Below are 55,419 nucleotides of genomic sequence, written 5' to 3'. Positions count from 1 at the left end.
GAGCGGCAGCGAGCTCTCCATGGTCGCGAAGGTCTCGGTGACCAGCGTGCGCAGCCGCTCGTGCGGGTCGTCGGAGGCCTGGGCGGCGAGTGCTGCGTCCACGTCGACGTTCAGCGTGCCGATGGTCGCGTCGAGCACGAGCTGGTCGAGGGTCGGGTAGTAGAGGTACACGGTGCGCCGCGACACGTCGGCCGCGGCCGCGATCTCGCTCACCGACGGTTCGGCACCGGTGCGGAGCAGCCCCGCGGTGGCGTCGAGGATCGCCCGCCTGGTACGCCGCCGCTGGGCGACCCGGCCGGTGGTGCGCTCCTGGGTCACGCGTTCGTCCTCTCCTCTTGACAGCCCGATCTGTAGGTCTCACTATACCGACGTGCATTCATTACACACAAGTGCAACAACGACACAGGATTGCAGGAACTGAGATGACCGACTGCGCACTCGCCGCACCCACCCGCCCCGGCAGGGGCGTTACGCGTGTCAACCGACTGCTACGCCGCCCGTCCGGGATCCCACGCTGGACCCGGCTGTTCGGTGTGGCCGTCGTGCCGCTCGAGCAGGAAGATCCCGATGCCCCACAGGCCTGGGTCGTCTGCGCGGGCGCGGGCACCGCGCACACCGCCGCCCTCTTCCACGAGGGCCCGTACGCCGGCCACCGACTCCACTGACCACGAGAGGATGCTGACCATGACCACCGTCATCACCGTGTACGACGTGCCCGACGGGGCACCGGCCCCGACCGCACTGGCCGAGGGGCACACGCTGCACCGCGCCGTCGGCATGCCCGCGGCGTACCCCTGGATCGACCTGGGCGAGGCTGCCACCGCGGAGGACGCGGCGCTCCTCGTCGCCTCCGCGGCCGGGCGGCCGGGGGCGCTCGCAGGCCGGTACGAGGCCTTCCACGTCAACGACCAGGCTGCTCCGGCGTACGACCCGGACCGGCACGACGAGAGCGTCATCTTCGTCAACTGCATGCGGTTCGCGCCGGAGCGGCACGACGCGGCGTTCGCGGCCTGGGAACGGGTCAACCACTACATGGTGCGCAAGCCCGGTTATCGCTGGCACCGGTTGCACCGACGCCTGGACGACGACGCGCCGTTCGGCCTGGTCAACGTCGTCGAGTGGGAGTCGCCGGACGCCTGGCGTGCCGCGCACGACGACGGCTTCCGCGCGCTGGCCGGCGGCGACCTGCCGTTCACGGCCCAGCCCACACTGTGCCGCGCCGTCTCCGCCGACGAGGGGGTGGCCCGATGATCGACGCCGACGCCCGCACCGCCGCCACCGGCTCGGCCACCACCGGACCGGTGACCCTGATCAACAGCTTCCGGGTGCCACCCGACCGGGACGAGGCCTTCCATGCGCTGTGGGAGCGGACCAGCCACTACTTCACCCGGCAGCCCGGCTTCCTGTCGCTGCGCCTGCACCGCGCGGTCAGCGACGACGCGGCGTACCGCTGGGTGAACGTGGCCCGCTGGGACAACGAGGCGTCCTTCCGTGCCGCCCATGCCACTACGGAGTTCCGCGACGTCGTGACCGCGCCAGGCTGGGAGGAGTTCCCGAGCACGCCGGTGCTCTTCGAGGCGGTCACGGAGGTCGGCTGACGGCGCCGGGGTGACCCGGGGCGTGCAAGGGTGGGGAGAGGCACGTCCGAGGAGGAGCGCATGGAGTACACCAGGCTGGGCGACAGCGGGCTCGAGGTCTCGCGGATCACCATCGGCTGCATGAGCTGGGGGAACGGCGGCCAGGACCGGCCGTGGATGAAGGACGAGGCGTTCGCCGAGCAGACCATCAAGGCCGCCCTCGACGCGGGGGTCAACTTCTTCGACACCGCCAACGTGTACGCCGCCGGCACCAGCGAGGAGTACACCGGTCGGTCGCTGTGGAAGCACGCCGACCGCGAGGACGTCGTCCTGGCCACCAAGGTGAACGGCCGGATGCGGCCCGGTCCCAACGGTGCGGGGCTGTCGCGCAAGGCGATCCTGCAGGAGATCGACGCCAGTCTCGGGCGGCTGGGCACCGACTACGTCGACCTCTACCAGATCCACCGCTTCGACCGCGCGGTCCCGGTCGAGGAGACGATGGAGGCCCTGCACGACGTGGTGAAGGCCGGCAAGGCCCGGTACATCGGAGCCTCGTCGATGTATGCCTGGCAGTTCGCGAAGATGCAGCACGCTGCCGAGCGTCACGGCTGGACGCGGTTCGTCTCCATGCAGAACCACTACAACCTGCTGTACCGCGAGGAGGAGCGGGAGATGCTGCCGCTCTGCGCCGACCAGGGCGTCGGTGTCGTCCCGTGGAGCCCGCTGGCGCGTGGACGGCTGACCCGGCCGTGGGACAGCCGCACTGCGCGGTCGGAGACCGATGAGTTCGGCCGCTCCTTGTACCGCGACGAGGACCAGGCGGTGGTCGAGAAGGTCCTGGCCGTCGCATCGAGACGTGAGGTCTCGCCGGCGCAGGTCGCCCTCGCCTGGCTGCTGGCGCAGCCCGCCGTCACCTCCCCGATCGTGGGGATCACCAGGCCCGAGCACCTCACCGACGCCCTCGCCGCGGTGGAGCTGGAGCTCACCGAGGACGAGGTCGCCGAGCTGGGCTCGGGCTACGTCCCCCACGCGATCGCCGGCCACCAGTAGGGGCCGTGCCGAATTCCCCGCTCAGGCGGGGAAGTCCGCACTGAGTGGGGGAAATCTGGGCCAACAAGTGTCGAACTCCCCGCTCAGGCGGGGAATTCGACAGGCCATCAGATCCAGCGGGAGAACCAGATCCGCTGGAGCCACTCGGAGTGGGTGAGCAGGGCGTCGGTGTAGATCGGCCAGAACCACGCGAAGTTGAGGATCACCAGCACGACGTACGACCCGGCGGCGACGACGCCGACGGTACGTCGTGGCGTGGGGTCTCGCGATGACCCGAGGAGCTTGCCTATCGTCAGCGCCAGGGCGAGCACCACGAAGGGCAGGGTCACGATCGCGTAGAAGCTGAAGATCGGCCGGCCGTCGTACTCGAACCAGGGCAGCCACGTGGAAGCCGTGCCGACCACGGCTATCCCGAACCGCCAGTCCCGGGCGCCCACCCACATGAACAGCGCGAAGATCAGCGCCAGGGCACCACCCCACCAGATCGCGGGTGTGCCGAGCATCAGCACCTGGCGCAGGCAGTCGCTGCCCTTCGGCGCGTCGCAGCCGTCGGTCCCCGGCTTGATGCCGGTCTGGGCGTCGACACCCACCGGACGGTTCAGCAGCAGCCACCCCCGCGGCTGCGACGCGTAGGTGTGGGTGCAGCCGGTCAGGAAGTGGGTGTGGAAGACGTAGACGTCGCGGTGGTAGTACCACAGCGACTCGAGGCCCTGGACCAGCCCGGGGATGCCGTGCCGCACGGGTTGATCCGCGGTCGGCCAGTGCAACGAGTCGTCGCTGACGATGTTCTTGCCGCAGTCCGAGCCCCCGGAGACGTAGTGGGTGTACTGCGTGTTGGACAGGTACTCGACGTACTGCGACGAGTGCATCAGCCACCCGGTCCAGGTCGCGATGTAGACCACCAGACCGACCAGCACGATGTGCGCGAACGCCGGGACGCCGTCGGCCAACAGCGACTTGAGGCCCGCGAAGCTGACGCCGAACGACCTCCGGGCACCGGCGCACCAGGCGACGACCAGGAGGCCGAACGCCGCCATCGGGTACACCGCCTCCCACTTGCTGCCGCAGGCCAGTCCCCAGCAGACGCCGGAGGCGAGCAGCCAGGGGCGGAACAGCAGAGCCCGGACCGGACCCCAGCCCTCGCCCTCGACCTGCCCGGGGACGAGGACGGCGAGTCTGGCGCGGTACCAGTCGCGGTCCACCACCAGGCAGTGCACGGCGCAGAGCGTGAAGAAGGCCACGAAGATGTCGAGCAGGGCGAGGCGCGAGAGCACGAACTCCAGCCCGTCGAAGCTCAGGATCAGCCCCGCGACGCAGCCGAGCAGCGTGGAGCCGGTGAGGCGGCGGACGAACCTGATCATCACCAGGATCAGCAGCGTGCCGACGATCGCCGGCACGACCCGCCAGCCGAGCGGGGTGAAGCCGAAGATCTTCTCGCCCACCCCGATCAGCCACTTGCCGACCTCGGGATGGACCACCATCGAGGCGTCCGGCTTCCAGAGACCGGTCGTCTGGCCGGCCAGGATGTGCTTGTTCGCCACACCGCCGTCGTTGGCGATGTAGTCACGCGCGTAGCCGAAGTGCCACAGCGACCAGGCGTCCTTGGCGTAGTAGGTCTCGTCGAACTCGAAGGCGTGCGGGGTCCCCAGCTTCCAGAGCCGGACGAACAGCGACAGCAGCGTGATCGACACCGTGGCGGTCCAGCCGACGAACGGGTCCTCGAACCGGCCGCGCAACCGCGCCCGCTGCTGGGCGAGCGGCACCGGGTTGCCCTCGGCGTCGTGCGACAGACCGGTCATCCGACGGCGCTCGGGGGGCGCGGCTGCTCCGGTCGTCACGTTCGGCAACTGTAGGGCCCTTCCGGTCGTCCGCCGGAGAGGAACCCCTGGGTGCCTGTGGGGCGGACGACCCGGAGGGCCTGGGATGATCGGACGGTGGCCGGGACATCCGATGAGGCGGGAGTGCTGGTGCTCGCGGCGACGCCGATCGGACAGGCGGCCGACGCCCCGCCGCGGCTGGCCGCGGAGCTGGCCGAGGCAGACCTGATCGCGGCCGAGGACACCCGTCGGTTGGCCCGGCTGGCCGGCGAGCTCGGCGTCGAGGTGAAGGGCCGGGTCACGTCGTACTTCGACGGCAACGAGGCGGCCCGTACGCCGGGTCTCGTCGAGCGGCTCGTGGCCGGTGACCGGGTCGTGCTGGTGACCGACGCCGGGATGCCGAGCGTCTCCGATCCCGGGTACCGGCTGGTCGCGGCCGCGGTCGAGGCGGGCATCCGGGTCACCGCGGTGCCGGGCCCGTCGGCGGTGCTCACGGCGCTCGCGCTGAGCGGGCTGCCGGTGGACCGGTTCTGCTTCGAGGGTTTTCTGCCGCGCAAGGCGGGCGAGCGCTCGCGCCGGCTCGCGGCGCTGGCCGGCGAGGAGCGGACGCTGGTGTTCTTCGAGGCCCCGCACCGCACGGCGGCCGCCGTATCGGCGATGGCGGACGCCTTCGGCGGCGACCGGCCGGCGGCCGTCTGCCGGGAGCTGACCAAGACCCACGAGGAGGTACGCCGTGGCGGGCTCGCCGAGCTGGCCGCCTGGGCCGAGGAGGGCGTGCGGGGCGAGGTGACGATCGTCGTGGCAGGCGCCGTCTTTTCCGCGTCGGTCACCACCGACCCGGACGCGCTGCGCGCCGCGGTCGAGGCCGAGGAGGCCGCCGGGACGAGTCGCAAGGGCGCGATCCGCGCCGTGGCCACCCGGGCCGGCGTACCGAAGCGGAGGGTGTACGACGCGGTGCACGGCGTGGGGCCCGATCTGCAGGAGGAGGTGTGAGCGGCCCGATGCGCAGCCGATCGGCGGACGACGAGCAGGGTCAGCGTCGCGACCGCGAACGGCCACCACCGCCCGAACCCCTGCCCCTCCCCGTCGTCGACAACCACTGCCACCTCGACATCTCCGACGGCGACTGGCTCGAGACCGGCCAGGCGATCGCCCGGGCGACCGAGGTCGGCGTACGCCGGATCGTGCAGATCGGCTGCGACCTGCCCGGGGCGGCGTGGGCTGTCGAAGCCGCCGAGGAGCACGACGCGCTGGTGGCGGGTGTCGCGCTGCATCCCAACGAGGCGCCTCGGCTCGCCGCGGAAGGACGGCTCGACGAGGCGCTCGCCGAGATCGAGCGCCTGGCGCAGTCGCACGCCGCCGTCCGAGCCGTCGGTGAGACCGGTCTGGACTTCTTCCGCACCGGCCCCGAAGGCCGCGACGTCCAGCGGGAGTCGTTCGTCCGTCACATCGACCTCGCCAAGCGACTCGGCAAGACCCTGGTGATCCACGACCGCGACGCCCACGACGCCGTGCTCGAGGTGATCGACGCCGAGGGCGCCCCCGAGCGCTGGGTGATGCACTGCTTCTCCGGCAACGTCCGCTTCGCCAAGGCCTGCCTCGACCGCGGCGCCCACCTCTCCTTCGCCGGGACCGTCACCTTCAAGAACGCACAGCCATTGCGCGACGCGCTCGCCGTCGTGCCGCTCGACCGGGTGCTGGTCGAGACCGACGCGCCGTTCCTGACGCCGACGCCCTACCGCGGCCGCCCGAACGCGTCGTACCTCGTGCCGATCACTGTGCGGGCGATGGCGGAGGTGCGCGGCGACGACCTCGAGACCCTGTGCGCGGCGATCGACTCGAACACGGAGGCGGCGTACGGCGCGTGGTGACGCCCGGATCCAGACAGTAATCGGCGGGTTTCGGACACGAGAGCCTCGTCACAAACGGCGTCAAGGAGTTGGGCCCGTGGCGGGGCCTACGTAGGGTCTTGTGGCTGTTGGCCGGGATCGGGTGCTGCATGCGAATCCGGCGTCGGGGCTGCGTACCTGCTGCGCAGCCTTTTCCATGCGGGCCCCGCATCGTGCATGACACCGTGCATGACGGAGCGGGGCCGGTGGCCCGACGTCGTCCGAGGCCCGGGGAGTACGACGTCTGGAGAGCTGTGCGCCAGAAGCTCGCACGAATCAGCAAGAGCAAGGCAGCGTTGGTCGCCACCGGGGCGGTCGCCCTCGCGGCGGTGGTCGGGACGACCGTCGGCTACGCGTCGATGGCGCATGGGTCCGACGTGACCCTCAACGTGGACGGCCACGTCGAGCACGTGACCGCCCAGGGCGACACCGTGGGACAGGTCCTGAAGGACCAGGGGATCGCCCTGCGCTCGCACGACGAGGTGGCCCCCGCCGTCGACCAACCGGTGCACGACGGCACGAGCATCGCGGTCCGCTACGGCAAACCGTTGAAGCTGGACGTCGACGGTGACACCACGACGTACTGGGTGACCGCGACGAACGTGCGCGGGGCACTCGACGAGATCAACCGCAGCTTCGACCGGGCCCACCTGTCGGTCAGCCGCGGCGCCGGCATCACCCGCGACGGACTGCGGATCTCGATCGCCACCGCCAAGCGGCTCACGTTCGTGATCGGCGGGAAGAAGCCGGTGCACGAGACCGTCCCGGCGTACACCGTCGCCCAGGCACTGAAGGCGATCGACGTCAAGCTGGGCAAGGACGACGTGGTCCACCCGGGCCTGCACCGCACCCTCACCGAGGGCGACAAGGTGGTGCTGGACCGGGTCCGGATCGTGCGCAAGCAGGTGAAGGGCGAGGCCATGCCCTTCGCGACCGTCACCCGTGACGACTCGTCGATGGCCCGCGGCTCGAGCACGGTGGTGCGCGACGGCCGTGAGGGGCTGCGCGACGTGACCTACCGGATCCTTTTCCGCAACGGCCGGCTCGTCGCGCGCACGGTGCTCTCGCAGGACGTGCTCAGTGACCCGGTGGCACAGATCGAGCGGGTCGGCACCAAGACGGTCGCGACCACGAACTTCGCGAGTGGCAACACCGTCTGGGACCGCCTCGCGCAGTGCGAGTCCGGGGGAAACTGGGCGACCAACACCGGCAACGGCTACTACGGCGGGCTGCAGTTCTCGCTCGGCACGTGGCAGGCGTACGGTGGAAGCGGACTTCCCAGCAACGCCTCGCGGCTGACGCAGATCGCGATCGCCACCAAGGTCCGTGACGCCAGCGGTGGGTACGGCGCATGGCCGGCCTGCGCGGCGTCCTTGGGACTGCCCCGCTGACGCCACCCGTCGACAGCGCGACAACGAAAGAGCCCGGTGACCGAGCGTCGGGCCCCGAACCCCCCTTCGGGTCCCAGTCGTGCGCTCCTGGTCATCGCCGGCCGGCCTGACACCCCCCATAGGCTGGCCAACATGACGTCCGCCGGCCCGAGTCTGCTCGGGCCGGCGGACGTTCGCGCGCTCGCCGCCCGTCACGGCGTACGCCCGACCAAGCAGCGCGGGCAGAACTTCGTGATCGACGCCAACACCGTGCGACGGATCGTGCGGGAGGCGGCGTTGCGGCCGGACGACGTCGTCGTCGAGGTCGGGCCGGGGCTGGGGTCGCTGACCCTGGCACTGCTCGGCGAGGTGCGACGGGTCGTGGCGATCGAGGTGGACCCGGTGCTGGCCGCCGCGCTGCCCGACACGTTGACGGCGTACGCACCCGACCTGGCGGCGCACTGCGAGGTGCTCGTCGCCGACGCGCTGCGGGTGACCGAGATCCCCGGCCCGGCGCCCACGGCTCTGGTGGCCAACCTGCCCTACAACGTCTCGGTGCCCGTGCTGCTCCACCTGCTCGCCCTGCTGCCGAGCCTCGAGCGGGGGCTGGTGATGGTGCAGTCCGAGGTCGCGGACAGACTCGCGGCCCGGCCCGGGTCCAAGGTGTACGGCGTGCCGAGCGTGAAGGCCGCGTGGTACGCCGACGTCCGCCGGGCCGGCGCGATCGGGCGCACCGTCTTCTGGCCGGCACCGAACGTCGACTCCGGCCTCGTCGCCTGGACCCGCCACGAGCCGCCGTCCACGTCGGCGACGCGCGAGCAGGTGTTCGCGGTCGTCGACGCGGCGTTCGCCCAGCGCCGCAAGGCTCTGCGCGGTGCCCTGCGGACCCTCGCCGGCTCGGGCGAGGCCGCCACGGCGGCGCTGACGGAGGCCGGGATCGACCCGCTGGCGCGCGGCGAGTCGCTGGGGATCGCGGACTTCGCGCGGATCGCGGAGGCACTGTGGTGAGCGGTTTGACCGTGCGCGCTGCGGCGAAGATCAACCTGCTGCTCGGCGTCGGTGCGCCGCGCGCGGACGGGTTCCACACGCTGGTCACGGTCTACCAGGCGGTCAGCCTGTACGACGACATCACCGTCGAGACGGCCGGCGACCTGACCGTGTCGACCGAGGTGGCGCCGTACATCGACGCGAGCCACCTGCCGCCGGCCGGCCACAACATCGTCGACCGGGCCGCGGCGGCGCTGGCGGCGCACCACGGCCGGCCGGTCACCGCCGACGTACACGTGGACAAGAGCATCCCGATCGCGGGCGGGCTGGCCGGCGGATCCGCCGACGGTGCGGCGGCGCTGCTCGCCCTGGACCGGCTGCACGACCTCGGCACCACCGACGACGACCTGCTGCTGCTCGCCGCGGGGCTCGGCAGCGACGTACCGTTCGCCCTCGTCGGCGGGTCGGCGCTCGGCGAGGGGCACGGCGAGGTCGTGACACGGGTCGACGACCGCGGCGCGTGGTGGTGGGTGGTCGTGCCGTCGGAGGAGGGGATGTCGACGCCGGCGGTCTATCGGCACCACGACGAGCTGCGGCCGGACGCGCCCGAGGTGCCCGGCGCTCCCGACGAGGTGATCGCGGCGCTGGCCGCGGGCGACGTACGCCGGCTCGCCGCCGCCCTGCACAACGACCTCGAGCAGGCCGCGTGCGACCTCCGGCCCGACCTGGCACAGCTGATCGTGGAAGGCGTCGACGCCGGAGCACTGCGCGGCCTGGTGTCCGGGTCGGGGCCGACCTGCGTGTTCCTGTGCGAGTCGGGCGACCACGCGCGAGTGGTCGCCGGCGCCCTGACCGCGGCGGACGAGCGCCGCGTCGTCCTGGTCGCGCACGGCCCGGTCGCCGGGGCGCACGTGGTCGAGGCATGAGCAACCTGGTCAACCTCGAGCGGGTGTCCAAGGCCTACGGCGTGCGCCCGCTCCTCACCGAGGTCTCGCTGGGCGTCGGCGCGGGTGAGCGGATCGGGATCGTCGGCCGCAACGGCGAGGGCAAGACGACGTTGCTCCAGGTGATGACCGGGCAGGAACCGCCGGACGACGGCCGCGTCTCGGCCGCGCGGGGGCTGCACGTCGGCTACCTCCACCAGGGCGACACCCTCGACGACACCCACTCCGTCCGCGACGCCGTCCTCGCCGGCCGGCCCGACCACGTGTGGGCCGCCGAGCCCCGCACGCGCGAGATCGTCACCGAGCTGCTGGCCGGCATCGAGCTCGACCGCGCCGTGGCCGGGCTGTCGGGCGGCGAGCGCCGGCGCTGCGCGCTGGCCGAGCTGCTCCTGCGTGAGCACGATCTCCTCGTCCTCGACGAGCCGACCAACCACCTCGACGTCGAGGCGGTCGCCTGGCTCGCCGCGCACCTCGCGGCGCTCCCGTCCGCACTCGTCGTGGTGACCCACGACCGGTGGTTCCTGGACGCGGTCTGCCAGCGCACGTGGGAGGTGCACGACGGCGCCGTCGACACCTACGACGGCGGCTACGCGGCGTACGTCCTGGCAAAGGCGGAGCGCGAACGACAGGCGGCCGCCACCGAGGTACGCCGGCGCAACCTGGCCCGCAAGGAGCTCGCCTGGCTGCGCCGCGGGGCGCCGGCCCGGACCGCGAAGCCGAAGTTCCGGATCGACGCGGCCGAGGCGCTGATCGCCGACGAACCACCACCGCGTGACCGGCTCGAGCTCCAGAGGTTCGCCACGCAGCGGCTCGGCAAGGACGTGGTCGACGTCGAGGACGCCGACCTGGTCCGCGGCGAGCGGGTGCTGCTGTCGCACGCGACCTGGCGGCTCGGGCCGGGCGACCGGGTCGGGGTCGTCGGGGTCAACGGCGCGGGGAAGTCCTCGGTGCTGGCGCTGCTTGACGGCACCCTGGCGCCGACGGCGGGCCGGGTGAAGCACGGCCGGACCGTCGCTCTGCAGCACCTCACCCAGGCCCTGGACACGCTCGACCCCGAGGGCCGGGTGCTGGCCACGATCGAGTCGATGCGCCGGGTCACCCGCACAGCGACAGGTGAGGTGACCGCGACCGCGATGCTCGAGCGCTTCGGCTTCACCGGCGACAAGCTCACCGCCCGCGTCGGCGACCTCTCCGGAGGCGAGCGGCGCCGCTTCCAGCTGCTGCGTCTGCTGCTCTCCGAGCCGAACGTGCTGCTCCTCGACGAGCCCACCAACGACCTCGACATCGAGACCCTGACCGTGCTCGAGGACTTCCTCGACGGCTGGCCGGGCACCCTGGTCGTGGTCTCCCACGACCGCTACTTCCTCGAGCGGGTCACCGACGTGATCTACGGCCTACTCGACGACGGCCGGATCTCCCTGCTCCCCGGCGGCGTCGATGAGTACCTGCAACGCCGAAGTGGGACTTCTCCACCACCGAGAGCTGAGCTCTCCGCCCCCGACGTCTCGTCAGAAGTCCCACCGCGAGGGCGGAGAACTCCCACGTCGGCCAAGGCGCGGGCGGGCAGCGCGGAGGAGCGGGAGGCGCGCAAGGCCCTGGCGCGGGTCGAGAAGCGACTGGAGCAGGTCGCCTCCCGGGAGGAGCAGCTGAACGCCGAGGTGCTCGCCCACGCCTCCGACCACCAGCGACTCACCGACCTCGGCGCCCAGCTCGCCGAGCTCGCCGCCGAACGCGACTCCCTCGAGTCCGAATGGCTCCAAGCCGCGGACCTGCTCGATTGAGTCTGCGGCAGACGATCTGCCGAGACGCGAGCGAAGCGAGCACGTCGGGTACGGCGGCATCTCCGCTGAGGCTCCCGCGCGCATCGGTGGCAACCACGCGCGCCCCGTAGGCGCGCGGGAGCCTCAGTGCCGCCGTACCCGACAAATGAACACCGTGATCGCGCGGAGAGACACCATCGGGCTAGACGATCGGGCGCGAACCGGCCGCAGATTCACCCACCACCGAACGGCGCCAGCAGCGTCCGCAACAGGCTCGCCAGCCGCGTCCGGTCGCGCTCGGGGAGATCCTCCAGAAGGGTGCGTTCGGCATCGAGGAGCGCGGTGAAGGCCGCGTCGACTGCGGACTTGCCGTCGGTGGTCAGCCGCACGATCACCCCGCGGCGGTCGTCGGGGTCCGGGTAGCGCTCGACGTACCCTCGCGCGCTGAGCCGGTCGATCCGGTTGGTCATCGTCCCGCTGGTCACCAGGGTCTCGCGGAGCAGGCGGCCGGGGGAGAGTTCGTACGGCGTGCCGGCGCGGCGCAGCGCGGCCAGCACGTCGAACTCCCACTGCTCGATGTCGTGCGCCGCGAACGCCTCGCGCCGGGCGAGCTCGAGCCGGCGGGCCAGTCGGCTGACCCGGCTGAACACCGCGACCGGCCCGAGGTCCAGGTCGCCGCGTTCGCGGCCCCACGCCTCCAGCAGCTCATCCACCTCGTCGCGCATGCTCACAGCCTAGGGCGCGATCGAGAATCTTGACATCAAGATGAATGACTCCGAGACTGGTAGTTGTCTTGACATCAAGAGATCACCGTCGGCGCTGGCGGACGGAGCCGACAACGGAGAAGGAGGCGCTGTGTCGCACACGTGGGACCCCGACCGCTACCTGACCTACGCCGACGAGCGGGGCAGACCCTTCGTCGAGCTGATCGCGCGGATCGCGGCCGCGGAGCCGAGCACGGTCGTCGACCTCGGCTGCGGTCCCGGCAACTTGACCACGCTGCTGCGCGAGCGCTGGCCCGGCGCCGACGTCCGCGGCGTCGACTCGAGCCCGGAGATGATCGCGAAGGCCGAGTCCGCCGATCCGAGCATCACCTTCGAGGTCGCCGACCTCCGTACCTGGGTGGCCGGCGCCGAGCCTGTCGACGTCCTCGTCTCCAACGCCACGTTGCAGTGGGTGCCCGGACACCTCGATCTGCTCCCCGACCTGGTGAGCCGCGTCCGCTCGGGAGGCTGGTTCGCCTTCCAGGTGCCGGGCAACTTCGACGAACCCAGCCACACCATCCGCCGCGACCTCGCCGCCGAGGAGCCCTACGCCGCGCACACGCAGGGCGTCGCCGTCCCGAGCAGCCACGACCCGGCCGTCTACCTCGAGGCGCTCGCCGAGCTCGGGTGCACGGTCGACGCCTGGGAGACGACGTACCTCCATGTGCTGACCGGCCCCGACCCCGTCTTCACCTGGGTGTCGGGCACCGGCGCCCGCCCGACGCTCCAGGCGCTGCCGGACGACCTCCGCCCGGCCTTCGAGGAGGAGTTCAAGCGGCGTCTCCGCGCGGCGTACCCGGAGCGGCACGGACGCGTCGTCCTTGCGTTCCGCCGGATCTTCGTGGTCGCGCGGGTCTCGACGAGCTCGACCACCGAGCGACCATGATCGCGCTTCACCACGTCCAGGTCGCCTGTCCGCCACATGGCGAGGACGGCGCGCGCCGCTTCTACCGGGACGGGATCGGGTTGACGGAGGTCGAGAAGCCGATGGCGCTGCGCGGCCGGGGCGGGGCATGGTTCCGTGCGTACGGCGCGCGGGGTGCGGTCGTCGCCGAGGTGCACGTCGGCGTCGAGGACCCCTTCGGCCCGGCTCGCAAGGCCCACCCCGCGTTCGTGGTGGACGACCTCGACGCCGTGGCTGCCTGCGTCCGGAGGGCCGGCTTCGAGGTCGACGACCGCGAGCGCGAGACCTTCGACGGGTACCTCCGCTTCCACACCCACGACGACGCCGGCAACCGGGTCGAGGTGCTCCAGCCCGCGGTCGGCGGCCACGGAATGCCTGGGCGGGCGCCGATGTTGGCCTGACAGATGATCGAGGCCGGTGCTCCGGCGGAAAGGTATCTGATGGCCACCCTCCCACTGACCGAGGAGTCGTTCGAGCAGACGGTGACCCAGGAGGGCGTCGTGCTGGTGGACTTCTGGGCGTCCTGGTGCGGCCCGTGCCGGATGTTCGCGCCCGTCTACGAGAAGGCGTCGGAGACGCACGACGACATCACCTTCGCCAGCATCGACACCGAGGCGGAGCAGATGTTGGCCGGCGGCCTCCAGATCAGCTCGATCCCGACCCTGATGGCGTTCCGCGACGGCATCCTGGTCTTCCGTCAGGCCGGCGCGTTGCCGGCCCCCGCGCTCGAGGAGCTGATCACCGCGGTCCGCGGCCTCGACATGGACGACGTACGTCGTCAGGTCGCCGAGCAGCAGGCACAGCAGGCGTAATCCGTTCGTCTCCCGGTGGACTGTCCGCCACCCTGGCTCCGTGACGCTGCTGTTCGTGTTCGGGCCGCCGGCGGTCGGCAAGATGACCGTCGGGCGTGCGATCGCGGACGCTGGCGACTTCCGGCTGTTCCACAACCACCACGTCCTCGAGCCCTTGCTCGACGTGTTCGACTACGGGACCCCGCCGTTCAACCGTCTCCTGGAGGGGCTCCGCCTCCGGGTGCTGGAGGAGGCGGCCGACGCCGGCATCGACCTGGTCTACACGCTCGTCTGGGGCCTGGACCTGCCCGAGGACGCCGCCTACGTGCGGCGGCACATCGGGCCGTTCGTGGAGCGCGGTCAGCGGGTGGCGTTCCTGGAGCTGTACGCCGACCTCGACACCCGCCTCGCGCGGAACCGCACGCCGTACCGCCTGGCCGAGAAGAAGTCGAAGCGCGACCTGGCCTGGTCCGACGAGAACGTGCGCGGCCTCGAGCGCGTCCAGATGAGCACCGGCGTCCCGTCCCCGGCCGACGAGGTCATCGCCGACTGCCCGCACCTGAGGATCGACAACACCGACCGGCCGCCGGAGGACGTGGCCGCCGAGGTCCTGACCTGGTTGGCGTCCCCTGCCGTTCTCGGGTCGTCCGCATGAGGGGAACCCCTGGGCGCTGCTGAGGCGGACGACCCAGCTAGCTGATCCAGTCGCCTCCGCGCATCACCCGCCGCACCCGCCAGTCGCGGTCGAGCACCACGAGGTCGGCGCGCAGACCGGTCGCCAGGCTGCCGCGGTCGTCCAGGCCGAGCAGATTGGCGGGGGTGGAGGTGGCCGCGGCCACGGCCGCGACGGGGTCGACGCCGGCCTGCACCACGCAGCGGCGTACCAGGTCGGCGGCGTGCGAGGTGCCGCCCGCGAGCGACGGCGGCTCGGTGCGCGTCCACGCCCGGCCGTCCTCGACCCGCACCCGCATCGACCCGAGCTCGTAGTCGCCGTCCGGCATGCCCGCAGCCACCATCGCATCGCTGACGAGTACGACGTGCCGGCCGGGGTCGACCGCGAACACCAGGTGCACCGTCTCGTCGGCGACGTGCACGCCGTCCGCGATGAGCTCCACGCGTGTCGCCCCGCGGGCCAGCGCATCCAGGGAGGCGGCGACCGGGCCTGGTCGACGGTGGTGCAAGGGCTCCATGCCGTTGAACAGATGGGTGACCAGCGGCCTTCGCAGTGAACCCAGCGCCTCACCGAAGCCCCGGGCGTCGGCGCCGGTGTGACCGAGGCCCACGACGACCCCGGAGCGCTCGAGCAGCTCGGCGGCCGCCGCGGCCCCGGGCAGCTCCGGGGCGAGTGTCACCATCCGGACCGTCTGGCGACCGGCATCGTCCGCGCCGGCCGCCAGCCAACGGGCGATCTCGTCGGACCCGGGGTTGCGCAGGTGCGCCGGGTCGTGCGCGCCCCGGTGCGCCGGATCCAGGAACGGCCCCTCGACGTGGCACCCGACGACCGATGACCCCGTCTCGGCGATGGAGGCGATCGCCTCGATCGCGGCGACGAGCTCGGGGGTCGGCGCGCTCACCAGGCTGGCCAGCATCGTGGTGGTGCCCTGAGACAGGTGATGCGCCGCGACCGCGGCGACCTCGGCCGGGTCACCGGAGGTGACGGTGTGGCCGCCACCGCCGTGACAGTGGATGTCGATGTACCCCGCCGCGAGCGTGTCGACCGGCTCAGGCGTTGGACCCGACCACCCGGACCCAGGGCCGACGTACCCGATCGTCCCGTCGGGGCGGACCTCGAGCACGCCGTCGTCCAGGACGCCGCCGGTCGTCACGAGGCGTCCGGCCAACGCCGACGCGGTCATGACTCGGCCGCCCATCCGTCGCGGGCCAGGAGCGCGGCGCCGACGACGCCACCCCGATCGCCGAGGGCCGACACGGCGACGTCGGGCGGATGCACGAGAGCGGCCCCTCGCCGGAGTGCGTCCCGCAGCGGGTGCAGCAACGCGTCGCCGGCCCGGCTGAGTCCACCGCCGATCACCACGAGGGCCGGGGCGACGACCAGCGAGACGATGCCGAGCCCGTCCGCGAGCCCGTCCACCGCGTCCTGCCAGACCTGTCGTGCGGCGGGATCCGTGCTCAGCCGGGCGGCCACGTCGGAGGCGCCGGTGACGTCGTGACCGCTCAGCTGCGCGTAGCGGCGGGCGATCGCCGACGCGGAGGCGACGGTCTCGAGGCAGCCGTCCTGGCCGCACGCGCACGGGATGCCCGTCCCGACGGCCAGATGTCCGATCTCCGCGGTCTCACCGCGATGCCCGGACACCAGCCGCCCCCCGGAGACGATCGAAGCGGCGATCCCGGTGCCGACGGGCACGAACACGAAGTCGTCCGTGCCGACACCCGCGCCCATCCGATGCTCCGCCACACCCCCGGAGGCGACGTCGTTGGCGATCCGGACCGGCAGCCCCCACTCGGCGCCGAGCGACCGCACCAGCTCGAGGTCGCGCCACCCGATGTTGGCGCTGTACGTCGCGACGCCCGCCCCGCGGTCGACCAGCCCCGGGACGACGACGCCGGCGCCGACCACCGTCGCGTGAGCGCACTGCGCGAGCAGGGAGCGTCCGACCTCGGCGATCGCGTCGCGTGCGCGGTCGCCCTGTGGTGTGGGCCGGTGCTCCGACGCCACCATCGACCCCGCGGGGTCGATGAGAGCGGCCTTGATGGTCGTGCCACCGACATCGACGGCGAGTGCGAGGTCGTCGTCGTCCACTGCGTAAGAATGTCATGTGGCGAGCACCTCGGCGGCGACGGTACGCCGCACCACCGTGACCGTGCGGGCGGCGAGCCTCGGCCCCGCGAGTCCGTTGCCCCGCTTCACGCGGCTGCGGCGGCTGCCGTACCCCGACCTCGACCCGGGTGCTCCGGCGGACATGCGCGAGCGGATCGCCTACGGAAGGCTGGAGAGCCCTCTGCCGTACCGCATCCAGGAGGACTACGACCGGTCGCTGCGCGAGGTCGAGCTGCCGGCGTGCGTGCTCGAGAACGGGCGGCTGCGCGCGACCGTGCTGCCGACGCTCGGCGGCCGGGTCTGGTCGTTGTACGACGTGGTCCGCGGGCGTGAGCTGTTGTTCCGCAACCCGGTGCTGCAGTTCGCCAACTTCGGGCTCACCAACGCCTGGTTCGCCGGAGGCATCGAGTGGAATCTCGGCTCGACCGGCCACACCACACTGTCGTGCCGGCCGATGCACGTCGCCGTGGTCGCCGGCCCGGACGGTGACCTGCTGCGGCTGTGGGAGTGGGAGCGGACCCGTGACCTGGTGCTGCAGGTCGACCTCTCCCTGCCCCCGGGGTCCGACCGGTTGTACGCCTCGACCCGGGTGGTCAACCCCGATCCCGAGGAGAAGCCCCTCTACTACTGGACCAACATCGCGGTGTCCGAGTCTCCGGGGACCCGCGTGCTGACCACTGCGGACGCCGCGTGGCGCACCGAGTACAACGGGGCCCTGCGCCGGGTGCCCGTCCCCCATCCGGATCACCCGGACGTCGACATCAGCTACCCGATGGCGTCCGGGTTCCCCGCCGACTACTTCTACGACCTGCAGGGACAGGGCGGTCTCCACATCGTGGCCGTGGAGCCCGACGGCAGCGGCTTCGCCCAGACCTCGACGCGCGGGCTGCGGGGTCGGAAGCTGTTCCTGTGGGGGAGCGGACCGGCCGGCTCCCGGTGGCAGGAGTGGCTCTGCGGTCCGGGAGCGAGGTACGCCGAGATCCAGGCCGGCTGGTGTCCCACCCAGCTCGAGCACGACCGGCTGGCCGGCGGCGCGCGCGTGTCGTGGACCGAGGCGTTCGGCGGCGTCGACCTGGACCCGGGCGCGGTGGCGGGCGGATACGACCACGCGTGCGCGGCGGCGCAGGCAGCCGTGACCGAGGTGACGGACCCCGACCACCTCGAGGCCGTCCACGAGCGCTGGCTCGGCGAGGTGGCCGACGCCGCGGTGGCCGAGCAGGTGAGCACGGGGTCCGGCTGGGGTCAGGTCGAGCTCAGGCTCCGAAACTTCCCGGACGCCGTGCCGACGCAGGCCCTGCCCTTCCCGCCGGTCGACGACGACAGCCTCCCGGCACGCCACCTGCTCGACGGCGACGCCCAGGGACTCGCAATCTCTGCCTCCCGGCTGCCGGTGCCGCCGGTCTCCGACCGCTGGCGCGCCGTCCTCGAGGAGGCTCCGGACTCCGCCTGGGTGCACCTGGCCCGCGCGGTGAACGCCCACGTGCGGGGTGAGCGAGCACGGGCGGCCGAGCAGTACGACGCGAGCCTGCGCGAGGACGAGAACCCGTGGGCGCTGCGAGGGCTGGCGCTGCTGGCCGACGACGATCGCGCGTGCGACCTCTACGCGCGGGCGCGGCAGCTCCGACAGGACTGTCGCGGCCTGGTGGTGGAGCACCTGGAGCGGTTGCTCGCCGCCGGCCGGCCTGGTGCCTGCGTGGACGTCATCGCGGCCCTGGACCCGGCGATGCGCGCACACGGCCGGACCCGGCTGCTCGAGGCCCGGGCACTGCTGGAAGAGGGCGACCGTGAGCATGCCGGCCGGATCCTCGACTCGCTGGTCGTCGAGGACCTCGCCGAGGGAGACACCGTCCTCGGCGAGGTCTGGGACGCACTGCATCCGGGCGAGCCACTTCCCGGGCACCTCGACTTCCGGATGTCCGACGCCGGGGAGCGGTGAGGCCGGATCGGTTCGGACAGGTCGCACCGGTCCTGGCTCACCGGCGTTTGTCGGCGTTCGGAGTCCCGGGCACGGGAGAGCGGTCAGCGGAACGTGCCCTGGGACACCGACCCCTCCAGCCGCCGTTGGAAGATCACGTACACGACCAGCACCGGCACGACCGTGATCACGACGGCGGCGAACAGCGCCCCGAAGTCGACCGCGTAGCCGGCCTGCGAGGCGAACTCCGCCATCCCCTGGGTCAGCACATATCGGTTCGGGTCGGTGTTCAGAGCCACCGGCAGCAGGAACTGGTTCCACAGTCCGAGGAAGTTGAAGATCGCGACGGCTGCGATGCCGGGCCGCGCCATCGGCAGCATGATCTGGAAGAAGATCCGCCAGTCGCCGGCGCCGTCGATCAGCGCCGCCTCGTAGACCTCGTGCGGCAAGGTCTTGAAGAACGCATAGAGGAAGAACACCGTGAACGGCAGGGCGAACGCGACGTACACCATGATCAGGCCGGGCAGGGTGTTGAGCAGCCCGCCGTTCTTGAGGATGAAGAACAGCGGCACGATGGCGAGGAAGATCGGGAACGTCAGCCCGGCGAGCATCGCGTAGTAGATGAACAGTGCGCCGCGGAACGCGAACCGCGCGAGCACGTAGGCGCACATCGCCCCCAGCAACATGACCAGCACGAGGGCGGCGCCCACCACGATGACCGTGTTCAGGAAGAAGTGGCGGATCCCGGCGTCGGTCCACGCATTGACGTAGTTGTCGAAGCTCCAGTGAGCTGGGAGTGAGAACGGCGAGGCCAGGATCTCCTTGGTCGTCTTGAAGGACGACAGGAGGACCCAGAGGAACGGGACGATGACGATGATCGACCAGATCGTCAGGAGCGCGTGCGAGGTGGCCTCGACGGCCCGGTCACCACCGGTCCACGGGCTCCGGCTCTCGGTGGCGACGCTCTCGTCGGTCGTGACGGCGGTCATCGTCGCAGCCTCCTCTCGCCGCCTCCGGTGAGGCGGTTGACCGTGAACACGATCGCGGCGAACAGCAGCGTCACGACCGCGAGCACGACACCCATGGCGGTGGCGTAGCCGAACTGGCCCTTCCGGAACGCCGTGTTGAAGAGGTCCTGGCTCATCGTCCGCGTGGTGTTGTTGGGGCCGCCGTTCGGGTTCAGGGCCTGCATGTAGACGAAGGCGTCGAGGACGGTGATCCCGAGATAGATGTACGCCGCCTGCACGGTGTCGCGGACCATCGGCAGCGTGATCGAGATAGCCGTGCGGAACCGGCCGGCGCCGTCCATGCGCGCCGCCTCGTAGATCTCCGCCGGGACACCCTTGATGGCAGCGACGAACAGCACGGTGTAGAAGCCGACGAAGCTCCAGATGATCACGAACATCGACGCCGGCATCGCCGTACGCGTGTCGCCGAGCCACGCGAAGTTCTCGAACCCGCTCAGGCCGACCTTGGTGAGGGAGGCGTTGAGGATGCCGGCCGAGGGGTCGTACACCTGCGCCCAGATGAGGCCGATCACGATGGCCGGGACGGCGTACGGGAAGAACGAGACGACCCGGTAGAACCCGGAGCCACGGATCCCACGGATCGTGCCGCGGCTGGGGCCACCCACGGTGACGACCGTCGCGATGGCGAGCGCCAGCACGATGGTCACGAACGGCACCACGATCGCCAGCTCGATGTTGTTGCGCAGCGCGCGCATGAAGGTGTCGTCCTGGAAGAGCTTGGTGTAGTTGTCCAGGCCGGTGAAGTTGTACGTCGGCGTGAAGCCGCTCCAGTCGGTCATCGAGTAGTACAGCGCCTGGCCGAACGGGTACACCACGAAGATGACGTAGATCGCCAGCGGCACCCCGAGGAAGACCGTCATGAAGCTCAGCCGGTCCAGGCTCGGCATCCGGCGACGCCGCCGGGCGGCCGGCCGAGGCCGGCCGCCGGTGGTCGTCACGTTCGTCGTGGTGGCGGTCACGTGATCTTGAGCTTCTTCACCGAGGAGTCGTTGGCGATCTTGTCGGTGATGCCCTGCAGGGCCTTGGTGAGCCCTGCCACGTCGAGCTGGCCGGAGAGGAACGAGTTCCAGGGCACCAGCTGGTCGGTGTTCATGCCGTAGTAGTCCACGAACTGATAGTTGAAGGTGTTGCTGCCCGCGGCGTCCAGCATCTTGGTCTGCGAGACCAGCGCCGTCGACCCGAAGCCGTTGGACGGCACCAGGCCCTTGACGATGGTCGGCGCGAGACGCGTCTTGGAGAAGTTGGTCGCGGCCGCCTTGGACAACATGGCGCGCAGGAGCTCCTTGCCACCGGCGACGTTCTTCCCCTGGGACGGCACGATGTACGGCTCGCCCGCAGCGGCGCGGAGCGACTCGTACGGCATCTTCGGGCTCGAGGAGACGGTCGGCTCGGGCGCGCCGGTCATCTGGAAGTCACTCTTCGTGGCCTTCTTCATCTCGTTCTCGATCCAGCCACCCGACGGGTAGAGGATCGCCTGCTCGTCGTTGCTCCACTTCGCCTGCGCGGCGGTGAACTGCGTGCCGGCGCCACCCGGGACGAAGTAGCCCTTCTGCACGCACTCGCCGAGGGCGTTGAAGACGTCCTGGATCTGCGGCTTCGACCAGCAGCCGGACTCGAGGTTCTCCAGCGCGAGCCGGACGTCGTCGCCGCCCTCCTTGATGGCCGAGTCGACGGCCATCGTCTGGTAGTACGTCGCCGCCTCCTTGCCCCACACCCAGAGGTACTTGCCCTTGGCCTTGGCCTTGGCACCCAGGGCGATCGCGTCGTCCCACGTCTTCGGCGGGGTCCAGCCGTTCTGCTGGAACAGGGTGGCGGAGTACCAGATGCCGTAGACCGTCATCACGTAGTTCATCGCGAGGAACTTGCCGTCGAAGGTGCCCGGGAGCTTGACGTTCGGGTACAGCGTGTCCGCGATCTTCGTGCCCTCGTAGTTGTCGGCCTCGAAGACGTCGTCGAGCGTCTCGAGCTGCTGCTCGATGGCGTTGAACCCGATGGCGTTCTCACCCGAGTTGTCGATCAGGTCCGGCGGGTTGCCGCCGACGAAGCGCGGCTGCAGCTGCTGGGCGATCTGCGTCGACGGCGACACCTTGATCGTGACGCCCGAGAAGCCCGACTGCTTCGGGACCTGGGCGGCGGCGAACTTCACGTAGTCGTAGCCGTAGCCGCCGTTGAAGATGACGGCCTCGACGCTCGAGTTGTCCGCCAGCCCGAACGGGTTGGTGGCCGACTTGGGGCCGGCCGAGGAGCCGCCACCACCTCCGCTGGGCGACGAACCACCACACGCGTCCAGCGCTCCGGCGAGCGGTGCGATCGCTGCCGTCGCAAGGGCGCCACGGAGCAGGGTTCGGCGGTCGAATTGTGCGGTTTCTCGGCTCATCGTGGGATTCCCTTTCGTGATGAACTCTTCTGCTGAGTGCTGGGTCGTGCTGGGTCGTGCTGCGTCGTGCGAGGTGGTGCGGGGTCGTGCGGGTGTCCGGGTGCGGCCTGCCGTCGTCGAGGTCAGGCCAGGCCGGCGATGCGATCGCCGTACCGCGCCTTGAGGGCGTCGTTGTGGGTGTCACCTCCTGGGATGTTCGCCGAGATGTAGAGCGGCGGGACCTCACCCGCGTCCCGGATTCGCTGGGCAGCGCCGAGGGTGAGGAGCTGGGCGATGTACGCGGCGGTGATCGAGGAGACCGCACCGGCGGACAGCCCTTCGCCGAGGCCGATCGTGGTGTCGCCGAACGGCGCCCGGTTGTCGATCACGATGTCGGCGATCTCCGAGAGCCGCTTGCCGCTGCTGTGCTTGGGGGTGACCGCGTTCGTGTGCTCCAGGCTGGTCACCGCGATCACGGGGTGGCCGTCGGCCTTGGCGCGCAGGGCGAGGCCGACGATGGATCCGTTGACGCCGGAGTTCGACGCGATCAGGAAGACGTCGGCCGGGTCGAAGGAGTACAGCCCGTAGAGCTCGTCGACGACCGACTCGTCGCGCTCGAGGGTGGCGCCGCGGAGCTCCGACACGTCCCGGTCGCCGCGCAGGACGACGTCGCGCAACGCGATGGCGTGCGTCGGGATCAGGCCGCCGGCGCGGCCCGCGACCTCCATGGCGAACGCCTGGGAGTGACCGGTGCCGAAGGCCTGGAGGACGCCCCCGTGCTGCAACGAGGACACGATCAGGTCGATGGCCGGGTCGAGGCCACCGGCACGGACCTCCTGGTCGAGGTCGTCGAGCCGACGGCGGACCTCGGTGGAGAAGTCGGCGAGAAGTGCGCTCATCGGGGTGGAAGTCATGCTGTGGCGGTTCCTTTCGACGAGGCGGCCGTCCGAGGCCGGGTCGCCGTGCGGAACGGACGGCGATGGGGTGCGACGGCCGCTGCGGAAGCCGCCAGCAGGCTCGTCGTACGTGAGAAGTCCCGTTGGGCCGCGAGGAGGTAGAGCAGGTCGATCACGAAGAGCTGGGCGTGCTTGGCCGACAGGTCGTCGGGCTGGAGGTACTCGCCCGGTGCGTGGCTGGTCAGGTGGGCGTCGGCGACCTGCGCCATCGGCGAGGCCGGGTCGCTGGTCACCGCCACCGCGAACGCACCCGACGATTTCGCCAGGGCCAGCATCTCGATGGTCTCCTCGGTGCGGCCGGTGTTGGAGAAGGCGATCGCGACGCTCGACTCTCCCAGGAGCGAGGCGCTGGTCAGGCCGACGTGCACCTCGCTCCACGCGTGGGCGTTGATCCCGATCCGGTACAGCCGGGCCTGCAGCTCGACCGCCATGCCGGCGCTGCCGCCGATGCCGTAGATGTCGACGTGCGTGCTCTGGGCGACGGCGTCGGCTACCCGGCCGACCAGCGCGGGGTCGAGACGCTCCGAGGTGGACGTGAGCGCCACGGTGTGGGCGTTGACCAGGGTGCGCATGACCTGGGTCGCGGTGTCGCCGGGGTGGAAGGCGCGCCCGATGTCGGAGTCCCACGTCTCGTGGGCGCTCGACCGGCCCTGCTCGGCGGCCGCGCCCACCCGCAGGGCCAGGTAGCCGGTGTAGCCGATCGCGCGGCAGAACCTGGTGACCGTCGCCGGCGAGGTGCCGGCGCGCTCGGCGAGCTCGGTGATCGACAGCCTCAGGGGGAGGGAGGGGTCCTCGAGCAGGAGGGTGCCGATCTTGGCCATGCCCTCGGGCATCTGGGGGAGGGCAGCACGGATCCTGCTGCTGGCGCCGTAGCCTTCCAGCGCACGGGCCGCGGGCCCTTCCGGAGCCGTCATTGAAAATCCTTCTCAGCGAAGCCGCTCGTAGAGAAAACTATTTACACGTTGTGGTCGCGGTCACAATCACCTGAATGTCACGAATAGGTAACGATGCCTGAGCAGCCCATCGCCGTGGTCGCCGTCGACGCGGGCGGCACCAGCACCCGCGCCGTGGTCGTCCGTCTTCCCGGCCAGTGCCTCGGCTACGCCGTCGCGGGCAGCGGCAACCCGATCGCCGTCGGGCCGCAGGCCGCCGCCGCGTCCGTCGCGGAGAGCGTCATCGGGGCGCTGAGCACGGCGGAGGTGCCGGGCACGCGGATCCGGATGGTCGTGCTCGCGATGGCGGGCGCGGGCAGCACCGATGTCGCACCCGAGATCAGCAGCCGGCTCGCGGGGATCGGGCTCGACGCGCCGCTCGTCTTCGAGTCCGACCTGCTGGCGACGTACTTCTCGGGCACCCATCGACCGGAGGGCTACGCCGTCATCGCGGGTACCGGAGCCGGCGCGATCCGCGTGGAGGACGGGCGTCAGGTCGCAGTCGCGGACGGGCTCGGCTGGCTGCTGGGTGACGAGGGTTCCGGCTTCTGGATCGGACGACGCGTCGTACGCGCGGCCCTGGCCGACCTCGACGGCCGTGGCCCGTCGACGGCGCTCACGCCGCTGATGCTCGACCGGCTCGGCGTGCCCGCGCCGTCGGAGCCCGGCGATCGGGAGCCGATCAGGGCGGCGGTTCGAGCCCTGTACGCCGGACCGCCGGTCCGGCTCGCCGACTACGCCGGGCTGGCGTTCGAGGCGGACGGGGACGGCGCCGCCGAGCTCATCCTCGACGACGCGGCCGCCGCGCTCGCGCGTTCCCTCGCCGCCGTCAGATCTCCCGGCGTCTCCGGTCCGGTCGTGCTCGGCGGCGGGATCCTGGGACGCAGCCCCCAGGTCGCCGACCGGCTCGCCGCAGCGTGTCGTGCGGAGGAGGTCCGTGCGGTGGCCGACGGCGCCGTCGGCGCCTGCGTCCTCGCTGTCCGCCACGCCGGCACGCTCGTCGACGCGGCCGTGTTCCAGCAGCTGACGGCCTCACTCACCGCGGTGCGCTGAGCCCGAGCTCAGCCCATCAGGTCGAGGAGGTGGAGAACGGCGTCGCGCATCGCGGTCCGGGCGGGTGCGAGATAGCGCCGCGGGTCGGTCACCGACGGGTCGGCCTCCAGCGTGGCCCGCAACGACGTCGTCAGCGCGACGTTCAGCGCGGTGCCGACGTTGACCTTCCGGACGCCGGCGGTCACGGCCCGGCGCAGGTCCTCGTCGGGGACCCCGGACGATCCGTGGAGCACCAGCGGGACAGGGACCCGGTCGGCGATCTGTGCGATCAGGTGGTGGTCGAGGCGCGCGGTCCGCTCGGTCATCGCGTGCGACGAGCCCACCGCGACGGCGAGTGCGTCGACCCCCGTGGCCGCCACGAACTTCTCGGCCTCCGCCGGATCGGTGCGTACGCCGTGCTCATGCGCGCTCCGCGGGGCATCCGCCTTGCCGCCGACGAAGCCGAGCTCCGCCTCGACCCACAGCCCCTGGGCGTGGGCCGCGGTCGCCACCTCGCGGGTCCGGGCGACGTTCTCGGCGTACGGGAGCGCACCCGCGTCGTACATCAGCGAACCCACCAGAGGCCGCAGTGGCCCGCTGACGGCTGCCGTCACCAGGTCGGGATCCATGAGGTGGTCCAGGTGGAGCGCGAGCGCCACCGGCGCGGCTTCGGCCAGCGCGTGCACGGCGCCGGTGATGGCGTGGGGACCGCCGTGGTAGGCGAGGGCGTTCTCGCTCAGCTGGAGCACCAGCGACCGGCCGCTCTCGACGGCGGCGGCCACGATCGCCTCGGCGTGCTCGAGCGTGATCACGTTCACGGCCGCGACAGCCGCGCCTCGGGCCGAGGCAGCAGCGACCAGGTCGCCGGTCGTCGTCAGGCTCATCCGACACCGTCCAGGGCTCTGATGCCGACCCGGGTGAGCTCGTCGGCGTAGTGAGCCGGATCGATGTCTCCGGCGGTGGGCGCCCGCACCGCCGCCGTCGCCAGCGCGACCGCGTCGCGCAGCAGCCGCTCGGGGTGCTCGAGGGCGGTGCGGTCGCGGGCGAGTCCCCGCGCGAGACCGGCCACGAGGGCGTCGCCGGCGCCGGTCGGGTTGCCGATCACCTCGGCTCCTGGGTACGCCGCCCAGGTGCCGTGCGGCAGTGCCGCCACGACGCCGGCGCTGCCCAGCGACGCGACGACCGCGGTGCCGTATCGGTCGGCCAGCCGGCGCGCGGCCGGGGTCGGGTCGGCGGTGCCGGTCACCTGCGCCAGCTCGTCGGCGTTCGGCTTCACCAGGTCACATCCGGCCTCCAGAGCCTCGAGCAGGGCGGGGCCGTGGGTGTCGACGATGATCGGCAGCTGCCGCTCCCTCACCCGCCGGACCAGCGTGGCCAGCCCCTCCCGAGGCACTCCTGTCGGGAGGCTGCCGCTGACGACCACGGCACGCGCGTCGCCCATGGAGACGGCGACGGCGTCCTGGAGCTCGGGCCAGCACTCGATGGTGGCGGGCTCGGTGAAGCAGGTCGCGGCGCCGTCGGCGTCGACGACGGTGAGGGTACGGCGGGTGGGCGCCCGGTCCGGCACCAGACGGGACGGCAGGTCCGACTCGGCCAGCGACTCGCGGAGCTGCTCACCCGTGGAACCGCCGGCCGGAGCGACCAGAAGGGCCTGCTCGCCGAGTCCGTGCAGCACCCGGGCGACGTTCACGGACTTGCCACCGGGGCGTTCCGCCACGGAGGCGACCCGAACCGTGGCGCCGGGCACCATCCGGTCGATGTGGTAGGTCACGTCGACCGCCGGACTCGGGCAGACGCAGACGATCACGGGTCGGTCAGCACCACCGAGCGGCTCAGGTGACGCGGATGGTCGGGGTCGAGGCCGACCATCTCGGCACGGTCCGCGGCGAGCAGCTGACCGCGCACCAGGTCGGCCAGCGGGTCGAGGTCGTCGTCGACCAGCGTGGCACCGGTGACGCCGATGTCCTCGAGGAGGCCTTCCACGGGCCTCCCGAAGACCCAGACCGTGCGACCCGGCTCGGCCACCGAGACGGGTCCGTGGCGGTACTCCATCTGGAGATAGGCCTCGGTCCAGAGCTGGGCGGCCTCCCGCAGCTTGAGCGCCGCCTCCTGCGCGAGGCCGTACGCCCAGCCGGAGCCGAGGAACGAGATCTGCCCGGTCTCGAGGAGCGCCGGGGCAAGGTGGTGGTCGCCCGCCAGCACCTCGCTGGCCTGGTCGATCGAGGGCGTCGGCGCGATCCCCAGCGAGGCCCGCAGCAGCGTCAGCGTCGTGGTGGCGTAGACGGTCTGCACCACGGATTCTTCGTCCGCGAAGTCGAGCACCAACGCGTCCGAGGCGACCTCACAGACGGGCGTTCCGGCGACGGCGGTGATGGCGAGGGTGGGCGCTCGGGTCGCCTCGATCGCCCGGGTCACCTCGGTGGTGGTGCCCGACCGGGAGATGGCGACGACCCGGTCGTAGTCGCGGTCGATCGGGAACGCGCTGGCCGCGAAGGCGTCGGTCCGTCCCTGGCCCGCCTGCTCGCGCGACGCGGCGTACGCGCCGGCCATGAACCACGAGGTGCCGCAGCCGAGGACCGCGACGGACTCTCCGGGCCTGGGAAGCAGTCCGGCCGCGTCGGCAGCCAGGTCGGCGGCGCGGGTCCACGCCTCGGGCTGCCGCGCGATCTCCGCACGCACGTGGGTGGTCTCGGACCCGGAGCCGCTGGTCACGGGCGTCCTCCTCGGGATTCGAACTGACGCGAACGAAACGTACCGGAGACGCTTGTCGGCGCGGGGCGCACCGTGTAGACCGAGTTCGGTTCTGTCTGGTCCTCTCCCTCCTCGCCACTGTCCTGGGGTACGTCGTGTCCTTGTCCTCGTCGCCGCCGGCCTCGGCGGCGACCCCCCTGGTGGTGCCGAGGCCGGTCTCGATGACCGTCGGCCCGGGCGGGTTCACCCTCACCGGGCAGACGCACATCGCTGCTGGGCCGCGATCACAGGCTGTGGCCGCCGCTCTGGCGGCGTACCTGCGCCCGGCGACCGGCTTTCCGCTGCCGGTGGTGTCGGGTCCCGGAGGTGGCGGTGACATCCGGCTCGAGCTGGGCGAGACCTCCGAGCTCACGCCGGGTCAGGCTGCCGAGGGGTACGTCCTCGACGCAGGCCCCGAGGGTCTGTCCGTCGCGGCCGAGACCGAGCATGGGCTGTTCAACGGCATCCAGACGATCCGGCAGCTGCTGCCCGCGTGGATCGAGAGCCGGACGACGGTCCGAGGTCCGTGGACGATCCCCTCGGTCCATGTCGTCGACCACCCGCGCTACGGCTATCGCGGTTTCATGCTCGACATCGCCCGTCACTTCCAGACTCCCGGGACGGTGATGCGGCTGATCGACGAGGTGTCGGCGTACAAGCTCAACACCCTGCACCTGCACGTCAGCGACGACCAGGGCTTCCGGATCGTCATCGACGGCTTCCCGAAGCTCACCGACATCGGGGGCCAGGGATCCGTCGGCACCGACGGCCGGACGATGGACCCGGGCGGGTTCTGGACCCAGCAGGACTACCGCGACGTCGTGGCGTACGCCGCCGCGCACTTCATGAGCGTGGTCCCCGAGGTCGACTCTCCCGGCCACAACAACGCGATCATCATGTCCGAGTACGACGACAGCGCGAACAAGCTGCTGGACGGGCACCCGCACGACATCAACTGCGGCGCCCACGACCCGCCGCAGTGGAACTTCACCGGCGACGTCGGGCACAGCGCGATGTGTCCCGAGAGCGAGAACACGTTCGCCATCTACGACGCGATCATCACCCAGCTCGCGGCGATGTCGTCCAGCCCCTACTTCCACGTCGGCGGCGACGAGGTGCCGTCGACGGTGCTGAGCCAGGACCGGTACGCCGCGTTCCTCAACGCCGAGATGCCGCTCGTCACCGCCCAGGGCAAGACCGTGATGGGGTGGGCCGAGCTCGCGGGGCCGGGCACGGAGCCGCCGGCCGGCTCGGTGGCGGAGTACTGGAACCCCGCGTCGGGCGACCATCCGGACACGGCGAGCGCGCGCGAGGCGGCCGCCAAGGGCATGAAGATCGTGATGGCGCCGGCCAACCACACCTATCTCGACCTGAAGTACGTCGCCGGCCCCGACGGCGACGTGCCCCCGGGCCTCGGGCTGAGCTGGGCGTGCGAACTCGGCTGTGACGTCGACGACTTCTACGACTGGGACCCCGGCGGCTACGTCACCGGCGTGACGGACCAGGACGTGATCGGTGTCGAGGGCGCGTTGTGGAGCGAGACCGTGCGGGATCTCAGCGAGATCCAGTACCTGGTCTTCCCGCGGCTGATCGCGCTGTCCGAGGTCGGCTGGACCCCCGAGTCGGCGCGGGACTACGCCGGCTTCCTGCCTCGGCTGGCCGCGCAGGGGACGCGGCTGACGCTGGCCGGGACCAACTTCCATCCCACTCCCCAGGTCCCCTGGCGGCTCGACCTGGCCGCGTCGCCCGACGTACGCGCTGTGCACGGAGAGGTCGACGGGACAGTGGCGTTCCTGTCGGCACCCGGAGTTCCGGTCGCCTCGATCACGGTCTCGATCGACTGGGGGGACGGGTCGACCAGCCCCGGGACGGTCGACGGGACCCCGGCCACGCCCACCAGCGTCAACAGCCCCTACACGATCTCGGGCAGCCGCCGGTACACGAGTCCCGGCGTCCTCGACGTGACCGTCACGGTGAGCGCACCGGGGCTGCCCGATGCCGTGGTCCGGATCCCTCCGACCGGATAGTCCCTGACGAAATGGTCGGGTTACTGACCGGTAACCCGACCAGAACGTCGGGGACTATCCGGTCAGGTGGGATCGGTGGTGGTCACCTTCGAGAGGCCGCGCGGGGAGTCGGGATCGAGACCCAGCCTGCGGGCCAGGGACTCGACGATCAGCTGAGCCGGCACGATCAGGCCGATCGGGGCGACGGGCTCGGGGAGGTCCGGGCCGCGCACGTGGTACGCCGACGCCGCCGCCAGGCTCTCGTCGCCGCCGATCGCGAGGACCTGGGCGCCTCGTCCGGCCAGATCCTGGGCCAGCTCGGCGATCGGGGTCACCAGCGGTCCGTCCTCGGCCGCCACCACCACAGCGGTCAGGCCGTGACCGACCACGGCGATCGGTCCGTGCCGCAGGTCGGCGTACGACAGGCCGCGCACCGGCCGCAGGCAGGTCTCCTCGAGCTTCAGGGCGAGCTCCAGCGCGGTCCCGAAGACCAGCCCGCGTCCGGTGACCAGCATCTCCTCCGAGCCGGCGAGCACGTCGACCGCGGCGGCGACACCGTCCTCGGCCTCCTCGAGCCGTGACACCTCCGCCGCCGCCCGGTCGAGCAGCGGCCACAGGCCCTCCGCGCCGTCGAGGCTCGCCGCCAGTCCCGCGAGGGCAGCGAGCTGGGACGTGTAGGACTTGGTCGCCGGCACGGCTCGTTCGGTGCCGGCCTGCGTGGTCAGGGGTACGTCGGCCTCGGTCGCCAGCGGGCTCTCCGCGTCGTTGCTGACGGCGACCGTGGCCGCGCCCAGCGAGGTGGCCCAGCGTTGGACCTCGACGATCTCCTCGGTGCGCCCGGACTGCGAGACGCTGACGACGAGGGTGTCGGACAGGTCGAGCCGTGCCCGGTAGTGCGTGGCGATGCTCGCGGCCGCCAGCGAGGTGGGCACACCCAGCTGGGTCTCGACCAGGTAGCGGCCGTAGATCGCGGCGTTGTCGGACGACCCGCGGGCCACGAACAGGATCCGCTTGCGTCCCGACATCGCCGCCCGCACCCGCTCGGCCTGACGGCGTACCTCCTCGAGCGTGGCCGCCACCGCCTCGCCCTGCTCGGCGATCTCGCGTCGCATCCAGGTGTCGGTCACGTGCGGACGATACCAATCCGGGGGCGGTCCGCTGCCCGGCGCGAGATCGCATATTACTCGCTGGTAATATGCGTCGATGACCGATGTCCTCAGCCTCTGGCACACGGTCCGGCGGCTCCCCGCCGGCGACCGCCTGTTCTCGCGGGCCTTCGCGTTCCGGGCGCCGTACTTCGGCTCCGTCCGGCCGCGATTCACCGTGATCGAGCCCCACCACACGGAGCTGGTGATCCGTGACCGCCGACGAGTGCGCAACCACCTCGGCACGGTGCACGCCATCGCGCTCTGCAACGGGCTCGAGGCGGCGATGGGCGCCCTGGCGGAGGCGAGCATTCCGAAGGGGCGGCGGTGGATCCCGCAGGGGATGGAGGTCTCTTACACCGCGAAGGCCGCCGGCGACGTCACCTGCATCGCCGAGACGTCTCCCGAGACCTGGACCGACGAGGATCCCGATGTCCCCGTGCGCGTGCGCGGCGAGCTGGCCGACGGGACTGTCGTGGTCGAGGGGGTGATCCTGCTGTGGGTGACGACCAAGAACTAACTGGCCTACAGACGACGCAGATCGGGTCCGTCCTGCGTCGTCTGTGGGCCAGTTGGTTCTGAAGCCCCCGCCGGGTCCCCCACTCAATTCCGGTGATCCTCCGCGAGGACCGTACGCTGGGCGACTGTCATGAGCGCGCGCACGTACGAGGTCCGCACCTACGGGTGCCAGATGAACGTGCACGACTCCGAGCGGCTCACCGGTCTACTGGAGGAGGCCGGATACATAGCCGCCTCCGACGGTGAGTCCGCCGATGTCGTCGTCTTCAACACCTGCGCCGTCCGGGAGAACGCCGACAACAAGCTGTACGGCAACCTCGGCCATCTCGCGCCGGTCAAGGCGAAGCGGCCCGGGATGCAGATCGCGGTCGGCGGATGCCTGGCCCAGAAGGACCGCGCCACGATCACGAAGAAGGCGCCGTGGGTCGACGTCGTCTTCGGCACCCACAACATCGGGTCGCTGCCTGTCCTGCTCGAGCGCGCCCGCGTGCAGCAGGAGGCGCAGGTCGAGATCCTCGAGTCGCTCGAGGTGTTCCCGTCCACCCTGCCGACCCGCCGCGAGTCGGCGTACGCCGCGTGGGTGAGCGTCAGCGTCGGGTGCAACAACACCTGCACGTTCTGCATCGTCCCGAGCCTGCGCGGCAAGGAGAAGGACCGCCGGCCCGGCGACATCCTGGCCGAGGTGCGTGCGCTGGTCGCCGAGGGCGTCAGCGAGGTCACGCTGCTGGGGCAGAACGTGAACGCGTACGGCGTGGAGTTCGGCGACCGGCAGGCGTTCTCCTCGCTGTTGCGTGCCTGCGGCGACGTCGACGGGCTGGAGCGGGTGCGGTTCACCAGCCCGCACCCGGCGGAGTTCCGAGACGACGTGATCGCGGCGATGGCCGAGACCCCGAACGTCATGCACCAGCTGCACATGCCGCTGCAGTCGGGGTCCGACCGGGTGCTCCGCGCGATGCGGCGTTCCTACCGTCGCGAGAAGTACCTCGGCATCATCGAGCGGGTCCGCGCCGCGATGCCCGACGCCGCGCTGTCGACCGACATCATCGTCGGCTTCCCCGGTGAGACCGAGGAGGACTTCGCGCAGACACTGGAGGTCGTGCGAGAGGCCCGATTCGCGGCGGCGTTCACCTTCCAGTACTCCATCCGCCCCGGCACGCCCGCCGCCACCATGCCCGACCAGGTGCCGCAGGAGGTCGTGCGGGAGCGGTACGGCCGGCTGGTCGAGCTGGTCGACGAGATCGCCTGGGCGGAGAACCGGAAGCTCGTCGGGCGGCGCGTCGAGCTGCTGGTCGCCGAGGGCGAGGGCCGCAAGGACGCCGCCACCCGGCGGATGACCGGCCGTGCCCGCGACAACCGCCTCGTCCACTTCGCCGCCGCCGGCGCGATCCGCCCGGGCGACCTGGTGGAGGTCGAGGTCACCTATGCGGCCCCTCACCACCTGGTCGCCGACGGACCGGTCCTGACCCACCGTCGTACCCGCTCCGGCGACGCCTGGGAGGCGCGGACCGCGGCGCCGAGCAGCGCCGTGGGCCTCGGGATGCCGACCGTCGGATCACCCGGCTAGCCGGGTAATCCGACACAGCCGCAACCCCGCCGGGTCACGCGTCCTTGTACGGAAGGTCTTTGCTGCGTGGATCGTGGGAGGGGTAGCCGGCCTTCGGGTCGATGCCCTCGGGGTTCTCCTCGGGCTCCTGGTCGAACTCGGCGTCCGCTCCGACCACGTCGCCGGACTGGTCGCGGTGGTCGGCGGCCGTGGTGTCCTTCTCGCCGTCGGTGCCTTCGCCGCCACCACCGGTCGGGCCGACCCGCTCGCTGCTCACACCCATCCCACCAGCCGCGCGGTCGGGTCCTGACGCGTTGGGGCTGGAGTCGCGGAGCTCGGTCGGCTGCTCGTTCCCGGTGCCCGGGGCAGGCTCGTCGCTCACGCCGGCTCCTCCTGCTCGTGATCGCCGTCGCCCTCACGCGTCGCGCGCGTGTCGGTATCGTTCGGTTCCGTCACGGCGTCCGGGATCGCTTCCTTCGACTGCTCGTTGCCGACCCGAGAGAGGTCCGGCACCAGCGGTTGTTCCTCGAACTCGCGCTCCTCGACCGCGTCCACCCCGCCGGGCGGTGGCTCGGCGGGTTCGATCTCCGGAGCGGGCTGCTCGCCCAAGTCGGTCACCATTCCCCATCTCTCCCTCACGTGCCTTCTGCGCGCTCTCCCGTCGCTGAGAGAGGCGCGTCCCTTCAGAAGCCGAACGTGGTGTAGCTCTCCACTCCCGTACCCAGCCGGTCGAGAACGAAGCGTTCGTGAGGGACCACCGGATCGGGCAGCCCGTCGAGCGGGAACCAGTCGAGCGCCGCGCACTTCGCCGGCTCCACGATGCGCGGGGCGCCGGTCCACGACCGGCAGCTGAAGAAGAAGTCGATGCGCTCGTCGATCGGCTCGGCGTGCTGGGTGCGCTGCATCGAGGTCACGAAGGTCAGGTCGCCGAGCTCGACGCCGATCTCCTCACGCGCCTCGCGCCGGGCGGCGTCGTACGCCGTCTCGCCGCGCTCCACGTGACCGGCCGCGGCGGCGGCCCAGTGGCCGTCCATGTAGCCGGTGTTCTGGCGCAGCTGCAGCAGCACCTCGTCGCTGCTCGCACCCGCGCGCAGAAGGAAGATGTACGCCGCGGGGACGACGCGGAAGCGGTCGCTCACTCAGCGAGCTCAGCGAGCGGTGTCGCCGTCGCCGGTCTTCTCCTCGGCGATGTCCTGCACCTTGTCGACCTTGTCGGCGTACTTGTCCCCGGTCTTCTCGTCGATCAGGTCTCCCGCCTTCTCGATGGCCTGGTCCACCCGGTCGTCGTGCTCGTCGAGGAACTTCTTGGCGTCGTCGAGGAAACCCATAGCCGGAGGTTAGCCGCTCTCAGTGCACCCGAAGGAGCTCCACCAGCCGCACGACGTAGGTCAGCACCGGGAAGCAGAAGACGACCAGCAGCACCCACGCGATGGCACGGTGGGACGGCCGGCTCGAGTCCAGCTTGGTGGCGAAGTCGAGCAGCGCGCCGTCCGGCACGTGGGGGGTGAGCCCGATCCGGCGGGCCTCGTCGGGCATCCGCGTGCCGGGGAACCAGTACGGCGGGGCCGGGTCATCGGGGGGATCGTCGGGACCGTGGTCCTCGTCGACATCGTGCTCGCGGAGCCCCGCCATGCCACCACAGTAGGCCCCCGGTCGTGACTGTCAGACTGACCCGCATGTCGAGCGAGGACCCGCGCCCGATCGTGGCGGTGGTCGGAGCGACCGCAGCGGGCAAGTCCGGGCTCTCCCTCGACCTCGCCGAACGGATCCACGGCGAGATCGTCAACACCGACGCGATGCAGGTCTACCGCGGCATGGACATCGGCACCGCGAAGCTTCCGGTGGCAGAGCGTCGCGGCGTGCCCCACCACCTGCTCGACCTGCTCGACGTCACCGAGCCGCTGACGGTCGCAGAGTTCCAGGGCTGGGCGCGCGCCGCGGTCGCCGAGATCCGCGGCCGGGGCCGGACGCCGGTCCTGGTGGGTGGCTCGGCCCTCTACACGCGGGCCGTGCTGGACCGCTTCGAGTTCCCGGGCACGGATGCAGGCGTACGCCGTGAGCTCGAGGCCGAGCTCGCCCGGGTCGGGGCGGCCGCCCTCCACCGGCGGCTGGCCGAGGCGGATCCCGACGCGGCCGCCCAGATCCTCCCGGACAACGGTCGCCGGATCGTCCGGGCGCTCGAGGTCGTCCGGATCACCGGCCGGCCCTTCAGCGCCACGCTGCCCGAGCACGAGTACGCCGACCCGCGCAGCATCCAGATCGGCGTCGACATCGACCGGCCCACCCTCGACCCGCGGATCGAGCAGCGGGTGCAGGAGATGTTCGACGCCGGCTTCGTCGACGAGGTACGACGCCTCCTCGACGCCGGGCTCGCGGACGGCCGCACCGCCCGCACCGCGATCGGCTACCGCGAGGTGACGGCGTACCTCTCCGGCGAGACGAGCCTCGAGCGGGCGGTCGAGGCCACGACGACCGCGACCCGACGCTTCTCGAGGCGGCAGGACAGCTGGTTCCGCAAGGACCCGCGCGTCGTCTGGATCCCGTGGGATGCTCCGGATCGCCTCGACCGGGCGGTCGCGGCGGTCGATACTGCTGCTCGATGAGGGGAGCCGCCATGGCCGACGAGGGGTTCGGGTCGAGTCTCTGGAAGAACGTCGAGGCGATCAAGCTCGGCCAGGACGGCGGGATCGAGGCGCCGGTGCGGGCCGACGACCGCGACGGGATCGTGGTCGGGCTGGGCCACCTCGCGGAGGCCGACGCTCGCAGGTCCACCGCTCCAACGCCGCCACCCAGGCGTCGCTGGTGGGTGCGGCTGCTCCGGCGTCGAGCCTGACGGGCTCAGGCGCTCGCGGCAGACGCCGGGCCGGCCCGGTCGAGGAGTCTCGGCATCAACGCGGCCGTGCGGTCGTCCGCCGGGGTGTAGACCATGGTCCAGCCGTCGCCCTCGGAGTGCAGCAGGCGCTGCGGCTGCACCCGGAGGCGGCCGATCGGGGTCGGGAAGACCTTGTATCCCGGGTCCTCGGGAGCCACGTCGTGCTGTGACCAGATCTCGGCGAAGAACGGCGAGGCGGACAGCAGCCGCCCCACGAGCTCCTGCCCCAGCGGGTCGCCGAGGTGGCTGGCCAGGTGGGTGCGGAACCTCGCGACCGCGTGCCGGGCGCCGTTGTCACGGTCCTCGACGAAGTCGCGGTACGCCGGGTGGGTGAAGAACAACCACAGGAAGTTCCGCTCCTCCGGGGCGATCTGCTCGAGGTCGCAGCGCAGGAACCGGTACGCCGCGTTGTAGGCGAGGATGTCGTAACGCCAGGACAGGGCCACGGCCGGATAGGGGTCGAGCTGGTCGAGGAACCGCTGGTAGCCGGGCGCCAGCGCGGCGCAACGCCGGGACTCCGCCTCCAGATCGACCGTCGCACTCAACGTGAACAGGTGCGCGCGCTCGCGCTGGTCGAGCCGCAGCGCCCGCGAGATGGCGTCGAGCACGGGTGCCGACACGTTGATGTCCCGAGCCTGCTCGAGCCAGGTGTACCAGGTGACCCCGACACCGGCGATCTGGGCGACCTCCTCGCGGCGCAGTCCCGGCGTACGACGCCGCCCCCCGCCGGGGAGCCCGACGGCCTCGGGGGAGATGCGCTCGCGCCGCGCCCGCAGGAACGACCCGAGCTCGGCCCGGCGTTCGTGGTCGGCATGGGTCACGACGTCCACGGTAGGACGACACGGACACCGTTAGCCAGGGTCGGCTGGTACCTGGATAACCGCACTCTGGATACCCCCCTCCGACAGCGCGACAGTCGAACCATGACTACTGCTCTGATCACCGGGACGAGCACGGGTCGCGGGCAGCGGAGCGACCCGGCGGCGGCGCCCGACCTCGGCGGGCTCGGCCTCGTCGCCGTCCTGATCTCCTACGCCCTCCAGGTGCTGAACTTCTTCGTCGTGACCGTCGCCCTCGGGTCGCTGGAGTCCGAGCTGCACGCGAGCCAGAGCGTGCTGGAGCTGGTCGTCGCCGGCTTCGGGGTCGCGTATGCGAGCAGCGTCGTGCTCGGTGGCCGTCTGGGCGACAACTTCGGTCGGCGTCGGGTGCTCCGGCTCGGTCTCGTGTGGTTCGGCGCGGCTTCCGTGTGGTGCGCGGTGGCCCCGTCCGCCGGGCTCCTGGTGGCCGGCCGGATCGCTCAGGGTCTGGGCGCCTCGCTCGTGGCCCCGCAGGTGCTCGCGACGATCCAGGCCCGGACCGAGGGTGCGAGCCGAGCCCGGGCCATGGCGTGGTTCGGCGCCATGGCGGGCCTCGCGACGTGCGTCGCCTTCATCGTGGGCGGCGCATTGGTGTCGGCCGACCCCGGCGGCCTGGGCTGGCGCGCGGCGTTCTGGCTCGACGTACCGCTCGTGCTGACCGCCCTGGTCGCCCAGCGGTGGGTGCCGGAGTCGCGCGCCGAGCGCCCCCAGCGGGTGGACGCCATCGGTACGGCGCTGCTCGCGGTCGCGGTCGTCCTCGTCATCCTCCCGCTCACCGAGGGACGCGCCGCCGGATGGCCTTGGTGGACCTGGCTGATGCTCGCCGCCTGCGTGCCGGTGCTGGGGGCCTTCGCGGCCTGGGAGTGGCGGATGGAGGGCCGCGGCCGTGACGCGCTCGTCCCGCCGAGCCTCGTCCGCACCCGGGCGATGGTCACCGGGCTCGCCGTGACCGCGATCTTCTTCACGGTCTTCGGCGGTTTCATGTTCGTCTTCGCGCTGGTCGCCGAGGTGGCCGCCGGCATGGATCCGCTCGGCATTGGCTGGACGCTGACGCCGTTCGCGGTCTCCTTCCTCGGGGCCTCGCTGCTGGGCAGCCGGGCGGCGCAGCGTGACCCGGTGCGGATGATGCAGCGTGGCGCGCTGATCGCTGCCGTCGCGCTTGCCGCCCTGGCGCTGGTGCTGCTGGTGACCTGGCCGGGCTTCTCCTCCTGGCAGCTGGCAGTGCCGATGCTGGTCCTCGGCGCCGGCCAGGGCATGCTCGTGGTGCCGCTGTTCGGCACGGTCCTCGGTGGCGTGCCTGCCCACCACGCCGGCATGGGTGGCGGCGTCCTGATCACCACCATGCAGATGGCGCTCGGCCTGGGCTCCGCCTTGGTCGGCACCGTGTTCCTCGAGCTGGGTGGAGCCACCGGGAGCGCCATGCCCGTCGAGGTCGTCCTGGCCGCGTCCGTCGTCCTGGTGCTGGTCACGGCACTGGTGGCGGGGCGGCTCCGGCCGCGCGCCGCAGAGCGCTCGGAGGAGGAGGCGGCTGCGACAATGGCCGCGTGAGCTACCCGTTCCTGAAGGGCCACGGCACCGAGAACGACTTCGTGCTGCTGCCCGACCGCGACGGATCGGTGCACGGCGAGCTGCCGGCCGATCGGGTCCGCGCCCTGTGCGACCGCCGTGCCGGCCTCGGCGCCGACGGCGTGCTCCGCGTCATCCGGACCGCGGTGGTTGAGGAGCGAGATGTGCGAGCGTCTCGAAACCACCGTGAGGACGAGGACCTCCCGGAGTGGTTCATGGACTACCGCAACGCCGACGGCGGGATCGCCGAGATGTGCGGCAACGGGATCCGGGTCTTCGCGCTGCACCTGTACGACGAGGGGCTGGTGCCCGCGGACGAGCCGGTGCGGATCGGGACCCGCTCCGGCGTCAAGACGGTGACCCGCGACGGCGAGCTCTTCAGCGCCGACCTGGGCGTCGCCACGATCCTCGGCGAGACGAAGGTGTCGGTGGGAGATCGCTCGTGGCCCGCCGTCCATGTCGACCTGGGCAACCCGCACGCGGTCGTGATGGTCGACGACCTGGCCGAGGCCGGCCCGCTGCTCGAGGAGCCGGCGTACGACGTGCGCGTGTATCCCGACGGCGTCAACGTGGAGTTCGTCGTACGCCGTGGGCCCGACCACGTGGCGATGCGCGTGCACGAGCGCGGCTCGGGCGAGACCCGGTCCTGCGGCACCGGCGCGTGCGCGGCAGCGGTCGCCACCGCGCCGCCGGGGCCCGGGCGCTGGCGCGTCGACGTACCCGGCGGGACCCTGCAGGTTTCCCGCGACGCCGCCGGCCACGTCTTCCTGACCGGGCCGGCCGTTCTCGTCGCCCGCGGGCAGACCGACCTGTGAGGTCGTGTGCTGAGCGAGGACTGCCGGACCGGCGGAAGCGGGGCCGGCAACCGCAGCGAACGCCGCAGCGGGCTTGCTCGCAAGGCTGACACTGGCCCTCGCTAGGGTCAGTCGCATGGAGATCCGAGGTTCCGCCATCGTCACCGGGGCCGCGTCGGGCATCGGGGCCGCCGTCGCCCGACAGCTGGCCGCGGCGGGCGCGACCGTGGTGGTCGCCGACGTCCAGGACGACAAGGGGAAGGCGCTCGCGGAGGAGATCGGCGGGGCGTTCGCGCACGTCGACGTCACGAGCACCGACGACATCGTGGCGGCCGTCGACCAGGCCTCCGAGCTCGGCGAGCTGCGGATCCTGGTGAACTCCGCTGGCATCGGTCCCGCCTCGCGCACCGTCGGCCGCGACGGCACCTACGACTCCGCGCACGACCTGGACGTGTACAAGAAGGTGATCGCGATCAACCTGATCGGCACCTTCGACATGACCCGGATCGCCGGCACGGCCATGTCGCGGCTCGACCCGCTGGAGTCCGGCGAGCGCGGCGCGATCGTCAACCTGGCGAGCGTCGCGGCGTTCGACGGCCAGATCGGGCAGGCGGCGTACTCCTCCTCCAAGGGCGGCATCGTCGGGATGACGCTGCCGGTCGCGCGAGACCTCTCGGCGATCGGGGTCCGCCTCAACACCGTCGCGCCCGGACTGATCGACACCCCGATCTACGGCGAGGGCGAGAAGGCCGAGGAGTTCAAGGCGCGGCTGGGGGAGTCGGTGCTGTTCCCGAAGCGGCTCGGTACGCCGGACGAGCTCGCGTCGATGGTGCTCGAGTGCCTGCGGAACTCCTACATGAACGGTGCCGTCGTGCGGGTCGACGGCGGCATCCGGATGCCTCCCAAGTGACTCGCCCGGAGATCGTGCTGTGAGGGGCGTCCTCGTCGAGCGCCCCGGCGGCCCCGAGGTGCTGACGCTCGCCGACCTCGCCGAACCCGTCCCCGGCCCGGACAGCGTGCTGGTGGAGGTCGAGGCGGTCGGGGTGAACCCGGTCGACATCGGCAACCGGACCGACCCGTCCTGGGCGGGCCTCGTTCCGCCGTACATCCTGGGCTACGAGTTCGCCGGCCGTGTCGTCGAGACAGGTGAGCCGATCTGGGGGCTGCTCCCGGTGCAGGGGGTGCAGTACGGCGCCCTCGTCGAGCGGATCGCCGTACCTCGGGAGTACCTCGCGCCGCGACCGCCCGAGCTGGACCCGATCGTCGCGGCGGCGCTGCCGATGGCCGGGTGTACGGCGCAGCAGGTGCTCCAGCGGATGCCGCTCGCGGCCGGGTCCTGGCTGCTGGTCCACGGGGCCGCGGGCGGGGTCGGGCACCTGCTCGTGCAGATGGCGCACCGCAGGGGCCTGCGGGTCGCGGCTGCCGCTCGTCATGACGACCGCCGTCGCCTCGAGGAGCTCGGGGTCGACCTCTGGCTCGACCGCTCCGAGCCGTCACCCGCCCAGGCCGCGGTCGACAAGCTCGGCAACGAGCTGGACGCCGTCGTCGACCTGGTCGGGGGCCAGCTCGAGCCGTCGCTGCCCTACGTCCGCGTCGGTGGCCACGCCGCCACCATCGTCGACCTCTCGGGCGACCTCGAGCTTGCGATCGACCGCAACATCGACCTGCACGGCGTCCTGATGCGTCCCGGCCGCGACCGGCTCTACCAGCTCGCCTCCGCGATCAGCGCCGGCGTACGCCCGCACGTCACCGACACCTACCCGCTCGAGCGCGTCGCCGACGCCCACCGCCGGCTCGAGGCCGGCCGCGTGGGCGGCAAGCTGGTCGTCACCCTCTGACCCTTCGTAACGTCATACGGACGAGCCAGTCCGTATGACGTCCCGCGGGTCAGATCCGGACGCGGGCGGACGTCGGGTCGTAGAGCGGGCGGAGCGAGACCTCCGCGGCGTACCGCTCACCGGCGATGTCGACCTCCCACCGGCCGGCGATGAGCCAGTCCTTGGTGACCTTCTCGTCGGCGTTCACGAAGGCGAGCCCGACGGAGGCGCCCAGGGTCCAGCCGTACGAAGCGGCGCGGACGTAGCCGACCACCTCGCCGTCGCGGAGCACCGGCTCGGCGTGGTACAGCAGCGGCTCCGGGTCGACCAGCTTGATCTGGACCAGGCGCTGGGTCGAGGGGAAGTCGGTGCGGCGCTTCTCCAGCATGGCCTTACCGCGGAAGTCGGTGTCCCACGCGACCGCGAAGCCGAGGCCCACGTCGAGCGGGCAGTCGGTGTTGTCGATGTCGTGGCCGTAGTCGCGGTAGGCCTTCTCCATCCGCAACGACGCCAGCGCCTTGAGCCCGACCGGCTGCACGCCCTCGCCGGCGGCCAGCGCGTCGTACAGGTCGAGCGCGCGGTCGGCCGCGACGTACAGCTCGTAGCCGAGCTCGCCGAGGTAGGTGATGCGGGCGCAGGTGACCGGGACGCCGGCGACGTCGACCTCGCGCACGCCGCGGAACGGCCAGGCGTCGCTGGTGAGGTCGGCGTCGGTCAGCTTCGCGAGGACGTCGCGGGAGAGCGGGCCCTGCAGGTTGAGCTGGGCGTAGGCCGTGGTGGCGTCCTCGACGCGTACGTCGCGACCTCGCGCCGCGCGGCCGAGCATCCCGGCGACGTGCCCGTGCGCCGTGTCGGAGGCGACGACCCAGAAACGGTCGTCGGCGAGCTTCGAGACGGTCAGGTCCGCCTCGATCCGACCGTCGTCGTTGAGCCACTGGGTGTAGGTGATCCAGCCGGGGTCGCCGTTCACGTGGCCGGCCGACAGGTGGTCGAGCATCGCGCCGGCCTCCGGGCCGGTGACGGAGAACTTCGCCATGAACGACATGTCCATCAGCCCGACGCCCTCGCGGACGGTACGGTGCTCGGCCTCCCACTGCTCGAACCACGGCGCCCGGCCCCAGGTCGCCTCGGCGCTCGGCGTCCGGCCCGGGCCGGCGAACCAGTCGGCGCCCTCCCAGCCGGAGACCTCGCGCAGGTAGCCGCCCTTGGCGACAAGCCGGTCGTGCACGGGGGAGAGGAGCCGGTCGCGCATGGTGCGCAGCTGCTTGCCCGGCGTGTGGGCGGCGTACACGGTGCCGAGGATCTCGGTGGTGCGCTCGCGCCGGTACGCCGGCTCGAGCTGGTCGGTGCGGAACCGCGCGACGTCCCAGGCGGTGACGTCGACGTCCGGCAGGCCGGCGATGATCCAGTGCGCCATGACCCGGCCGAGGCCGCCGGCGGAGAGCACGCCGACGGAGTTCATGCCGGCGGCCACGAAGTAGTTCTTGATGCCCGGCGCCTCACCGACTGCCGGCATCAGGTCGGGCGTGAACGACTCGGGGCCGCAGAAGAAGGTCCGCACCCCGACCTCGAGCGTGACCGGCACGCGCGCCATCGCCTTCTCGAGGAACGGGCCCATCCGGTCCCAGTCGGGCTTGAGCGTGGTGAAGCTCGCGCTGCGCGGGATGCCGTCGACCGACCAGGCCGCGGCGTGCGGCTCGAAGAGGCCGACCATCATCCCGCCGCCCTCTTCGCGGTAGTAGCCGTACGACGCGGGGTCCTCGAAGATCGGTGCGTCGGGGTCGATGCCGTCGATGGTGTCGGTGATCAGGTAGTAGTGCTCGGCCGCCTGGTTGGGGATCACCACGCCGCTCTTCTCCCCGAGCTCGCGGGCCCACATGCCGGTGCAGTTCACGACGTACTCGCACTCGATCGTCTGGCCGGCAGATCCGGTGGTTGAGGAAGGCGCCCCGGCGCCTGTTTCTAAACCACCGACCACGACTCCGCGCACCTCGCCGTGGTCGACGAGCACGTCCTCGACGCGGACGCCCTCGACGACCCGGACGCCGAGGTTCTTCGCGCCGCGGGCGAGCGCCTGGGTGAGGTCGACCGGGTTGACCCGTCCGTCGCCGGGGACGTGGAAGCCGGCGAGCAGGTCGTCGGTCTCGGCCCAGGGGAAGAGGTCCTTCATCTCCCGCGGCCCGATCTCCTCGACCTCGAGCCCGAGGTGGCGTTGGAAGGCCGCGACCCGGCGGTACTCGTGCAGCCGGTCGGCGTCCGCCGCCGCCTCGATCATCCCCACCGGCTTGAACCCGGTCGAGACCCCGGTCTCCGCCTCGAGTCGGGCGTACAGGTCGCGGGAGTAGAGCCGGATGCCGGTGCTGGTCTCGGACGTCGACCCGAAGCAGGTCATGAGCCCGGCGGCGTGCCACGTCGTACCACTCGTCAACCGGTCGCGTTCCAGCACGACGACGTCGGTCCAGCCCTCGTGGGCGAGGTGGTAGGCGACCGAGCACCCGATCACGCCGCCCCCGATGACGACGACCCGGGCCCGGTCGGGCACTGCAGATGACGCGGAAGTCTGGGTCACCGGCACAACCTACCGGGGTGCCTGTCCGGGCGCCGCCGTCGCTTGTAGCGCCCTGTTACCCCCACCCTGGGCGCCCGCAGGACGGCGCCCTCGCGCGTATAACAGGGCGTTACAAGCGGAAGCGTCCGGGCCGAGGAAGGGGGTACGCCGGGAGCAAACCGGTTCGCGCGGGGGAGCGGGCCGACCTACCCTTGACGCAGATGACGAACGCACGTGACTTCTCCCTCGACAGCGAGCTGGCCAACACGGCCGGTTGGGACCTCGACGACGGAGACGGGATCGAGAACCTCGACGACCCGGCCGACGACAGCGACGGCTGGGAGTCCGGGTACGCCGACGACGACCCCGAGCTCACCGGTGGCGAGCAGGACCTCGCCGAGCGGTACGCCCTCCGGCGGGTGGCGGGACTCAGCACCGAGCTCGAGGACATCACCGAGGTCGAGTACCGCCAGCTCCGGCTCGAGCGGGTCGTCCTGGTCGGCGTCTGGACCGACGGCAGCGTCGAGGACGCCGAGAACTCCATGGCCGAGCTCGCCGCTCTCGCCGAGACGGCAGGCTCGGAGGTGCTGGACGCGGTCTACCAGCGCCGCGACAAGCCCGACCCCGCGACGTACGTCGGCCGCGGCAAGGTCGAGGGGCTCGGCGAGATCGTCCGGGCCAGCGGCGCCGACACCGTGATCTGCGACGGCGAGCTGGCGCCGAGCCAGCTGCGCAACCTGGAGGACCGGCTCAAGGTCAAGGTCGTCGACCGCACCGCGCTGATCCTCGACATCTTCGCCCAGCACGCGAAGTCCAAAGAGGGCCAGGCGCAGGTCGAGCTCGCCCAGCTCAACTACATGAAGCAGCGCCTCCGCGGCTGGGGCGGCAACCTGTCCCGCCAGGTCGGCGGCCGGGCCGCGGGCGGCGTCGGCATCGGTGGTCGCGGTCCCGGCGAGACCAAGATCGAGACCGACCGCCGGCGCATCAACACCAAGATCGCCCGGCTACGTCGCGAGCTCGCGCACATGAAGGGCACCCGCGACACGAAGCGTCAGGAGCGCCGCCGCCGCCACATCCCGAGCGTCGCGATCGCGGGCTACACCAACGCCGGCAAGTCCAGCCTGCTCAACCGGCTGACCGGGGCCGGGGTGCTGGTCGAGGACGCGCTGTTCGCCACCCTCGACCCGACCACCCGGCGTACGACGACCGGCGACGGCCGCGTGTACACGATGTCCGACACCGTCGGCTTCGTCCGCCACCTGCCCCACCAGCTGGTCGAGGCGTTCCGCTCCACGTTGGAGGAGGTCGCCGACTCCGACCTGATCCTGCACGTCGTGGACGGATCCCATCCCGACCCCGAGGGCCAGATCGCGGCGGTGCGCGAGGTGTTCGCCGAGATCGGCGCCGACAAGGTGCCCGAGATCATCGTGATCAACAAGGCGGACGCCGCCGACCCGCTGGTGCTCGCCCGGGTCAGGCAGCGCGAGCCGCACGCCGTCGTCGTCAGCGCCAAGACCGGCGAGGGCATCGCCGAGGCGCTCGCCGTCGTCGAGGACGACCTTCCGCGGCCGGGCGTCGAGTTCGAGGCCCTCGTGCCCTACGCGCGCGGCGACCTGCTCGACCGGCTGCACCAGCACGGTGAGATCGAGTCGCTGGAGCACACCGGCGACGGCACCGTGGTCCGCGGCCGCGCGCACGCAGACCTCGCGGGCGAGCTGGCCGCGTACCCCGTCTGACCGTTCCCACCCATTCCCAGCGGGGCCGGCGCGGTCCTACGCTCGGACCGTGTTCAGCATGGTCACGCTGCACGACGGACGCACCCTGGAGTACGCCGATCTCGGCGACCCGGCGGGTCGGCCCGTCGTCTTCTTCCCCGGAACGCCCGCGACCGCTGCGCAGGGTGCCGTCGTCGCCGACGCCGCCCGCGTGAACGGCGTCCGGCTCGTCGCCGTCTCCCGGCCGGGCTACGGCGCATCCACGAACACCCCGCCCGGTCTGACCTCGGCCGCCGCCGATGCCGTGGAGCTGGCCGACCAGCTGGGCGTGGAGCGGTTCGTGGCGATGGGTGTGTCGGGCGGCGCGCCGTACGCCCTCGCCGCCGCGGCCCTCGCGCCCGACCGGGTGAGCTCGGTCGCCGTCCTCGGGGGTCCCGGGAGCCACGCCGAGGTGAACCCCGAGGACCTGGACGACGACGACCGCCGCGCGCTCGCGATGATCGCGGACGGGGACGTCGACGACGCGATCGCGCTCGAGACGGCAGCGGCGGACAACCAGCTCGCCGGCCTGAGAGGTCTGAGCACCGAGGAGTTCGCGGCGGCCTTCCGGCAGATGGCGCCGCCGGGGCCCAACTGGTTCGACGACCATCCGGACAGCCGCCCCGCCTTCAACGCCGACTTCCAGCGAGGCATCACGACCTCCGAGGGCTACGTCCGCGACAACGTCTCCTGGCTCGGGCCCTGGGACTTCGACCTCGCCGCGGTGACGGTCCCGGTCCGGCTCGTGTACGGCGAGAGCGACCGGATGGTCCCGTCGGAGCACGGCGAGTGGCTCCGCGAGCGGCTCGCCGACAGCGAGATGCACGTCGTACCCGGCGGGCACGGCCACGCCACCTTCGGCGCGGCCGAGGAGACGTTCGCGATCCTCGGGGCGGAGTGAGGGCGTGCCGGACGTCGACGTCGTCACGGGGACGGTGATCCGCCGCCCGGTCGCCGAGGTGTCGTCGTACGCCGCGGATCCGGCCCACGCGCCGGAGTGGTACGCCAACATCGAGTCGATCACCTGGCGCACCGACCCGCCCGTGGCGGTCGGGTCGCGGCTGGACTTCGTGGCCAGGTTCCTCGGGCGCACGCTCTCCTACACCTACGAGGTCGTCGACCTCGAGCCGGGCGAACGGCTGGTGATGCGCACCGCCGAGGGGCCGTTCCCGATGGAGACGACCTACACCTGGGAGCCCGCCGGGCCCGACTCCACCCGGATGACCCTGCGCAACCGCGGCACGCCGTCTGGCTTCGCCGCGGTCGGCGCCCCGGTGATGGCGGCCGCGATGCGGCGAGCGAACAAGAAGGACCTCTCCCGCCTCAAGGAGATCCTCGAGAGCTGAGGCCGACGCCGGCCCCGATCAGGAGGACTTGCGGTCCTGCTGGGCGGTCGGGTCGACCAGGCGTACGCCGACCCCGCGCACGCTCTGCAGGTAGCGCGGCTGGGCCGCGGTCTCGCCGAGCTTGCGGCGCAGCCAGGACAGGTGGACGTCGACGGTCCGGTCGGAGCCGTCGGCGTGCTGCCACACGTCGGCCAGCAGAGTGCGCTTGCTGACAACTTCGCCCGTGCGCGCCGCCAGCGCGAGGAGCAGGTCGAACTCCCGCCGCGTCAGCTCCAGCGGCCGGTCCGCGAGGGTGGCGGTGCGGGTGGGGGCGTGGATGGTCAGCTCGCCCACCCGGATCGGGTCCGACGACGCGTGCCGGTGGGTACGCCGCAGCACGGCCCGGACGCGGGCGGTGACCTGCTCGAAGCCGAACGGCTTCACGACGTAGTCGTCCGCCCCGGCGTCCAGCGCGGCGACCATCGTCGGGTCGTCGTCGACCGCGGTGAGCACGATGATCGGCACCGAGCCGGCCGCACGGATCATCCCGATCACGGTCAGCCCGTCGACGTCCGGCAGGCCGAGGTCGAGCAGGACGAGGTCGGGGTGGTCGCCGAGCACGGCTTCGAGACCGGCGATGCCGGTCGCCGCGGACTGGACGGAGTGGCCGCGCTCGACCAGCCCCTGTTCCAACGCGGCACGGATCGAGGGGTCGTCCTCGATCACGAGGATGGTGGTCATCGCGGGTCAACGTCTTTCGGTCAAGGGTCGGTCACCTCACGGGATACGTCGCCACCCACATGCCCGGGTGGGCTCTCCCCAGCGAGGTTCCGTGCGGAAACCCTTGTCCCCCGTCGCGGATAGGGTGCACCAGTGCCCGCCGTCCGTCTACCCACCACCGACGTGTTGGGGACGGCGGTGTCCGCGCTCGGAGGCGAGGAACGCCCCGGACAGGTCGCCATGGCGGAGGCCGTCACCGAGGCGCTGACCGAGCACCGACACCTCGTCGTGCAGGCCGGCACCGGCACCGGCAAGTCCCTGGCCTACCTCGTTCCGGCGCTGCTCCACGACAAGCGAGTCGTCGTCGCGACCGCGACACTGGCCCTCCAGCACCAGCTGGTCGAGCGCGACATCCCGCGACTGGTCGAGGCGGTCTCCGAGGTCCACCCCGAGGTCGACACGTCGTACGCCGTGCTCAAGGGTCGCTCCAACTACGCCTGCCTGCACCGGGTGCGTGAGGGTGCGCCCGACGACGACCAGGGCGCCTTGGTCGAGCTCCCCCAGAGCACGCTCGGGAAGAAGGTGCTCGAGCTGCGCGCCTGGGCCGAGGAGGAGGCCGAGCACGGCGGCAGCGGCGAGCGCGACCGCGCGCCCCGCCACACCGACCGCGAGTGGCGACAGGTCAGCGTCAGCCACCGCGACTGCCTCGGCGCGTCCCGGTGCCCGTTCGGCGAGGAGTGCTTCGTCGAGGTCGCCCGCGAGCAGGCCCACCGGTCCCACCTGATCGTCACCAACCACTCATTGCTCGCGATCGACGCGATCGAGGGCGTCCCGATGATCCCCGACTACGACGTGGTGGTCGTCGACGAGGCCCACGAGGTCGTCGCGCGGGTCACCCAGGCGGCCACCGACGAGCTGCTCGCCTCCGACGTCGACCGGGCGGCACGCCGTTCGCGTCGGTACGTCGAGTCCGACTCCGCCGACCTGTCCCCGGCCGACGACCTCGCCGACGCCGGCGACGCCCTGGGGGCGGCGATCGGGGAGTGTCGTCCCGGGCGGTTCGACGAGGTGCCCGAGATGCTGGCCGACGCGCTGGTCCTCGTGCGCGACGCCGCGCGGGCCTGCCTCTCGGCGTACCCCAAGGAGACCGACTCCGGTGAGCCGGACGCCGGCCGCACCCAGGCGCGCGGCTCGGTGCAGGAGGTGTTCGTCACCGCGGAGCGGATGGCCGTTCGATCGGAGTCCGACGTGCTCTGGCTGAGCGAGGGAGGCGATCGCATCCCGCCGCGCCTGTGCGTCGCGCCGCTCGAGGTCTGGGGCCCGATGCGCGACAAGCTGATGACCGACAAGACCGTGGTGATGACCTCGGCGACCCTGATGCTCGGCGGCGACTTCGACGCGATTGCCACCTCGGTCGGGCTGCGGCCCACCGAACGGGTCGACACCACCACCGGCGACCCCGCGGCACCCGGCGGCGACGAGCGCGACGCGCTGCCGTGGGCCGGGCTCGACGTGGGCTCGCCGTTCGACTACGGGCAGCAGGCGATCCTCTACGTCGCGCGGCACCTCCCGCCCCCGGGCCGCGACGGGCTGGGCGAGGCACAGCTCGCCGAGATCGCGTCGCTGGTCGACGCCGCCGACGGGCGGACGCTGGGGCTGTTCAGCTCACGCCGGGCCGCGGAGGCCGCCGCCGAGGCGATCCGCGAACGGCTGCCCCACCTGACCACCCTCGCTCAGGGCGAGGCGCAGCTGCCCGAGCTCGCCCGGCAGTTCGTCGGCGACCCGCACACGTGTCTCTTCGGCACGCTCAGCCTGTGGCAGGGCCTCGACGTGCCCGGCGACACCTGTCAACTGGTGCTCATCGACCGCATCCCGTTCCCGCGGCCCGACGACCCCTTGATGAGCGCCCGGCAGCGGGCCGCCGACCGCGAGGGCCGCAACGGCTTCATGCAGGTCGCCGCCACCCACGCCGCCCTGCTGCTCGCGCAGGGCACCGGCCGGCTGATCCGCACCACCACCGACCGCGGGGTCGTGGCGATCCTCGACCCCCGGCTGGCGACGGCGCGCTACGGCTCCTTCCTCAAGGCGAGCCTGCCGCCGATGTGGACGACGTACGACGGCGACCTGGTGCGCCAGGCGCTCAAGCGACTGGCCCACGCGGAGCAACACACCGCCTGACGCGCGGGCGTTCACCGTCCGCCGAGGACGCCCCGGCGCGCTAGCAGCTGTAACGGCGCTTCGGGGGCGGCTCGGCCGGGACGGTGTCGCCGACCTCCGGCGCCATCGAGGAGGGCGCGATCGGCTCGTGCGCGACCCGCTCGCCGAGGATCTGCTCGTGGGTGATCTGCCGGTGAGCAGGTGAGCCGGCGATCCGGCGCCGGAGCTCCAGGCTGCGGGCCTTCGCCTGGTGACGGCTGTCGGCGAACCACGGGTCGACCAGCCACATCGCCACGATCACCAGCGCCCAGCCGGCAGCGACGTCGAGGATCCAGTGGTTGCCGGTGCCGATCACCACGACGGCGGTGATCAAGGCGTGCACCCAGGCCAGACCGCGCGCCCAGTAGTTGCGGGTCGAGCGTCGGACCACCAGCGCGACCCACAGCGCCCAGCCGGCGTGCAGGCTCGGGAACGCGGCCAGCTCGTTGGTCAGCCCGCCCATCCCCTTCGGAGCGGAGGCGTCGGTGCTCCACCAGCCGTCGGCGGCGTGCAGGCTGAGCACGTCGACGTACCCGCCGGTCAGCCGCGGCGGTGCAGTCGGGAGCAGCAGGTAGCAGGCCAGGCCCAGCAGGCAGGACACGACCAGCGCCCAGCGGGCGGGGGAGTAGTGCTGAGCGCCCTTGCGGTAGAGCCAGACCAGCACCCACAGCGTGACGACGTAGTGGCAGGCGGCGTACCAGTAGTCGGCCGGGATCGCGGCCCAGTCGTGCGCCACGAACCAGTTGTTGATCGCGTGCTCCCAGTCGAGGTGGAGCACCCGCTCGAGCGAGAGCAGGTCGCCGGCCCGGTCCTGCGCGGGAGCGAGGTCACCGTCGGCGAAGGTGCGGGTGATGCAGTAGAAGACATAGAGGATGCCGATGAACAGGATCTCGCGCACACCACGACGCCCGAGGAAGTTCCCCCGGGCGATCGTCGTCTGCACGCTCGATCGAACGCTCACCGACCCATCCTCTCAGGAGATGCAAAGCATTTGCATCATCCCTATGACGTACAGAGCGGCGTCCCTGTGACGTACCCCGTATCTACAAGAGAGCACCGACAGTCGCCAGATACTTCCCGATGAGGGGTGTGAGTTTCGGCTCGATCGCGCGGCTCAGGCCTGGGTCAGACGCGGCGCAGGACCGCGGTCACCTTGCCGAGGATGGTGGCGTGGGTGCCGTCGATCGGGTCGTACGCCGTGTTGTGCGGCAGCAACCAGACCTTGCCGTCCTTGCGCTGCAACGTCTTCACGGTGGCCTCGCCCTCGATCAGCGCGGCCACGATCTCGCCGTTGTCGGCGGTCTGCTCCTGGCGCACCACGACGTAGTCGCCGTCGCAGATCGCGGCGTCGATCATCGAGTCGCCGCGCACCTCGAGCAGGAAGAGCGTGCCCTCGCCGACCAGCTGCCGCGGCAGCGGGAAGACGTCCTCCAGGGTCTCCTCGGCCAGGATCGGGCCGCCGGCCGCGATCCGGCCGACCATCGGGACGTACGCCGCCTGGGGGCGCGCGTCGCCGACCCCGGTCTCGTCGTACGACGACTCGGCGCTGTCGGCCCCACTGATCGACCGGCGCGCGGCCATCACTTCGGGCAGGAACACTTCGAGCGCGCGCGGCCGGTTGGGGTCGCGCTTGAGGAAGCCCTTCTCCTCCAGCACCCGGAGCTGGTGGGCGACGCTGGAGCTGCTGGTGAGCCCGACCGCCTGGCCGATCTCGCGCATGCTCGGCGGGTAGCCGCGCTTCTCGATCGCCTCCTTGATCGTGGCCAGGACCCGCTGCTGGCGCGGGGTGAGCCCGGTGGCGTCGGGCGGACCGTCCGGCAGCTCGCTGACGCGCCTGCCCGTGCTCTTCGTCATGGCGGACACCGTACGGCGGCGAGACGTCGTGATCAAACACCTGTTCGAATCGGGCGTGTCGGTGCCGGATCCGGCGACCCACCGGGTTCGTCGTACGACCCGGCTCAGCCGTGACCGAGGGCGCGGGCCAGCTCGTCGCGGCCCATCTTCGAGCGGCCCTGGATGTTGCGCCGCTTGGCCTCCTCGTAGAGCTCCTGCCGGGTCTTCGGGCTCGACGACCCGGTGCGCTTGCGCTGGGCCACCGCGGCGCCCTGCTTGCCGAGGGCGGTCCTGGTCGAGGCCGGCATGTTCGAGATCGACTTCTTCCGCCGGGCACCCTGCTGCGCCTTCTGCACGTTCTTCCGGGCGGCTTGCCTCTGCTTCGTCGTGGCCATGAGGTCACCTCCTGCGGATCGGTACCCGGCCACGTCTGGTTGACTCGCCGGGATGGACAGCTGTGTCATCACCGGCGGGGCGCGGGGGATCGGGCGCGGGATCGCCGAGCGCATGGTCGGGCGCGGGTACGCCGTCGTGGTCACCGACGTCGACGGCGAGGGCGCGCGTCGTACGGCCGAGGAGATCGGCGCCGCCGTCGGGCTCGAGCAGGACGTGCGTGACCCGGCCGGGCACCGGTTCGTCGCCACGACCGCGAGCGACCTGGGCCGGCTGACCGCGTGGTTCAACAACGCCGGCGTCGGCGACGACGGTCGGCTCGCCGATCTGAGCGACGAGCAGATACGCCGCCTGGTCGAGGTGAACCTGCTCGGTTGTCTGTGGGGGATGCGCGCCGCGCTGTCGACGTTCTCTGGCCGGGGCGACATCGTGAACATCGCCTCGCTGTCCGGGCTCGGCCCGGTGCCGGGCTACTCGGCGTACGCCGCCACCAAGGCCGCGATCGTCTCCGCCACGATGTCGGTCGCGGGCGAGGCGCCGCGCGGCGTGCGGGTGCACGCGCTGTGCCCCGACGGCGTCCAGACCGCCCTGCTCGAGGGACAGGACACGACGCGGCTCGGCGCGCAGCTGGTGCACTCGGGCGGCCGGATCCTGAGCGTCGACGAGACAGCCGCGGCGGCCGTCGCGCTGCTCGGCTCGCGGCGGATCGTCCGGACCGTGCCCGGCTGGCGCGGTGGACTGGTCCGGTCGACGACCCTCGCGCCGTCGGTCGCCCGGCACGGCACGCGGCTGTTCGCCGCCCTCGGCCGCCGAGCGATCCGGCGCCACGCCCAGGAGCGGTGACCTGGGACCGGTTTCCCGCAACCGGACGGGTCCTGTCTCACCGCCGTCGGCATGACGGAGTTTCGAACATTTGTTCGTGTCGCTGCTTGAAACCGCTCGAACACCTGCTCTAACGTCGTACACCTGTTCGATCGAACGTCTGATCGGACACCACCGGATGACCCAGCCAGCCGCTCTCGGGGGCGACTGTCGGTGGTGGCCACTAGACACAGATCAACACTTCCCCAGGAGGACCGATGAGCAGCACTCTGGCCACCAGTGCAGGCGCCGCCCGCACCCCGCGCCTGACCCCGCCGGCCGCGCCCACCCGCAAGGCGACGCCCCGGCGGCGCACGGTCGGGCAGGGTGCGTCGCTGGTCGGCCGCGCCGACCGGCCCGTGCTGCGCATCGTCGCCGACGACGAGCGCATGCCGGTCCTCACCCGGATCGCACCGACGGTCGAGCCCGCACTCCCTTCGGTGGTCGAGCCGGTGGGCGGTGTCGAGACCCACCGGCGCGTCGATCTCGCCGACTTCTTCGCGGCGGAGTACGACGGCGACGACGTCTCGGTCGCGATCGCCCGGCCCCGCCCGAGCTCGCTCCGGCTGACCCGCCGTGGCCGCCTCGTCGTCTTCGGCGCGGGCCTCGCCGCGATGCTCGGCCTCGGCTTCGTCGCCGCCACCGGTTCGCTGGCCGACGACCAGCCCGAGCCGACCCGGGTCGTCACGGTGCAGCCCGGCCAGACCCTGTGGGACATCGCCGCCCGCGGCTCCGACGGCGGCGACGTGCGAGCCACCGTCGCCCACCTCGAGGCGATCAACCATCTCGACTCACCGGCCCTCCAGGTCGGCCAGCACCTCCGCGTCCCGAAGTAGCAGCCACGAACTTCCGCCCCGGCCGACTCGACCCCGGCCGGTGCGGGGAGCCCTTCGAGACGCTCGCTGCGCGAGCTCCTCAGGGGCCACCGGGGAAGACGGAGGACGGCGTGCCCTACCCACGCCGTCCTCCGCGGTTTCCCGAGCACGGGGGCCGAGCCTGCGAGGCCACCGTGCGAGAGAAGCAAGGCTGACTGCCGTCCCCGGATGGTCGGGTTCTATCGATCGACCAGCCGCCGCACGAACTTCAGCCCCGACCACGTCTCGTCGATCGCGGCCACCTTCACGTCCACCCACCCGATCCCGAGCCCCAGCTCCCGGACGACGTTCTCGTTCAGGTCGGTGTCGATGCCGAGCCGCTTCACGGCGGCCTGCTTCGGCCACGCCACCCAGACCATCCCGTCGCTCACGGTGCGCTCGCACACGGCCGGCAGCCGCTCGGCCAGCGTCGCCAGCCGGGTGTGGAACGTGACCGTCACGTCCAGCCCGCCCCGCAGTCGGCGTACGAGGTGAGCGGACGGCGGCAGCCCGAGGTCCAGGCCGTGGGGCAGCCGGTCGAGCAGCACGACGTGACCAGGCTTCACGCCGAGCTTCGTGGCCAGCGGGGTGCCGGAGTAGCCGGCGGTCGCACCCGCCATCAGCGCGCCGCCCGGCGCCCACCCGGCGCCCGCGGGGGAGCAGCGGGCACGGCCGCGGCCCGGACCCGCGCCACGAACCGGGCGCCCAGCATCATCGCGAAGAACAGGCAGGCGATCGCGCCGACCGTGGCCATCGCCAGGAACCACCACGCGGTGCGATCGCCGTTACGGGCGCTGGTGCCGAAGTCGATGGCCAGGTAGACCAGGTAGCCCCACGCGACCACCGCGGCGGTGATCCCGAGCGCGATCAGCAGGAGCGGACCCCGCGACGAGGGGGCACGCGGCGTACCCCCTCCGGACTCCTCGAGACGCGCGGGCCCGGCGTGCCTCGGTGCGGCCCGCTTCCCCGTCGTCACCGGGCCATTGTGACCGATGCCCGGAGCACCCGACACGCCGATCCGCAGACCCGCGCGAAGCCGCTCCGGTGCCGCTGACCTGTGCATTTGCCGGTACGCCGGGTCCGCGGAGATTTGTTGTCCCGAACCGCTTGCCAAGCCCCGGCACCCGACGTACGGTTACCACTACATCTAGTAGTTACACGGTTGTGGTTCTCCACATGTAGTTCACATCTACAGGGTGCTGGACCCACAGAAATGAGCCGGTTCTCCACAGTCGAAGGGGTACCGGTCCACAGGAAGACACCCCCTCCACGGGGGACTTCGGCGCGCCCTCTGAGCGTTGTGTCAGAGGGCGTTCGAGAGCGGGAGAGGAGGACCGAGATGCACTGCCCGTACTGCCGGCACACCGACACCAAGGTCCTCGACTCGCGCGTCTCCGAGGACGGTACGGCGATCCGCCGCCGGCGCCGCTGCGAGAGCTGTGAGAAGCGGTTCACCACGATCGAGCTGATGCAGCTGACGGTGCTCAAGCGGTCGGGTGCGACCGAGCCGTTCAACCGCGAGAAGGCGATCACCGGCGTCCGGAAGGCCTGCAAGGGCCGCCCGGTCTCCGAGGACGACCTGGCCTGCCTGGGCCAGACCGTCGAGGACGCGCTGCGCATCGAGGGCGCCGCCGAGATCCCGGCCCACGAGGTGGGGATGGCGATCCTCGGGCCGCTGCGTGCGCTCGACCCGGTCGCCTACCTGCGGTTCGCCAGCGTCTACAAGGCGTTCAGTTCGCCCGACGACTTCGAGGACGAGATCGCCCTCCTCCGCATGGAGCAGGCCGCCGCGGCCGACCACGAGCCGCAACCAGACGCCGTACCCACTGGATGACCCACAGACCACCCGGCGCGTAGTGGGGAAGCTGCGCGCCGGGTGCACCACCTCAGCAAGACCCAGCACGACCCAGCCAAGGACATTCCACCCAGACGGGTGTCGGTGGTCGGAGAGACCATCGAAGAAGCAGGACACACGGGAGAACGAGGAGCGCAGATGACCGAGACGGTTAACCCGAAGGTCAAGGGGAAGCAGGCCGGCAAGGGCCTGACGATCGACCGTGTCTTCAGCACGGCCGGCACCCACCCCTACGACGAGGTCACCTGGGAGCGCCGCGACGTCGTCCAGCAGAACTGGAAGACCGGCGAGACCGTCTTCGAGCAGCGCGGCGTGGAGTTCCCCGACTTCTGGTCGGTCAACGCCAGCACGATCGTCACCACCAAGTACTTCCGCGGCGC

General features: G+C 71.7%; 60 protein-coding genes (1 of these 60 only partly in view). 33 read left to right on the top strand and 27 right to left on the bottom strand.

All coding sequences use genetic code 11. The features are described 5' to 3' along the window. Positions 1-318, bottom strand: partial view of a TetR/AcrR family transcriptional regulator gene (locus VGK78_RS03500; protein ID WP_331525955.1) — the 5' portion only. 282 nt of this gene lie to the left of the window's left edge; 318 of the gene's 600 nt are visible here — the first part of the coding sequence; its start codon is at positions 316-318; its stop codon lies off the left edge, out of view. Between the two features lie 104 nt (positions 319-422). On the opposite strand from VGK78_RS03500, the gene VGK78_RS03495 reads away from it, so the two are divergent. The 4 genes from VGK78_RS03495 to VGK78_RS03480 are packed head-to-tail and all read left to right on the top strand — an operon-like array spanning position 423 to position 2,627. Then, the gene (locus VGK78_RS03495) at positions 423-665 is read left to right on the top strand and encodes a hypothetical protein (protein WP_331525954.1); all 243 of its coding nucleotides are present in this window, start codon (positions 423-425) and stop codon (positions 663-665) included. 19 nt (positions 666-684) lie between these two features. Further along, positions 685-1,251: an antibiotic biosynthesis monooxygenase family protein gene (locus VGK78_RS03490; RefSeq protein WP_331525953.1), complete on the top strand. Its 567-nt coding sequence runs from the start codon at positions 685-687 to the stop codon at positions 1,249-1,251. Further along, positions 1,248-1,598: an antibiotic biosynthesis monooxygenase family protein gene (locus VGK78_RS03485; protein WP_331525952.1), complete on the top strand. Its 351-nt coding sequence runs from the start codon at positions 1,248-1,250 to the stop codon at positions 1,596-1,598. The genes VGK78_RS03490 and VGK78_RS03485 overlap by 4 nt, the downstream gene beginning before the upstream one ends. Before the next feature lie 60 nt (positions 1,599-1,658). Further along, positions 1,659-2,627: an aldo/keto reductase gene (locus VGK78_RS03480; protein WP_331525950.1), complete on the top strand. Its 969-nt coding sequence runs from the start codon at positions 1,659-1,661 to the stop codon at positions 2,625-2,627. Between the two features lie 107 nt (positions 2,628-2,734). Here VGK78_RS03480 and VGK78_RS03475 read toward each other — a convergent pair whose 3' ends face one another. Further along, positions 2,735-4,465: a dolichyl-phosphate-mannose--protein mannosyltransferase gene (locus VGK78_RS03475; protein ID WP_331525949.1), complete on the bottom strand. Its 1,731-nt coding sequence runs from the start codon at positions 4,463-4,465 to the stop codon at positions 2,735-2,737. 123 nt (positions 4,466-4,588) lie between these two features. On the opposite strand from VGK78_RS03475, the gene rsmI reads away from it, so the two are divergent. The 6 genes from rsmI (at position 4,589) to VGK78_RS03445 (ending at position 11,415) form a co-directional block, all read left to right on the top strand. Continuing rightward, a complete protein-coding gene (rsmI, locus tag VGK78_RS03470) occupies positions 4,589-5,437 on the top strand; it encodes a 16S rRNA (cytidine(1402)-2'-O)-methyltransferase (protein ID WP_331526017.1) in 849 nt (282 codons plus the stop codon). Positions 5,438-5,445: 8 nt separating this feature from the next. Further along, positions 5,446-6,315, top strand: a complete 870-nt coding sequence (locus VGK78_RS03465) for a TatD family hydrolase (protein WP_331525948.1) — start codon at positions 5,446-5,448, stop codon at positions 6,313-6,315. 224 nt (positions 6,316-6,539) lie between these two features. Next, on the top strand, positions 6,540-7,724 hold the full coding sequence (locus VGK78_RS03460) for a transglycosylase family protein (RefSeq protein WP_331525947.1): 1,185 nt from the start codon (positions 6,540-6,542) through the stop codon (positions 7,722-7,724). Positions 7,725-7,856: 132 nt separating this feature from the next. After that, positions 7,857-8,711 carry a 16S rRNA (adenine(1518)-N(6)/adenine(1519)-N(6))-dimethyltransferase RsmA gene (rsmA, locus tag VGK78_RS03455; RefSeq protein WP_331525944.1) on the top strand — a complete coding sequence of 285 codons (855 nt, stop codon included), beginning with the start codon at positions 7,857-7,859 and terminating at the stop codon, positions 8,709-8,711. After that, the gene (locus VGK78_RS03450; RefSeq protein ID WP_331525943.1) at positions 8,708-9,616 is read left to right on the top strand and encodes a 4-(cytidine 5'-diphospho)-2-C-methyl-D-erythritol kinase; all 909 of its coding nucleotides are present in this window, start codon (positions 8,708-8,710) and stop codon (positions 9,614-9,616) included. The genes rsmA and VGK78_RS03450 overlap by 4 nt, the downstream gene beginning before the upstream one ends. Then, a complete protein-coding gene (locus VGK78_RS03445; protein WP_331525942.1) occupies positions 9,613-11,415 on the top strand; it encodes an ABC-F family ATP-binding cassette domain-containing protein in 1,803 nt (600 codons plus the stop codon). The genes VGK78_RS03450 and VGK78_RS03445 overlap by 4 nt, the downstream gene beginning before the upstream one ends. A gap of 212 nt (positions 11,416-11,627) precedes the next feature. Here VGK78_RS03445 and VGK78_RS03440 read toward each other — a convergent pair whose 3' ends face one another. Continuing rightward, on the bottom strand, positions 11,628-12,119 hold the full coding sequence (locus VGK78_RS03440) for a MarR family winged helix-turn-helix transcriptional regulator (protein ID WP_331525941.1): 492 nt from the start codon (positions 12,117-12,119) through the stop codon (positions 11,628-11,630). A gap of 130 nt (positions 12,120-12,249) precedes the next feature. On the opposite strand from VGK78_RS03440, the gene VGK78_RS03435 reads away from it, so the two are divergent. The 4 genes from VGK78_RS03435 to VGK78_RS03420 are packed head-to-tail and all read left to right on the top strand — an operon-like array spanning position 12,250 to position 14,508. Beyond that, positions 12,250-13,044, top strand: a complete 795-nt coding sequence (locus VGK78_RS03435; protein ID WP_331525940.1) for a trans-aconitate 2-methyltransferase — start codon at positions 12,250-12,252, stop codon at positions 13,042-13,044. Further along, a complete protein-coding gene (locus VGK78_RS03430) occupies positions 13,041-13,463 on the top strand; it encodes a VOC family protein (protein ID WP_331525939.1) in 423 nt (140 codons plus the stop codon). The genes VGK78_RS03435 and VGK78_RS03430 overlap by 4 nt, the downstream gene beginning before the upstream one ends. Positions 13,464-13,502: 39 nt before the next feature. Further along, positions 13,503-13,874, top strand: a complete 372-nt coding sequence (gene trxA / locus VGK78_RS03425; RefSeq protein WP_331525937.1) for a thioredoxin — start codon at positions 13,503-13,505, stop codon at positions 13,872-13,874. 40 nt (positions 13,875-13,914) lie between these two features. Continuing rightward, on the top strand, positions 13,915-14,508 hold the full coding sequence (locus VGK78_RS03420; RefSeq protein WP_331525936.1) for an AAA family ATPase: 594 nt from the start codon (positions 13,915-13,917) through the stop codon (positions 14,506-14,508). 37 nt (positions 14,509-14,545) lie between these two features. On the opposite strand, the gene VGK78_RS03415 is transcribed toward VGK78_RS03420, so the two are convergent. Both VGK78_RS03415 and VGK78_RS03410 read right to left on the bottom strand, forming a co-directional pair. Next, positions 14,546-15,709: an N-acetylglucosamine-6-phosphate deacetylase gene (locus tag VGK78_RS03415; RefSeq protein WP_331525934.1), complete on the bottom strand. Its 1,164-nt coding sequence runs from the start codon at positions 15,707-15,709 to the stop codon at positions 14,546-14,548. Next, on the bottom strand, positions 15,706-16,614 hold the full coding sequence (locus VGK78_RS03410; protein ID WP_331525933.1) for an ROK family protein: 909 nt from the start codon (positions 16,612-16,614) through the stop codon (positions 15,706-15,708). Before VGK78_RS03410 ends, VGK78_RS03415 begins: the two co-directional genes overlap by 4 nt. A 16-nt stretch (positions 16,615-16,630) precedes the next feature. Between VGK78_RS03410 and VGK78_RS03405 the strand changes: the two genes are divergently transcribed. Beyond that, a complete protein-coding gene (locus VGK78_RS03405; RefSeq protein ID WP_331525932.1) occupies positions 16,631-18,568 on the top strand; it encodes a DUF5107 domain-containing protein in 1,938 nt (645 codons plus the stop codon). Positions 18,569-18,651: 83 nt separating this feature from the next. Here the strand turns inward: VGK78_RS03405 and VGK78_RS03400 are convergent, their stop codons facing one another. The 5 genes from VGK78_RS03400 to VGK78_RS03380 form a co-directional block, all read right to left on the bottom strand. Then, positions 18,652-19,536 (bottom strand): carbohydrate ABC transporter permease, encoded by an 885-nt coding sequence (locus VGK78_RS03400; RefSeq protein ID WP_331525931.1) that lies wholly within the window; start codon positions 19,534-19,536, stop codon positions 18,652-18,654. Next, positions 19,533-20,534, bottom strand: coding sequence for a sugar ABC transporter permease (locus VGK78_RS03395; protein ID WP_331525929.1), 1,002 nt, complete (start codon positions 20,532-20,534; stop codon positions 19,533-19,535). Before VGK78_RS03395 ends, VGK78_RS03400 begins: the two co-directional genes overlap by 4 nt. After that, entirely contained in the window at positions 20,531-21,952 is a 1,422-nt protein-coding gene (ngcE, locus tag VGK78_RS03390) for an N-acetylglucosamine/diacetylchitobiose ABC transporter substrate-binding protein (protein ID WP_331525927.1), read from the bottom strand. The genes VGK78_RS03395 and ngcE overlap by 4 nt, the downstream gene beginning before the upstream one ends. Positions 21,953-22,074: 122 nt before the next feature. Continuing rightward, positions 22,075-22,830: an SIS domain-containing protein gene (locus VGK78_RS03385; protein ID WP_331525926.1), complete on the bottom strand. Its 756-nt coding sequence runs from the start codon at positions 22,828-22,830 to the stop codon at positions 22,075-22,077. A gap of 11 nt (positions 22,831-22,841) precedes the next feature. Then, entirely contained in the window at positions 22,842-23,801 is a 960-nt protein-coding gene (locus tag VGK78_RS03380) for a MurR/RpiR family transcriptional regulator (protein ID WP_331525923.1), read from the bottom strand. Positions 23,802-23,894: 93 nt separating this feature from the next. Here VGK78_RS03380 and VGK78_RS03375 point away from each other — a divergent pair, with 93 nt between their 5' ends. Continuing rightward, positions 23,895-24,872 carry an N-acetylglucosamine kinase gene (locus tag VGK78_RS03375; protein ID WP_331525921.1) on the top strand — a complete coding sequence of 326 codons (978 nt, stop codon included), beginning with the start codon at positions 23,895-23,897 and terminating at the stop codon, positions 24,870-24,872. 8 nt (positions 24,873-24,880) lie between these two features. On the opposite strand, the gene VGK78_RS03370 is transcribed toward VGK78_RS03375, so the two are convergent. From VGK78_RS03370 to VGK78_RS03360, 3 genes are read right to left on the bottom strand one after another with little or no spacing between them, the layout of a single operon-like run. Then, positions 24,881-25,735 (bottom strand): class II fructose-bisphosphate aldolase, encoded by an 855-nt coding sequence (locus VGK78_RS03370; protein WP_331525919.1) that lies wholly within the window; start codon positions 25,733-25,735, stop codon positions 24,881-24,883. Next, on the bottom strand, positions 25,732-26,658 hold the full coding sequence (locus VGK78_RS03365) for a hexose kinase (protein WP_331525918.1): 927 nt from the start codon (positions 26,656-26,658) through the stop codon (positions 25,732-25,734). Before VGK78_RS03365 ends, VGK78_RS03370 begins: the two co-directional genes overlap by 4 nt. After that, a complete protein-coding gene (locus VGK78_RS03360) occupies positions 26,655-27,563 on the bottom strand; it encodes a sugar isomerase (RefSeq protein ID WP_331525917.1) in 909 nt (302 codons plus the stop codon). Before VGK78_RS03360 ends, VGK78_RS03365 begins: the two co-directional genes overlap by 4 nt. 140 nt (positions 27,564-27,703) lie before the next feature. Between VGK78_RS03360 and VGK78_RS03355 the strand changes: the two genes are divergently transcribed. Further along, positions 27,704-29,608 carry a beta-N-acetylhexosaminidase gene (locus VGK78_RS03355; protein WP_331525916.1) on the top strand — a complete coding sequence of 635 codons (1,905 nt, stop codon included), beginning with the start codon at positions 27,704-27,706 and terminating at the stop codon, positions 29,606-29,608. A 62-nt stretch (positions 29,609-29,670) separates the two neighbouring features. On the opposite strand, the gene VGK78_RS03350 is transcribed toward VGK78_RS03355, so the two are convergent. Beyond that, positions 29,671-30,714, bottom strand: a complete 1,044-nt coding sequence (locus VGK78_RS03350) for an SIS domain-containing protein (RefSeq protein ID WP_331525914.1) — start codon at positions 30,712-30,714, stop codon at positions 29,671-29,673. 76 nt (positions 30,715-30,790) lie between these two features. Between VGK78_RS03350 and VGK78_RS03345 the strand changes: the two genes are divergently transcribed. Together VGK78_RS03345 and miaB are read left to right on the top strand one after the other, a co-directional pair. Beyond that, entirely contained in the window at positions 30,791-31,252 is a 462-nt protein-coding gene (locus VGK78_RS03345) for a hotdog fold domain-containing protein (RefSeq protein ID WP_331525913.1), read from the top strand. Positions 31,253-31,381: 129 nt separating this feature from the next. After that, a complete protein-coding gene (gene miaB, locus VGK78_RS03340) occupies positions 31,382-32,815 on the top strand; it encodes a tRNA (N6-isopentenyl adenosine(37)-C2)-methylthiotransferase MiaB (RefSeq protein ID WP_331525912.1) in 1,434 nt (477 codons plus the stop codon). Between the two features lie 34 nt (positions 32,816-32,849). Here miaB and VGK78_RS03335 read toward each other — a convergent pair whose 3' ends face one another. The 5 genes from VGK78_RS03335 to VGK78_RS03315 all read right to left on the bottom strand — a co-directional run bounded on the left by VGK78_RS03335 (position 32,850) and on the right by VGK78_RS03315 (position 34,426). After that, positions 32,850-33,176: a hypothetical protein gene (locus VGK78_RS03335; RefSeq protein WP_331525911.1), complete on the bottom strand. Its 327-nt coding sequence runs from the start codon at positions 33,174-33,176 to the stop codon at positions 32,850-32,852. Continuing rightward, a complete protein-coding gene (locus VGK78_RS03330) occupies positions 33,173-33,403 on the bottom strand; it encodes a hypothetical protein (RefSeq protein ID WP_331525909.1) in 231 nt (76 codons plus the stop codon). The genes VGK78_RS03335 and VGK78_RS03330 overlap by 4 nt, the downstream gene beginning before the upstream one ends. Positions 33,404-33,477: 74 nt before the next feature. Next, positions 33,478-33,933: an NUDIX hydrolase gene (locus tag VGK78_RS03325; protein ID WP_331525908.1), complete on the bottom strand. Its 456-nt coding sequence runs from the start codon at positions 33,931-33,933 to the stop codon at positions 33,478-33,480. A 9-nt stretch (positions 33,934-33,942) separates the two neighbouring features. Then, complete coding sequence (locus VGK78_RS03320) at positions 33,943-34,122, bottom strand: antitoxin (protein ID WP_331525907.1); 180 nt, start codon at positions 34,120-34,122, stop codon at positions 33,943-33,945. A gap of 19 nt (positions 34,123-34,141) precedes the next feature. Then, positions 34,142-34,426, bottom strand: coding sequence for a hypothetical protein (locus VGK78_RS03315; RefSeq protein WP_331525906.1), 285 nt, complete (start codon positions 34,424-34,426; stop codon positions 34,142-34,144). A gap of 44 nt (positions 34,427-34,470) precedes the next feature. Here VGK78_RS03315 and miaA point away from each other — a divergent pair, with 44 nt between their 5' ends. Both miaA and VGK78_RS03305 read left to right on the top strand, forming a co-directional pair. Next, positions 34,471-35,397 carry a tRNA (adenosine(37)-N6)-dimethylallyltransferase MiaA gene (gene miaA / locus VGK78_RS03310; protein ID WP_331525905.1) on the top strand — a complete coding sequence of 309 codons (927 nt, stop codon included), beginning with the start codon at positions 34,471-34,473 and terminating at the stop codon, positions 35,395-35,397. 11 nt (positions 35,398-35,408) lie between these two features. Then, a complete protein-coding gene (locus tag VGK78_RS03305; protein WP_331525904.1) occupies positions 35,409-35,627 on the top strand; it encodes a hypothetical protein in 219 nt (72 codons plus the stop codon). A gap of 5 nt (positions 35,628-35,632) precedes the next feature. On the opposite strand, the gene VGK78_RS03300 is transcribed toward VGK78_RS03305, so the two are convergent. Continuing rightward, positions 35,633-36,487, bottom strand: a complete 855-nt coding sequence (locus VGK78_RS03300; RefSeq protein ID WP_331525902.1) for a helix-turn-helix transcriptional regulator — start codon at positions 36,485-36,487, stop codon at positions 35,633-35,635. Positions 36,488-36,589: 102 nt separating this feature from the next. Between VGK78_RS03300 and VGK78_RS03295 the strand changes: the two genes are divergently transcribed. From VGK78_RS03295 to VGK78_RS03280, 4 genes are all read left to right on the top strand, one after another. Next, complete coding sequence (locus VGK78_RS03295; RefSeq protein WP_331525901.1) at positions 36,590-38,071, top strand: MFS transporter; 1,482 nt, start codon at positions 36,590-36,592, stop codon at positions 38,069-38,071. Beyond that, positions 38,068-38,904 (top strand): diaminopimelate epimerase, encoded by an 837-nt coding sequence (gene dapF, locus VGK78_RS03290; protein WP_331525900.1) that lies wholly within the window; start codon positions 38,068-38,070, stop codon positions 38,902-38,904. Before VGK78_RS03295 ends, dapF begins: the two co-directional genes overlap by 4 nt. A gap of 115 nt (positions 38,905-39,019) precedes the next feature. Further along, positions 39,020-39,793, top strand: coding sequence for an SDR family oxidoreductase (locus VGK78_RS03285; protein WP_331525899.1), 774 nt, complete (start codon positions 39,020-39,022; stop codon positions 39,791-39,793). A 19-nt stretch (positions 39,794-39,812) separates the two neighbouring features. Then, positions 39,813-40,721, top strand: a complete 909-nt coding sequence (locus VGK78_RS03280; RefSeq protein ID WP_331525898.1) for an NADP-dependent oxidoreductase — start codon at positions 39,813-39,815, stop codon at positions 40,719-40,721. A gap of 49 nt (positions 40,722-40,770) precedes the next feature. Here the strand turns inward: VGK78_RS03280 and VGK78_RS03275 are convergent, their stop codons facing one another. Further along, positions 40,771-43,269 carry an FAD-dependent oxidoreductase gene (locus VGK78_RS03275; protein WP_331525896.1) on the bottom strand — a complete coding sequence of 833 codons (2,499 nt, stop codon included), beginning with the start codon at positions 43,267-43,269 and terminating at the stop codon, positions 40,771-40,773. Between the two features lie 200 nt (positions 43,270-43,469). Between VGK78_RS03275 and hflX the strand changes: the two genes are divergently transcribed. From hflX to VGK78_RS03260, 3 genes are read left to right on the top strand one after another with little or no spacing between them, the layout of a single operon-like run. Continuing rightward, a complete protein-coding gene (hflX, locus tag VGK78_RS03270; protein ID WP_331525895.1) occupies positions 43,470-44,984 on the top strand; it encodes a GTPase HflX in 1,515 nt (504 codons plus the stop codon). A gap of 58 nt (positions 44,985-45,042) precedes the next feature. Beyond that, positions 45,043-45,903, top strand: coding sequence for an alpha/beta hydrolase (locus VGK78_RS03265; RefSeq protein ID WP_331526016.1), 861 nt, complete (start codon positions 45,043-45,045; stop codon positions 45,901-45,903). Positions 45,904-45,907: 4 nt separating this feature from the next. Continuing rightward, complete coding sequence (locus tag VGK78_RS03260; RefSeq protein WP_331525893.1) at positions 45,908-46,348, top strand: SRPBCC family protein; 441 nt, start codon at positions 45,908-45,910, stop codon at positions 46,346-46,348. Positions 46,349-46,366: 18 nt separating this feature from the next. Here the strand turns inward: VGK78_RS03260 and VGK78_RS03255 are convergent, their stop codons facing one another. Continuing rightward, entirely contained in the window at positions 46,367-47,068 is a 702-nt protein-coding gene (locus VGK78_RS03255; RefSeq protein WP_331525892.1) for a response regulator transcription factor, read from the bottom strand. Between the two features lie 219 nt (positions 47,069-47,287). Between VGK78_RS03255 and VGK78_RS03250 the strand changes: the two genes are divergently transcribed. Then, positions 47,288-49,225, top strand: a complete 1,938-nt coding sequence (locus tag VGK78_RS03250; protein ID WP_331526015.1) for an ATP-dependent DNA helicase — start codon at positions 47,288-47,290, stop codon at positions 49,223-49,225. Positions 49,226-49,265: 40 nt separating this feature from the next. On the opposite strand, the gene VGK78_RS03245 is transcribed toward VGK78_RS03250, so the two are convergent. The 3 genes from VGK78_RS03245 to VGK78_RS03235 all read right to left on the bottom strand — a co-directional run bounded on the left by VGK78_RS03245 (position 49,266) and on the right by VGK78_RS03235 (position 51,471). After that, complete coding sequence (locus tag VGK78_RS03245) at positions 49,266-50,204, bottom strand: phosphatase PAP2 family protein (protein ID WP_331525890.1); 939 nt, start codon at positions 50,202-50,204, stop codon at positions 49,266-49,268. Between the two features lie 164 nt (positions 50,205-50,368). Further along, positions 50,369-51,097: a transcriptional repressor LexA gene (gene lexA / locus VGK78_RS03240; RefSeq protein ID WP_331525889.1), complete on the bottom strand. Its 729-nt coding sequence runs from the start codon at positions 51,095-51,097 to the stop codon at positions 50,369-50,371. 104 nt (positions 51,098-51,201) lie between these two features. Further along, positions 51,202-51,471: a hypothetical protein gene (locus VGK78_RS03235; RefSeq protein ID WP_331525888.1), complete on the bottom strand. Its 270-nt coding sequence runs from the start codon at positions 51,469-51,471 to the stop codon at positions 51,202-51,204. Between the two features lie 52 nt (positions 51,472-51,523). On the opposite strand from VGK78_RS03235, the gene VGK78_RS03230 reads away from it, so the two are divergent. Both VGK78_RS03230 and VGK78_RS03225 read left to right on the top strand, forming a co-directional pair. Further along, complete coding sequence (locus tag VGK78_RS03230; RefSeq protein WP_331525886.1) at positions 51,524-52,312, top strand: SDR family oxidoreductase; 789 nt, start codon at positions 51,524-51,526, stop codon at positions 52,310-52,312. 236 nt (positions 52,313-52,548) lie between these two features. Then, positions 52,549-53,166, top strand: coding sequence for a LysM peptidoglycan-binding domain-containing protein (locus tag VGK78_RS03225; protein ID WP_331525885.1), 618 nt, complete (start codon positions 52,549-52,551; stop codon positions 53,164-53,166). Positions 53,167-53,384: 218 nt separating this feature from the next. Here VGK78_RS03225 and VGK78_RS03220 read toward each other — a convergent pair whose 3' ends face one another. Both VGK78_RS03220 and VGK78_RS03215 read right to left on the bottom strand, forming a co-directional pair. Next, positions 53,385-53,804 (bottom strand): DUF3052 domain-containing protein, encoded by a 420-nt coding sequence (locus VGK78_RS03220; protein ID WP_331525884.1) that lies wholly within the window; start codon positions 53,802-53,804, stop codon positions 53,385-53,387. Next, complete coding sequence (locus VGK78_RS03215; RefSeq protein WP_331525883.1) at positions 53,804-54,160, bottom strand: hypothetical protein; 357 nt, start codon at positions 54,158-54,160, stop codon at positions 53,804-53,806. The genes VGK78_RS03220 and VGK78_RS03215 overlap by 1 nt, the downstream gene beginning before the upstream one ends. Positions 54,161-54,523: 363 nt before the next feature. Here VGK78_RS03215 and nrdR point away from each other — a divergent pair, with 363 nt between their 5' ends. Together nrdR and VGK78_RS03205 are read left to right on the top strand one after the other, a co-directional pair. Then, positions 54,524-55,018, top strand: coding sequence for a transcriptional regulator NrdR (nrdR, locus tag VGK78_RS03210; RefSeq protein WP_331525882.1), 495 nt, complete (start codon positions 54,524-54,526; stop codon positions 55,016-55,018). 159 nt (positions 55,019-55,177) lie between these two features. Continuing rightward, on the top strand, positions 55,178-55,419 hold a 242-nt coding region (locus VGK78_RS03205), incomplete at its 3' end, for a hypothetical protein (protein ID WP_331525880.1).

The organism is Nocardioides sp. (assembly GCF_036503465.1).
Classification (GTDB): Bacteria; Actinomycetota; Actinomycetes; order Propionibacteriales; family Nocardioidaceae; genus Nocardioides.
Note: the sequence above shows the minus strand (reverse complement) of the source record. Positions and strands in the feature narration are given on the sequence as shown.

Bases quoted from the DNA above. Each gene is read 5' to 3' on its own strand.
- VGK78_RS03375 (WP_331525921.1), top strand. From the start codon at position 23,895: ATGCCTGAGCAGCCCATCGCCGTGGTCGCCGTCGACGCGGGCGGCACC.
- VGK78_RS03485 (WP_331525952.1), top strand. From the start codon at position 1,248: ATGATCGACGCCGACGCCCGCACCGCCGCCACCGGCTCGGCCACCACC.
- VGK78_RS03315 (WP_331525906.1), bottom strand. From the start codon at position 34,426: ATGGCGGGGCTCCGCGAGCACGATGTCGACGAGGACCACGGTCCCGAC.
- VGK78_RS03400 (WP_331525931.1), bottom strand. From the start codon at position 19,536: ATGACCGCCGTCACGACCGACGAGAGCGTCGCCACCGAGAGCCGGAGC.
- hflX (WP_331525895.1), top strand. From the start codon at position 43,470: ATGACGAACGCACGTGACTTCTCCCTCGACAGCGAGCTGGCCAACACG.
- miaA (WP_331525905.1), top strand. From the start codon at position 34,471: ATGTCGAGCGAGGACCCGCGCCCGATCGTGGCGGTGGTCGGAGCGACC.
- VGK78_RS03465 (WP_331525948.1), top strand. From the start codon at position 5,446: ATGCGCAGCCGATCGGCGGACGACGAGCAGGGTCAGCGTCGCGACCGC.
- VGK78_RS03490 (WP_331525953.1), top strand. From the start codon at position 685: ATGACCACCGTCATCACCGTGTACGACGTGCCCGACGGGGCACCGGCC.
- lexA (WP_331525889.1), bottom strand. From the start codon at position 51,097: ATGACGAAGAGCACGGGCAGGCGCGTCAGCGAGCTGCCGGACGGTCCG.
- trxA (WP_331525937.1), top strand. From the start codon at position 13,503: ATGGCCACCCTCCCACTGACCGAGGAGTCGTTCGAGCAGACGGTGACC.
- VGK78_RS03295 (WP_331525901.1), top strand. From the start codon at position 36,590: ATGACTACTGCTCTGATCACCGGGACGAGCACGGGTCGCGGGCAGCGG.
- VGK78_RS03255 (WP_331525892.1), bottom strand. From the start codon at position 47,068: ATGACCACCATCCTCGTGATCGAGGACGACCCCTCGATCCGTGCCGCG.
- VGK78_RS03415 (WP_331525934.1), bottom strand. From the start codon at position 15,709: ATGACCGCGTCGGCGTTGGCCGGACGCCTCGTGACGACCGGCGGCGTC.
- VGK78_RS03305 (WP_331525904.1), top strand. From the start codon at position 35,409: ATGGCCGACGAGGGGTTCGGGTCGAGTCTCTGGAAGAACGTCGAGGCG.
- VGK78_RS03495 (WP_331525954.1), top strand. From the start codon at position 423: ATGACCGACTGCGCACTCGCCGCACCCACCCGCCCCGGCAGGGGCGTT.
- miaB (WP_331525912.1), top strand. From the start codon at position 31,382: ATGAGCGCGCGCACGTACGAGGTCCGCACCTACGGGTGCCAGATGAAC.
- VGK78_RS03370 (WP_331525919.1), bottom strand. From the start codon at position 25,735: ATGAGCCTGACGACGACCGGCGACCTGGTCGCTGCTGCCTCGGCCCGA.
- VGK78_RS03220 (WP_331525884.1), bottom strand. From the start codon at position 53,804: ATGGCGGGTGCGACCGCCGGCTACTCCGGCACCCCGCTGGCCACGAAG.
- VGK78_RS03430 (WP_331525939.1), top strand. From the start codon at position 13,041: ATGATCGCGCTTCACCACGTCCAGGTCGCCTGTCCGCCACATGGCGAG.
- VGK78_RS03285 (WP_331525899.1), top strand. From the start codon at position 39,020: ATGGAGATCCGAGGTTCCGCCATCGTCACCGGGGCCGCGTCGGGCATC.
- VGK78_RS03230 (WP_331525886.1), top strand. From the start codon at position 51,524: ATGGACAGCTGTGTCATCACCGGCGGGGCGCGGGGGATCGGGCGCGGG.
- nrdR (WP_331525882.1), top strand. From the start codon at position 54,524: ATGCACTGCCCGTACTGCCGGCACACCGACACCAAGGTCCTCGACTCG.
- VGK78_RS03385 (WP_331525926.1), bottom strand. From the start codon at position 22,830: ATGAGCGCACTTCTCGCCGACTTCTCCACCGAGGTCCGCCGTCGGCTC.
- VGK78_RS03440 (WP_331525941.1), bottom strand. From the start codon at position 12,119: ATGCGCGACGAGGTGGATGAGCTGCTGGAGGCGTGGGGCCGCGAACGC.
- VGK78_RS03345 (WP_331525913.1), top strand. From the start codon at position 30,791: ATGACCGATGTCCTCAGCCTCTGGCACACGGTCCGGCGGCTCCCCGCC.
- VGK78_RS03480 (WP_331525950.1), top strand. From the start codon at position 1,659: ATGGAGTACACCAGGCTGGGCGACAGCGGGCTCGAGGTCTCGCGGATC.
- VGK78_RS03250 (WP_331526015.1), top strand. From the start codon at position 47,288: ATGGCGGAGGCCGTCACCGAGGCGCTGACCGAGCACCGACACCTCGTC.
- VGK78_RS03225 (WP_331525885.1), top strand. From the start codon at position 52,549: ATGAGCAGCACTCTGGCCACCAGTGCAGGCGCCGCCCGCACCCCGCGC.
- rsmA (WP_331525944.1), top strand. From the start codon at position 7,857: ATGACGTCCGCCGGCCCGAGTCTGCTCGGGCCGGCGGACGTTCGCGCG.
- VGK78_RS03235 (WP_331525888.1), bottom strand. From the start codon at position 51,471: ATGGCCACGACGAAGCAGAGGCAAGCCGCCCGGAAGAACGTGCAGAAG.
- VGK78_RS03445 (WP_331525942.1), top strand. From the start codon at position 9,613: ATGAGCAACCTGGTCAACCTCGAGCGGGTGTCCAAGGCCTACGGCGTG.
- VGK78_RS03265 (WP_331526016.1), top strand. From the start codon at position 45,043: ATGGTCACGCTGCACGACGGACGCACCCTGGAGTACGCCGATCTCGGC.
- ngcE (WP_331525927.1), bottom strand. From the start codon at position 21,952: ATGAGCCGAGAAACCGCACAATTCGACCGCCGAACCCTGCTCCGTGGC.
- VGK78_RS03320 (WP_331525907.1), bottom strand. From the start codon at position 34,122: ATGGGTTTCCTCGACGACGCCAAGAAGTTCCTCGACGAGCACGACGAC.
- VGK78_RS03380 (WP_331525923.1), bottom strand. From the start codon at position 23,801: ATGACGGCTCCGGAAGGGCCCGCGGCCCGTGCGCTGGAAGGCTACGGC.